The following is a 57,671-nucleotide window of genomic DNA, read 5'->3' as shown; positions in this document are numbered from 1 at the left end:
AATCAGTCACCCCGTTGAACTCTTTATCGCTTACCGCCGGACAGGATTTTTTGCGTCAACATCTGTCCGGACAGCCGTTGCCGCAAATCCCGCCTCTGCAATGGTCGCTGCATCAATGGCCTGATTACGCGTAAATCGATAAGCGGCTTCAATATCCTCCGGTGTTTTGAGTGATTGCCCAATATGATTGACTAAAGAGGCAGTGAATTTGATAAGATATTTTGTTCGTCGGCTGTCGCCTAAATTGGCGCGAGAAAAAGTCTCATAAACCCATTGTCCTGCGTGAGTTTGAAACATTTTACCGTACCTCAATGAAATCGTTATCACTCCTCCTTATTTTTCTAAATACCAATTAATACCTTATGCCACATACGAAATTTCTACTGACTTTCCGCTGTAATATTTTCTTTCAGTAATGTGTGATTCACGGCATATTTTGCCTGCCATGCTTTAGGGTTGATTAAATAATGTTGCCGAAAACGTTTAGAAAAATGACTTGGGCTGGAATAACCTACTGCGGCAGCAACCTCAATGACATTCATCCCTTTCTTTAATAAATCCTCCGCTGTAGTCATACGAACGTTTTCCAGATATTGATGGAAAGTACGGAAAACAACCGCACGGAATCCCTCTTTTAATTTCCGCTCATTCAAACCCACAGCTCTTGATAACGATTTTATTGTCCAGGGGTAATGATAATCGTTATTAATTATTTTTATCGCATTGTAAACAGCACGGCGCTGCAATCCGCTAATCACATTATATTGGCAATCATAAATTTGAGCTGTCACACAAGCGAGTATTTCTAGTGCCTTTGCCTTTAAATAGACCTTTCTGACACTACCATTTAATTGACATTCTTCTATTTGATTCACTATCTGCATAAAAGGTGGATAGATAGGGCATGCCATCATCAAGGCATCACTATAACTCGCATTTTTTTCAAAACCAGCCGTTAATTTGGTAAAAGATGGCAACTCCTGAGCTTCAATTTCGTTCAGAGAAAATCGGATATCGAGAATACGCCAGGTTCCACAGCCAAAGAAATTCATACCCCGTGTCATCGTAGGCGAATAGAAAAATACCATCGTTCCCGGATTAATATCTAAAACCTCACCATTCTCAATTGCCATTTTCCCCTTCCCACTGAGAACAAAGGCTATTGACACTGTTGGCGGCCCTTCGCAATATTCGGTAAAATCTTGACTTAACTCAAGATGGATACGGTTGATGTGAATTCCATCAGATAGCTCCTCTGTTAGCAATGAAGGCGTTGTGTTATTTTCCTCTACTGGTGAATGCATATTATAGCCATGGCCCGCAGAGAAAATCCCCAATGTCTCGCTATAGATCGTCTTCATGAAATCCCCTGTAAAATTAGCATCAGACACCAACCATTTCAAAAAAACGCTTTCCACAATAAAAACAGCATATTGTGCGTGTTAAAGACATTATGCTTTTATTTTATATATTTATATACCAATGTGAATATCACGCAATTTATCATTAATGAGAATCATTATCAATAGTACGTATCGCGCTATTTTTGTCCCTATCCCGTTAGCTCTTCTTTTCTATTCCAGTTAATTTCACCAAATATGTTTCCGGGTTTACCACACTTGTTTGGTTTACCACATTTGATCTTTTTAAAACATGATTTGAAAAGGCATAAAGAGTACTTATGAAAAAAAAATATGCTAAAGCGTCTGTCTTATGTTGTCTGATTTCACCTGTTGTGGCCTGGGCGGAGCATTCACCCGAAGCCGCAGAAGATGTTTTGATTGTGACAGCTAACAAACGGGCAGAAGCATTAAATAAAGTTAATGGCAGCATTTTGGTAAAAACTGGCGAGGAACTTGAGCAAGCGGGTATCACTCAGGTACAGGATCTTGAGCGTGCTTTCCCTGGTTTGCAAATCCGCTCTCGCGGTAACCGAACCTACTCGGCAACCACAATTCGGGGTATCAGTTCACCCGATTACTATTCACCTTCCATTCGTATTTATGTTGATGGTGTTCCTCAGGATCACCAGTTTCTGACACAAGAGTTAATCAATGTAGAGCGTGTAGAGTTATTACGTGGTCCCCAAGGCACTTTATATGGTGGGAACGCCCAAGCGGGTGTTATCAATATTATCACCCGTTCTCCCAAAGAAGGCCCTTGGCTTAACCTTTCTGGCAATTACTCTAAGTTGAAACAAGGGGGTTCCTTCAGCGGATCAATACCGCTTATTGAAGACATGCTTTATGGCAGCATGAGCCTACGCTGGGTAAAAGAGCCAGGACAAATTGATGCGCCAAATCGTGGTGATAAAAATATTGACTCCAGCAAAACCTGGCTCGGTAAAGGAAAACTGACATTTGCGCCAGAAGATTCCCCTTTCAGCGCTGAACTTAGCTTTGCTCATGAAGATCTCAATTCACATGAAGAGCTGTATTTAACCGATGAACAGTTCCGTCGGAAAGAATATGATGGTTCTATCCCTGATTTAACACGGCGCGTCAACAGCTATGCCCTCAAAGCGGAATATGATTTTGGCAATAACGTATTAACCAGTGTCACCGCCTATCAGGATCGCGATATTTTCCGTGATTTTATCGGGGGTAAATGGAAAGAAAAACACCACGCCACCACCCAAGAGCTACGTTTAAATTCCAACTATTCAAATGGGATTACCAGTGTTCTCGGTGGCTGGTTCTCAGATGAAACGAACAGACATCATACTAGCTATAATGATGCACGTAACAAAATCAAAGGAAAATCGCTAGCCCTGTTCGGCGAGGTTAAATTACCCATTGCATCTCAATGGGATCTTACCCTTGGCGGTCGTCTATCACATGAAAAATCTCAGATCAATTATTCAGGATCTGACATCAAGAAGATTGACGCTTTTGATAACCAAGTTTCCAGCAATGAATTTATACCTAAGGCGGCTCTGGGCTGGCAATTGACACCGGATACCCGTTTCTATCTCTCTGCCACCAAAGGATACAAACCTGGCGGATTCAATAACATTGTTTCCTCCGCCAATGATAAAAAGCCTTACGATACCGAAACCTCAGACAATTATGAGTTCGGTTGGCATACCTCATTCTTTGATGACGCAATGACATTAAACAGCGCGGTTTATTACATTCGTTCCAAAGATAAGCAGATCTATGTTGGACCTATGGGTGGGCAATTTATTCGTAACGCCGGAAAGGCAGAAAGTAAAGGTATCGAGCTAAGCAGCCAGATTAAACCAATGCAAGGGCTTAGGCTCTCTCTTGGTGGTAGCGTAGGTAAATCAAATTTCACTGATACAACAAGTGGCGTAAGTTATCAAGGCAAACGCCTGCCTTATGCACCCGATGTCATGCTTAATGCAAGTTTTGACTATCTCATTAATCAAACATTGTTACCCGGTAACCTCTATTTAAATGCCGGTACTCGCTACTATTCAAAAAGCTACTTTGATGAGGCAAATACCCTTGAACAAGGGGGTTACACTCTCTATGACGCGTCCTTAAGTTTAGAAATGGATCATGGTGTTAATGTCAAACTTTATGGCGAAAATTTAGGTAACAAACAGTACCGTGTCTCTAGTTTCCAGATGGGAAATACGTACAGCATGATAAGTAAGGGCTTGAATGTTGGGTTGGATGTGAGCATTGCACTATGACGCACAATACCTCACATCGCCGTCACATCTCGTTGCTACTTTTGACTTTGGCTGGTGTTTACACCATCCAAAGTACCATTGGTATGTTAACGTTACAAAGCATGCCGGCATTTCTACGTAACCACGGCGTTACCCCAGATAAGATAGGGTTACTCTATCTATTAATGTTACCTTGGGCATTAAAATTTCTCTGGGCTCCCGCTGTAGAACGCTATCGCAAATCAGGTTCGGGGGATACTAACCCCCGCCGCATCATGCTCTGCGGCAATCTGTTAATTGCACTGCTTTTTGGTTTAATGTCCTTAGCAAAACCTGCCGAACATATGCCGCTGATCATAGCGGCTCTGTTTCTGATTACGCTTTGTCTGACCGTGGTAGATACCACCACAGACGGCCATGCTATCGATCGGTTATCACCACAGCATCGCCCCTGGAGCAATGTCATGCAAGTTGGAGGCAGTTATCTGGGAGCCATTATTGGCAGCGGCCTGTTTTTATATCTTATTTCACTCTATGGCTGGCACATTGGTGCAGGTATGCTAGTTATAGTGATCCTATTAATGTCACTGCCTATCTTGTTCATCCGAAAAACTCAGGGACAGGGAGAATCGAATGCGTCAAAAACATCGGGCATCCTCTCTCCAAGACCCTCCCTAAAGAGTGCATTACGTCGTACTCCGGTTAAACAGGCACTGCTTTTAATACTGCTATGTATGATTGGGACACGCCTGTCACTCGGTATGCTCTCCCCATTTTTAGTCGATCGCGGCGTAGACTTAACCCAGTTAGGCATCATTGCTGCCAGTGGTGGTGCATTAGCCGGATTATCCGGTGTCCTGATTGGCGGCATCGTGGTACGTAAGTTAGGTGCTGTCCAGACATTATTGGCAGTAATGCTGCTTGAATGTCTGGTATTAGTCAGTATTTTTTGGCTTGCCCAACAACCAGAAACACCCCTATCCCTGCTTTCAGCAGCATACGTTTTTATCACATTAATCACCGCTACCAAATTTGTTGCCTTGTATACCCAGATGATGTCTCTGGCGGCTGGCATACAGTCTGGTGTGGATTTTGCGTTGATGCAATCCGCAGATATGAGCATTGCGATCATCTGTTCAATGCTGGGTGGATTGATTGTGACCAAAGCAAGCTACGCATCCCTTTTCGCTCTGGCATCACTCTTTACCCTCGCTGGCTTGTTTTGGACATTACGGATGCGCCACAATTTCCAAAAGGAAAGCACCTATGCTCAGTAATGATCCTTCTGTTCAGAATTCTCCAGAGCAACGTGCCGCTGACGCCGGTGTCCTTAAGACATTGTGGGATATGATGCGCCCATATCGCACGCTGAGTTACGTTGCCATTGCGCTTGCTCTTGTTTCTGCCGGCTTGCAAATACTACCGGCAGCGATTGCTGGTCTTATTACCCAATCTCTCTATGACGGGCAATATGACACATTGCTGAATTACGGCATCATGTTATTAAGCTTTACCTTTGCCGCTATGCTGACTTTCAGTGGTTCAACGTTTGTTGCTCATTTGATCGCTGCCGATGTTCAGGCTGATGTTCGTCGTCATATCAGCAATAAGTTGAAGTCTGTTCCCTTAGGCTTCTTTATGCAGACTGACAGCACCGAAATCAAGAAGATGATGTTAGATGACGTCGAACAGCTTGAGGATGGTATTGCCCACATTATTCCAGAGATGTCAGCAACTTTGTTCGGCCCATTGATTGCATTGGGTGTGATGTTAGCCATTGACTGGCGATTAGCATTGGCGGCTTTTGCTCCAACTTTGGGTGCCTGCTTATTATTCATCTATATTCAGATGAAAGTTCAAACCACTACTCAGCGTTTTTACGCAGCCCAAAATCGTATTGCTTCAACAATGGGTGAAGTTATCAACGCCATTCCTGTAGTAAAAACCTATTCAGGCGGCAATATTGCCCTACAGCGAGCGGAAGAAGCATTTACCGCCCTGACACGTATTATCGATGTTTGGGTTGAGAAAGTGCAGGTCAAATCCAGCCGATTTTTTGTGCTATCCAGCGCTAATCTGCTGTTTGTCCTCCCTTTGGCGGTCTGGCTATTTAACCGACAAGAGATCACTTTATTTGAATTCACCTTCTTTATTCTGTCTGCTATGGCATTCGGCAATATCGCTTCATCCATGTTCTCTGTGATGACACGCTTGCAGCAGCAAGAGGCGTTAATCACACGTTATCGTTGGCTAATGAATCAACCAGAATTAGCGCCATGTACCCAAAGTCAAGTTCCTGCCGATCATACTGTGACTTTGCATAATGTCAGCTTTTCCTATCAAGATAAGCAGGACAATGTCTTAAATAACATCTCGTTTTCCGTCCCTGCCGGCAGTTCACTCGCTCTGGTTGGAGCCAGTGGCTCTGGTAAATCCACGATAGCCAGCCTGATTGCTCGTCTTTGGGACCCTCAACAAGGCAAAATTACTGTTGGTGGTGTTGATATCCGCAACATGGATGAACCCACTCTGCGTAACAACATCTCTTTTGTGTTCCAGCGGGTATTTCTGTTCAACGATACGGTAGCCAATAATATCCGCTTGGCTCGTCCTGATGCTTCACAAGCTGAAGTTGAAGCAGCGGCTATCGCAGCACAAGCTCATCAATTTATCCAACAGTTACCCCAAGGCTACAACACCGTGATTAACAACGGTATTAGCTTATCTGTAGGAGAAAAGCAGCGTATTGCCGTTGCCGCCGCTATCCTGAAAAACGCCCCCATTCTTGTATTGGATGAAGCCACCGCTTATGCCGATCCAGAATGTGAAAAAGAGATGCAACAAGCACTCAATGCGTTATGCCGTAATAAAACCGTGATTGTTATCGCCCATCGCCTGCCAACTATCCGTCACCTTGATCAAATACTGGTTTTGGATAAAGGACACATCATTGAGCAAGGAACCCATGATGAATTGGTCGCACAGCAAGGCGCGTATACCAAACAATGGGCAGCTTGGCGGGGAGAAAATACCGGAACAGGAGTAAATTAATCATGGGATTATTTAATCGTCTCCAACAACATCTGTCTGCAAAATTACAACGGGTTTGGTTTGGTGGGTTGTTATATAAACAACTTGATACCATTGCGATTATTGCTCAACTGGCTATCGCCGCCTGGGCCATCGCTCATCTGAAGGAAAATCATCTGCAAGAAAGTGGCAACGCTATGATGCCACTTATTATCCTGATATTATTGGTTATTTTACTGTTACTGCGATTCGCTTTTATGTCTCGCGCATTACGTAAACTCACCATTGCTGCTTATGGGCTGGGAATAGAAATCCGTCGCTCTTTGCTACAACGGCTTGTCAGTATGTCCATAGCAACAATTCGTGGATTAAGTGCCGGAAAAATAGCCCTGACGTTATCCGAAGATGTGCAATGGCAGGAAAATCAATCAGCCTATACCACCCCACAAATCACCTGCCAGATTATGATGCTGACGCTTATCTATCTGGCTTTATTCTGGTTCGACTGGGTTGTTGCTGGCTGTGCCCTATTAGTATTGATGGTTGGATTACTGATTCTGGGTGGTATCCGTCAAAAACTCAATGAAATACTGCGTCGTCGGGCAGCGATGATGGCTGATGTATCCGAAGCAATCGTAGAATATGCCCAAGGCATGGCTTTTATTCGCGCTGCGGCTGCTACCACAACGGTAGAACAACGTTTTGACCAGGAAATTGAACAACTACGTGCCGCATTCCGCCGCGGAATATTCAAAAGCATACCGTTGCTGAGTCTGTTCTACATCATTATTGATACCAGCGTGGTTGTTGGCATTCTGGCCGGTGCCTTACGCTTTAATGAAGCACTCACTCTCTCTGAGATGCTGATCACTATTCTATTGTTGTTCGCCACTATTACCCCTTTACGCGGGATCATTCCCCTGCTCAACGTGACCGCATTGACACAAGTCGGCGAAACACATATTGCAGAGATAGAGGCAGTTGCAACACAAACTTCCGGGCCATTAGCTGCACCAAACAAATATGATGTTGAAGTTAACAACATCTCATTTAGCTACCCAGGTACTCGCCAGCCCGCTATCCAGAACGTTTCATTTTATGCACCACAAGGCAGTATGACCGCCATTGTGGGGCCAAGTGGTAGTGGCAAATCCACGCTGGCCTACTTATTACTCTCTTTCTATCAACTGGATAAAGGTGAAATTCGTCTTGGCGGTGAGCCGATTCATCATTACCAGACTCAAGCATTGTATGACACTGTCACAATGGTATTCCAGGAAACTGCACTATTTCAGGATACTGTCGCCAACAATCTCCGTTTAGGTGATCCGAATGCGGCACAGTCAGAGCTGGAACAGGCTGCCCGCCTTGCCAACATTCACGATACGATTATGGCATTACCGCAAGGGTACGATACCCCTTTAGGTGTGGATGGCGGTACGTTGTCTGGCGGGGAGCGCCAACGGCTTGCCATTGCTCGCGCAATCCTAAAACAGTCCCCGGTTCTATTCCTGGACGAAGCAACGGCGTCGCTGGACCCCGAAAATGAGCAATTGATACAAGAAGCATTTGATTCTCTCACTCAGGATAAAACCGTTTTTGTTATCGCTCATCGGCTAAGTACGATAACCCGGACTGATCAAATATTAGTCATGGATCATGGAACCCTCTGTGATAGCGGTACACATGATGAATTACTGAAGCGTTGTCCGCTTTACCAATCACTTTGGAAAAATCACCTTGGCTCAGAAGAGCATTGGCATTTACATCCCAGTATTCACTTAAATAAGGTGTAACCCACCCATTTGATTTATTAGGTACTGTCATTTTATAGGATTTACTCATGCACACGGACCTTCTCTCTCCTGATTCGCTGCGCCAGCTTATCGCTGACCTGTTTAATCAAAAAAATATTTTGGTGGGCGATCATGACGATTTAATTCGCAATGGGCTGGATTCAATGCAAATCATGGCATTGCTAAACCAGTTTAGACGTCAGGGACATCGTGTCACTCTGCGCGAACTTTACCAAAAGCCAACGCTACATGCCTGGAGTCAGCTTCTGCAACGCCATGCCCCTGTCACCCAAACAGCACCCCAAAATACACCGCCACAGCCACGGATTGCTGATGCCCGCCCATTCCCTTTAACGGCAGTACAGCATGCTTATTTTGTTGGGCGTTCACCGGAGCAAACGTTGGGAGGAGTGGGTTGTCATCTGTACCAGGAGTTTGATGGTATTGGGCTGGATCCTGAACGACTGGAAGCGGCTATTCACATGCTGATCCAACGGCATCCGATGTTGCGTGTACGTTTTTTGCCGGATGGTCGTCAGCAAGGCATAACCAACGCTTACTGGAAAAAATTAACGGTTCACAATCTCCGTCATCATTCAGTTGATGAACAGCACCAAGCGCTGGACAGCATACGTAACCAACTAAGCCATCGCGTATTACGGGTTGAAGAAGGAGAAACGTTTGATATTCAACTTAGCCTGTTTGGTGATAATCAACATCGGCTACATGCCAATATCGATCTGCTGATCATGGATGCCGCCAGTTTTAGTCTGTTCTTTACCGAACTGGCGGCATTAATTGCCAAACGCAGCCTACCCGCTATTGCTTCTGACTATGATTTTTGCAGTTATCTCACACAATATCAGGCTCAATTTAAGCAAGCCCGACAGGAAGCAGAGGTATTCTGGCGTAACCGATTAGATACTTTGCCACTTGCCCCCCAGCTTCCTTTGGCCAGGGATCCTTCCCTAATAAAAAATGTTCAGGTTCAGCGCAGATGTTTTCACTTATCGCCTGAACATTGGGAACGTTTTAAGCAACTCGCGCAACAAAATGGTGTTACGCCAACGATGGCATTAGCAACAGCATTTGCCGCTTTATTGTGTCGCTGGAGTAATTCAACACGCTTGTTGTTCAACCTGACGCTATTTGACAGAACTCCGCTGCATAACGCGGTTGACAACATTCTGGCCGATTTTACCAATATTCTGCTGTTGGACATCCCTGGCGATAATTTACCGTTCTGCCAACTGGCTCAGGATGCACAAGCAACATTTACCGAAGCTTACGAACACCGTCATTGGTCTGGTGTAGAAGTTCTGCGTGAGCTCAAGAAGCAAGGCAACCACCCACATGGCGCGCCAATTGTGTTTACCAGCAATTTAGGCCGGCCTTTATATGGTGAGAATACCCGTGATGTCCTGGGAAAACCAAGTTGGGGAATATCACAAACACCTCAGGTATGGCTGGATTTCGTTGCCTTTGAACATGAAAACACCCTGAATATTCAGTGGGATAGCAACGACGAACTTTTCCCTGACGGTTTGATGGATACTCTATTCACTACCTATCAGAAATTGATTGAGAACCTGACGGCAAACGCGACACAATGGCACGAAAAGTTACCGGATCTGATGCCTGAGTCGCAATACCGTCTGCGACACCAAATTAATAACACAGTTGAACCGTTACCCACTGCCTTGTTGCATGAGGCAGTGTTTACACAAGCAGAACGCACCCCAAATGCTATCGCTTTAATTACTCATCATGAACAAATAAGTTATGGCGAACTCAGCCTGGCAGCCCGCCGATTAGCCGCCGTACTGCAAAAAATGCCGGTTATACCGGGAGATCGCGTCGCCATTAGCATGGAAAAAGGCATCGGACAAATTGTCGCTGTACTCGCTGTACTTTATGCTGGCGGTGTTTATGTTCCGGTTCCCGTGGATCAGCCACTAGGCCGACGTCGGGCTATCTGTGAAAGTGCCGGAATCAATGTCGTTATCATTGATCCTAAGCAGCAGAATACTTGGTCACAGGATATACATTGCATTTCTTGGCATCAGGATGAGCAATTACTGCCCTTAACTCACATGGCTAAGCGCGCAGTGACTGATCCGGCTTATATCATTTATACCTCTGGTTCAACCGGAATGCCAAAAGGTGTGGTGATTAGCCACCAAAGCGCATTGAATACCTGTCTGGACATCAATCGCCGTCATCAAGTTCAAAGTCATGACCGTTTACTGGCACTCTCTGCCCTGCATTTCGACCTCTCTGTTTATGACATTTTTGGCATTCTCAGTGCAGGAGGAGCGCTGGTATTCATTAATGAAGCACAACGCCGCGATCCATCCACCTGGGAAATGCTGATCGAGCGCCATCACATTACGTTATGGAACAGTGTACCGGCACTGTTCGATATGTTGCTAACCTATTGTGAAGGAATGGAAGTTGATGCACCGAAAACGCTTCGTACTGTGATGTTATCCGGAGATTGGATCGGTTTGTCGCTGCCTGAACGTTACCGTGCGTTCAATCCCGATGGCGTATTAAGTGCAATGGGAGGCGCAACAGAAGCGGCTATCTGGTCAAATGAATATATTGTTAAGGAAGTTGACGAACAGTGGCGCTCTATCCCTTATGGTTATCCTCTCGCTAATCAGCGTTACCGTATAGTCGGTGAAGATGGCCGTGATTGCCCTGACTGGGTTGTCGGTGAACTTTGGATTGGTGGTGCCGGTGTAGCGCTAGGCTATTTTAATGATGAAGAACGCACGGCAGCCCAATTTGTCATTGATCAAGGAGAACGTTGGTATCGCACTGGTGATCTGGGTTGTTATCACCCCGAAGGCTGGCTCGAATTTATGGGGCGCCGTGATAGCCAGGTGAAAATTGGTGGTTACCGAATTGAACTGGGAGAAATTGATGCTGCCCTCAATCAAGTAACCGGTATCAGTAAAGGCGTTGCCTTAACCCATGGTGAAAAAGAGAAATCCCTGGTGGCATTTCTGGAGTTGGAAGGCGATACTTTGTGCCAACGCATAAATCGTGCGCCACAATTACCAACAAACTATCGTGATCTGTTCCCTGCAATGCAGGCTATAACCGATAACAATCATAAACATGATGACGAAGTTGCGCTATTTCTGCTTGAACACCTGTCTCGTTACGGCATTACATTTATTTCACCTCAATCGCTCTCCGATTGTCTGAAACACTATCAAGCTGAGCCGGAATACCATCTCTGGTTTGCCCGGATGCTGGCGTATCTTTGCCGATGCAATTTATTGGCTGAACCTGCACATCATGTCTATCAGTCTGTATTGCCATCCACCGCATACAATAATGAAGCAAAATGCGTTCCTGCACGCTGGCATTCTACGTTGCGTAATATTCTTACCGGACAACAGACAGCCGTCACATTACTTGATGATCCGCAATTCGCACCGGAACAACAGCTCTTTGCCCAACCAGAAACCCAGCAATGGTTGGCAGGATTGAAACACGTCATCCTTGCCCTTTCCCAGCGGTTACAACGCCCCGTTACTTTGATGGAGTTCGATGCCCGCAGTGGTCTCTGCGCTCAATGGCTGGCAGAACATATTACTGACCAACATCTGTCTTATATCGGCTTTGAACGTTCTCAGGCCCTGATTAATCAGATGCAAACAAGGTTAAGTGGCTATACTCATGCATCAGTACACTATTGGTCTGAGAAAAATAAACCTGAATCGCTACAGTATCAGGCAGATATCATCCTGTTAAACAATGTATTACACCGCGAGGAAGACCCAACAAGTTGCATCAAAGCATTGCTTCCACTGGCACAACCGGGTGCGTTGGTATTAGCAATGGAGTTGCAACAAGCATCCTCTATCTCCCTGATTACGACTGAGTTGCTCTCACCTCAAGGTATTCAGTTACGCTCTGCGTCAGAGTGGTTATCTCTTCTTCCATTGCAAACGGAAACTCCGGTTACCATCGGTAATCTGAGTGTGTTGTTGATGCAAACAAGTGACAACGTCACCAAGCCTGATCGGGAAAAAATTAAATCCGCTCTGGCACAACATTTGCCAGGATATATGATCCCACAGCGCTTACACGTTATTCCGCGTCTGCCTCTAACACCTAACGGCAAAATTGACCGCAAGGCACTGTCACAATCTCTTCAGTTCGCCACAAAAACAGACACAGCGACGTCTCAGCCTGAAATGACTCTGCTAAATACGGTGGAACAAACCGTTGCCGATATTTGGCAACGCCTGCTGAATACTGAGCAATTGGGCCGTAACAGCGACTTTTTCCAACTTGGCGGTGACAGTCTTTTAGCTACTCGTTTGATTGGTGAACTAACACAACAAGGCTTCAAAGGCGAACATGGTCATCTTTTCCGTAACCCGCAATTGGCGGCGTTTGCTTCAACACTGACTTCTTTGTCCACAACTTCATCAAAAGCCTATTCCATACCGGAAGAGCAAGATGAATATCAGCCTTTCCCATTAACTGAAGTTCAGCAAGCTTATCTGGTCGGACGCCATGCTGGTTTTGCTCTGAGTGGCATTGGTGCACATTTCTTTATCGAATACCGGATAGAACAGTTAGATGTTCAGCGCCTGAATCGAGTGTTAAATCGTTTGATCCAACGTCATCCTATGCTGAGGACTGTTGTGATTAATGGGCAACAACAGATATTGCAAGATGTTCCCGTCTTCTCTGTTAAACAACACCGATTTGCTGATATTACTGAGGCAGACACCTTACGCGAACGTCTGTCACATCAAGTATTGGATGTCAGTCGCTGGCCGGTGTTCGATTTCCAACTTGCACAAGACAACAGCCTTGTCTCCCGACTATTTGTCAGCCTGGATAACCTGCTATTAGACGGATTAAGTATGCAGATATTGCTGGCTGAATTAGAGCAGCTATATCTCAACGAACAGCACGCATTACCACCACTGAACGTGACATTCCGGGATTGTGTGTTACGCCAGCAACAAATGCCAGTACACCAGAATTCATTGCAATACTGGCAAGAGCAAGTGAAGACACTACCACTGGCTCCGCAATTACCATTGCGTATTGCACCAGAACGTGTTCAATCTCCGCATTTTGTGCGTTATAGCGATCGGTTATCTGCACATGAATGGGATCAATTAAAACAACAGGCTGCCTCCCAGCAAATAACGCCTTCTGCGCTCTTGATTGCCGCTTATGCAGCCGTTCTGTCCGCATTCAGTACCAAACCGGAGTTAACTCTTAATCTTACCCTGTTCGATCGCCCACACTGGCATGAGGACATTAAACATATTCTGGGTGATTTCACTTCACTGTCACTACTGGCTTGGCATCCGAAGAAAAATTGGTTATCAAGTGCCCGTCAGCTGCAACAACAGCTATGGCAAGATCTGGATCACCGCCATATTTCAGCGATCAGAGTGATGCGTGAACTAGCACAGCGCCGTGGTCCCGATGCTGCCGTTATGCCAGTCGTTTTCACCAGTGCGTTGGGAACCCATGAAGGACAGTTCCTTTCACGTTCATCATGGATGAAACCGGTTTGGGGTATCTCGCAAACGCCACAAATCTGGCTGGATCATCAGGTTTACGAATCTGACGATGAACTTTGCCTGAACTGGGATGCAGTCGAAGAATTATTTGCGCCACATCAGTTGCAAAGCATGTTCAACAGCTATATGGCGCTATTGCGCACCCTTGCTGTACAACCGGAAAGCTGGCATTCAGAGTTGGAGCAACTGATGCCACGTCAGCAAAGCGTGAAAGGTACAGATAATCCTGCGGTGACTATTGCATCATCACCGCGCTTAGAAGGATCCGAACCGCAAGTATGCAGTGAAACATGCAATGAAATTCAACACCTGTTTTTATCTGTAACCAATCATCCGATACATGCACAACAAAACTTCTTTGAGGCAGGAGCCAGCTCACTACAGCTAATCCAACTGCATAACAAATTACAACATGCAGGTTTCCAGCATCTTGCTGTTACTGATTTATTCGCTTATCCAACACCAAAGACGCTCAGTTTGCGTTGCCGAAAAGAGGCTCAAAACGGAAATAGCCAGTCAATTACCCTTCGTCAACGTCAACAACAAAAGCGTCTGCAACAACGGGAAAAACGTCATAAAGGAGCTGTACAATGACTAATTTAGCGCCTCACTACGATAATTGTGATCCCATCGCAGTGATTGGTCTTGCCTGCCGTTTTCCGCAGGCACCAGATAGCGATACGTTTTGGCATAACCTGCAACATGGCGTTGAGTGTACAACGTCACTGTCCCGTCAAACATTATTGGATGCGGGTATTCCTCCTGAAGTCATTGATAGTGAAAACTTTGTTAATCAGGCTGCAATACTGGAGAACGCGGAACAATTTGACGCCACGCTGTTTGGTTATTCGCGTCAGGAAGCAGAAATGCTCGATCCTCAGCAGCGTCTATTCCTGCAAACAGCCTGGCATGCGCTTGAACATGCCGGTTATGCACCGCGCCATGTCCCCCTGAAAACCGGTGTCTTCGGGAGCAGCCGGATCAGTACCTGGCCTTCATGGTCACAGTTTGCCATGACCGATGTTGGCAAGGTTAAAGGGTTACAGGCGTTAATGAGTAACGATAAAGATTATCTTGCGACTCGTACCGCCTATAAATTAAATCTGAAAGGTCCTGCACTCACCGTCCAAACGGCCTGTTCAAGTTCACTGGTTGCCGTGCATATGGCTTGCGAGAACCTGCGTTCAGGTGAGTGTGACATGGCCTTAGCCGGTGGTGTGGCGGTTTCTTTCCCACAAGAAAGCGGTTACTTGTATCAACCAGGGATGATCTTTTCACCTGATGGGCATTGTCGTCCCTTTGATAGTCAAGCAAATGGCACCTATGGCGGCAATGGTGTTGGTGTTGTCGCACTGAAACGTCTGAGTGATGCCTTACGCGATGGCGATCCCATCATGGCCGTGTTACGTGGCAGTGCAATTAATAACGATGGCAACGAAAAAGTTGGCTTTACTGCACCTTCAGTGAATGGTCAACGCCGTGTTATTAGCGAAGCATTACAACTGGCAGATGTCAGCATTGATGATGTCGGCATGATTGAAGCACATGGCACGGGGACACCCCTTGGTGATCCCATAGAAGTTGACGCGTTACGCACTGTATTTTCTGAGCGTAGTGTGTCAGTACCGCCTTGTTACCTTGGCTCAGTGAAAAGCAACATCGGCCATCTCGATACTGCCGCAGGCATTGCCAGTTTGATCAAAGCGGTTCTGTCCGTTTGGCATGGTTACATTCCTCCAACGATCAATGTACAACAACCCAATCCGGCATTACGGCTGCAAGAAAGCCCATTCAGACTGGCAACACAAGGACAACATTGGACGCAAGAATTGCGTACCGCCGGTGTTTCTTCATTCGGTATTGGCGGCACCAACTGTCATATTGTGGTGCAATCATTGCCAACAGAATTACATCGTCGCCACGTTAATCATTCACCAACAGCGCCGTTGCTGCTCTCTGCTGCTTCTGAATCCTCATTACGTCAATTGGCGCAACGCTACGCGACGGCACTCAATAATGCCCCAGAACATTATGCCGATCTGGCCTGGACTACATTGCAGGGACGTGATCTTTCCCTGCCCTGGCGCTTAGCGCTGACAATATCACCACAAGATATTGAGAAAAATACTGCCAGCCTATCCGCTTTTGCGGACAATATGCCAACACCAAACATTTTTAGCGGGCAAGCCAAGAGCGAAAACAAGCAACTGTGGCAATTCAGTGGTCAGGGGTGTCAATGGTCTGGCATGGGAAAAGCCATGTATGCGAGTTCTCCGGTTTTCTCCGCCATGTTAGATCGTTGCTGTGCGGCCTGTGCTTCCGAATTAGCACTGCCACTAAAAGCAGTCATGTTCGGAGAACATGATGCCGCATTATCGACCACCGAATATGCACAACCGGCTATTGTGGCACATCAAATTGCGTTGGCAGCGCATTGGCGTGCACTTGGGCTAAAACCCGATTATGTACTGGGGCATTCCGTCGGTGAATTCGCGGCTGCCGTTATTGCCGGCATCTTCACACCTGAACAGGTAATGCCACTGGTCGCAGTACGAGGCAAACTAATGCAAAGCTGTTCCCAAGGGGGAGCAATGCTGGCGGTCTTTGCCAACGAAGATGATATTCTTCCTTTTACCCATTCACTGGCATTGGATCTGGCGGTTTGCAATGGCCCGCAACACTGGGTTTGGGCCGGTACAGAGGCAGAAATTGATATCCTGGCACAACGTCTGGAACAGCAGCAGATTCGTTGCCAGCGCCTTAATGTTGCCTGTGCAGCACATTCCGTCATGCTTGAGCCTGTTCTGGAAACATTTTCCCTGTATTGCCGTCGGTTACAACCTGCATCAGGAGAAATTCCGCTAATTTCCACCTTAACAGCCAATCTTGCAGATTATGAGCAATTAGGTTCACCAGATTACTGGTGTCACCATATGCGCCACACTGTTCGTTATCATCAAGCCATTGAATTTGCCCGCCAACAAGGTGTTACATTGTTCATGGAGTTTGGGGCTGATGCACAGCTAACAGGGATCGGACGACGTGTCAGTCTGCCGCAGGAAACCTGGGTTGCGAGTGTATATCGTCAAGGCTCCCCAGAGGCAGCTCAGCAAACGGCTCTCATGCAACTTTATTGTGCCGGTGCACATCTTGATTGGCCGCCTCTTTTCCCGTTCACCGGAGTAAAATGCCATGCGCCACTCTATCCATTTGATGAGCAGCATTACAGTTTCTCTGTAACCGGATTACCTATAAATAAAACCGAGCAACCTTTAGCCAATATCCACGCTGAGCTTGATGTTAATTCCCTGCTCGATCCGGCCATTGAACAAAATCCCGATGCGCTAATATTGCGGGCATTGTATACCGACGCATTGATATATCAATGTCATGGACGTGATGCTGAACAAGGTTTCAGTGCCATCGACACGATTCGGGCTGGTCGGCTACAACCCTGCTGGCGTCCTTTGCTGGAACAGTTATTAATCCACTGTGTTCAGCAAGGTTATTACCAGGAGGTTTCCGGTCCAACGGTAAGTAAAATATATCGTCCTTACCGTGCCTTGCCTTATGCTAAACGCCGGTTATTGGAAGCGAGTTTATTCGCAACTTTTCCGGCACTGATCTATGCTGGCGAGCGTTTATTCGCTCTGTTGAGTGATCGTGCTGATCTGCCTCGTCAATCAGTGGTATCTCAATCGATGACAAAAGCATGGCTTCCTGCACCACAACCATGCCCTGATACTCATTATGTCTTGCATTGGCGCACAATAAACACCACAGATACACAGAAATCTTCAACGACCTATACTCTTCGCACCTCAACAGAAAATGACGAGATAATTAATCATTGGCGTCAGGCAGGAATTCATTTACAGCCTGAAAGCGAAAATACGTTATTACTGCTTGAAGGCAATGATATTACTGAATTATGTGATCAAGTTATTCGTGAACTAAAACGCGATGAAACAACACCTTTAACCGTCGTAACCTGCGGCGCCCAACCAGAATCCACCTTATTAAAAGAGGATATCAACCCCGCTCAATACGCTATCTGGGCGTTACTGCGTGTCGCGGTTGAAGAGTACTCCCATCGTCGCATCCAGGCGATTGATATCGCTGATATCAACGATACTGACGCTGTATCATTAGCGCTTGGCTATCTGGATACACAAAATCATGAACGCCATTCTGGATACAATCGCTGGCTGAGAGTGCGCGGAAATCAAATCGCTGTACCTGTTTTACAGCGCCAGTCATTACCCTTATCACAGCAGCCGATACTCATTCCTCATCAGGGTTGGCACATTATTACGGGGGGTATGGGCGGTATCGGTCGCATTTCCATCCGTTGGTTGCTAGCCCAAGGTGCACGTAAGATCGCCGTGTTTGCCCGCCGCAAAAAGGCAGATTGGGATACTTTTGTGCAAGCATTGTCACTGAATAGCGAATGTGAAATACGTTGGATTAACCTTGATGTCACTGATACACCAGCCTTGCTAAATGCAGTGCAATCGCTGGCACAAGAGGATTGTATTGCTGGCGCGATCCATACCGCAGGCATTGCTGACCATACCCCACTGGCAAAACTTGAGCGTCAACACCTGTCACAGGTATTAACCGTCAAAGCGCACAGCGCATCGGCGTTGCAAGCTGCGCTCCAACAGCATAATGCACAATATCTGCTGCTTCACGCTTCTGCCGCATCAATGTTAGGTGCCCAAGGGCAAGGTGCTTATGCAGTCGCCAACGCTTGTTTGGAATCTTTAGCGCTGACAGCACCAAATCAATTGATGGTTAAAACATGGGTTTGGGGGGTTTGGGGTGGCATTGGTATGGCCAGCGACCGACGATTAGTGGAAAAGCTAGCGCAAGATGGCATGTTACCATTCAGTACAAATGAAGGTATCTGGCATCTCAATCAATCTCTGTACACCACATCACCTTGCTATCTGGCAATGCGGTTAGATGATCATCATCCTGATATTATGCGACGCCTACAGGCTGATGTTCCCAATATAGCCGTTCCCAATATAGTCGTTGCGAAATCGACATCTTCACTTTCTACCGATAACACGCTGTTTCAGGACAGTGAACAACGGCTTAACTGGTTGCGTCAGCGTGTCGCAACATTATTGCGTCTGGAACAGCCGGAACGTTTAGAGCCACAACAAGATTTATTGCAATTTGGTTTGGATTCCCTGCTATTTCTGGAGTTGAACGCGGCCATCCACCAACAATTTGGCTTTAGATTAACCGCTGGATTGGCTTATCAAAATATGACGCTAGAGGGGCTTAATACACTCGTTGGGAATGCCCTGCCTGAACAACCTGTTGTCTCTTCCCAACCTGAGATGATTGTTGACAGTTCCCAGCGTCACACACCATTTCCCCTGACACCCATTCAGCACGCTTACTGGATTGGTCGTACACAGGCCATTGATTTTGGTGGTGTCGCTTGTCACGTCTTATTTGAATGGGATCTGGCTCTGGATAGTTTTGATATCCCGCGTTTTGAGCAGGCATGGAATGCGTTGATTCAACGTCATGGCATGTTACGCATGATAGTAGATGAAGATGGGCAACAAAGGATTTTGCCGGAAACGCCGTGGTATGTTCTATCTCAGGATGATTTGCGGACACTGAATAATACGGCCTGCGAACAGGCTTTGGCTCAGCGTCGTCATACCCTCTCCTACCAAGTACCACCAGCAGAACAGTGGCCGCTGTTTGAAGTCTCTGTATCACTGCTACCGAATGAACGCTGTCGCTTACATATGAACCTGGATCTGTTGCAGTTTGATGTACAGAGTTTCCGGATCATGATGGACGATCTACAACTTGCTTATCATCAACAACCTCTGGCCCCACAAGCATTTACTTTCCGCGATTATGTGATGGCAGAACAAGCGCAACGTGAAAGTAAAGAGTGGCGGGCATCATGGGCATACTGGCAGGAACAACTCCTTTCATTACCTCCGGCGCCAAGATTACCGTTGAATCCACAACTGCCACAACGTAACCAGCCACAATTCACGACTTATGAAGGTCGCTTGGCACAATCTGACTGGCAACGTCTTAAACAAGGCTGGAAAAAATGGGGAGTAACACCTTCCGCTGGCCTGTTGACGCTGTTTGCCCATACCCTTGAATGGTACAGCCGTCATCCACTATTTACTCTCAACCTGACATTCTTTAATCGGCAACCTTTCCATCCAGAAGTGCAAGAACTGATTGGTGATTTTACCTCGGTTATGTTGATGGATTTTGATTTACGCAAGACAACGTCCCTACGTGCCAGCATGGAAAAAACGCAGGCTTTGCTCTGGCAACGGTTGAGCCATAGTCATGTTAATGGCGTCGAAGTATTGCGGGAACTTGGCCGCCAACAAAATGGCGAAACCCAAAACAGGCAGCCGCTGACACCGGTCGTTTTCACCAGTATGTTAGGGATGACACAAGAAGGTGTTGCTATCAAACAATCCATCACCCAATTACTGGGCGATCCGGTCTTTGTTCTGAGCCAGACGCCGCAAGTCTGGTTAGATCATCAGGTTATGGAAGTCGATGGTGATCTGCTGTTCAACTGGTATTGCATGAATGATGTGCTAGAGGCAGGTGTCATTGAGTCACTGTTTGCCGCTTATAACGCGTTGTTAATGCAAATTTGCCACCAGCCTGAACGTATGGAGTATTATGACCTTCATACGCCGCCGACTACTTACATGCGTTATGATTTCTGGCCGCAACACCCTGAATTACATCAAGCCGAACAATATCTGCGTGCTAAGCCTGAAATACGGCTGGCAGAAATTCAGCCACGTCAGGACGATACTCAAGGTTACAACCTATGGTTGGTTGCAGAAGATAATTTGTCATTATCACTGCCAGAACCACGAGTTATCAACACTGATACCTTACCGCTACCGACCTTGGCAGAACAACAAGTGTTTGAGCGCTCTTGGCAACATATTGAGCAACAGGCATTATTTGGCCTGAGCCAGACTTTACTGCGCCATAACTTATTCACTGCTGTACAACAATATCACTCTCGTGAAGAGATTGAACAACGCTTACAACTGGCACCACAGTATCAACGCCTGCTTACCCAATGGCTGACCTTATTCAATAACCAGGGATTTATTGAAAAAACCGCTGACGGATACCGCTGTCTGCAACCGCTTAATCATGTTCCGGCCCCTACAGCAAAACTGGATAATGCAGTGTGGTGTCAAACCATCAGTCGTTATGTCACAACCTGTATCGAACAACATAACACCCTGCTTGCCGGACGTGGCAATGCATTGGAACTGCTGTTCGCCGATAAACAAATCACAGCCAGCCTCTACAGTGAGAATCCCGCATTACGTTGCCTGAACCAGGCTGCTGCTGAAATTGTTCGGCAATTGAGCCAGACATCCGAACATTTCGCTGTACTGGAAGTTGGTGCAGGAACCGGAGCAACCTCACAGAAGGTACTGGCACACAATGCACAGGCCATTCAAAGCTACCACTTTACTGATGTTTCACCGCTATTCCTGGATGATGCACGCCAGTTACTCAGTCACTACGACGAAACCGTAAAATTTGCCCTGTTCGATATTAACCAGCGTATTGATTTTAGCCAGCACCCAGAATCCGGTTATGACCTGATTATGGCAGTTAACGTATTACATGATGCAATCCATCTGAAAAATACCCTGCGACGCCTGTCTCGGTTACTGAAAACCGGGGGATGGTTGCTGATTATTGAATCAACCAAACGCGAAAGTGCCATGCAACTCGCCAGCGTCGGATTTATTGAAGGTATTAACGCCTGGGTTGATGATCGCGGTGACAGTAATAGTGCATTGATGGAACTTGCGGACTGGCGGAAGTGCCTGACGCAATCCGGTTATCGGGTTTCATTGGAATGGCCGGGACAAAACGGGCCAGAACTGCATCAACAACTGATCCTGGCACGGGCTGAACAACAAGCGCGGCTTAATATCAGTGAAATAGCAGCACAATTTTCCACCTTGCCTTACTCATTGCATATTCAACAGCAAGAGCAATTACCGTTGATAGCGACAGCGAAAGAGAACATAGCACAACCGTTAATCACGGAAACTGAGCAACCAGAAACAGAAAATGATCAATTTCATGATATTGAACAACAAGTCATTGCTCTCTGGAGTTCACTGCTGCCTCAGTCAATACAGCGTCACAGTGACTTTTTCCAAAGTGGCGGTGACAGCCTGATTGCCACCCGAATGGTGGTGCAACTACGTCGCCAAGGTTACGAACAAGCAAATCTGCAACAGCTCTTCGAACACCCTAAGTTGAGTGAATTTTGCCGTACTCTGCGGGTCGCCGAGACCAGTTCAACGACACTTGCGATACCGCATCAAACTGAACCGGCATCCGAGCAAATTTTGCCACTTACTGCGCTGCAATACGCTTATTGGTTGGGAGAAAGCCAACTGTTCCAATTTGGTAACGGTATCGCTCATTTCTATGCTGAACTGGCTATCAATGGGCTTGATCTGCCTCGTTTTACCGCCGCCTGGAACCGTGTAATAAATCATCATGCGCAATTACGCGGTTATATGAAGGATGGGCAATATCATATTTTGCCGGAGGTTCCCTGCTATACACCAACAATCATTGATTGTCGTGACATGATGTCAAATGAACGCGAAGTACAACTGAATCATGCCCGCGACACGCTACGTACTCAAGGCGTTCCCAGCGATAACTGGCCGCTGTTTGATTTAACCCTGTACCATACCGATGATCGGGCGCATTTATTGCATTTAACTATCGACCTGTTAGTCGCGGATGGTAAGAGTCTGACGTTAATCTTGCGCGATTTACACCATTGGTATCAGGAACCTAGCTGGCAACCAGAGCCACCGGCAGCAACCATTGGCGACTATATTCAGGCACTGGAGAATGAGAAAACGGGAGAAGCCTGGCAACAAAGCCGGCAATACTGGCTTGATCGCTTACCTTCGTTGCCTGATGCTCCGGTGTTACCACTGCAAGATCACCAGTCACAGCAACTCGATCAACAGTGCCTGACCGGATATATCAGCCCACAACAATGGCAGCGTTTACAACAGCGTGCAGCAGAATACCGAGTATCGCCTTCACAAGTGATGCTAACCCTATTTGCCCAAGTTTTATCTGTGTGGAGCAACAACGAGCATTTTACAATCAATGTTCTGCATGGTAACCGCCTGTTAATGCCACAATATTGCGATATATTAGTCGGCAATCTGTCTACCACATCCTTGCTGGAAGTGGATCTACGCAATATCACCGGTTTCAGTGATGCTATAAGCCGGATACAACGGCAATGGCTGGCCGATCTTCAACATGCGCTGTTTGACGGACAATTGGTACTCAGGGAGAAAAATCAACACCGCCACAACCTAAACGCCGGTATGCCGATTGTATTCAACGATACAACCGGTACAGCAGGCAAAGGGCCATCAGGGTTGGGAACACTCAATCTCTTTGGTGCGCAAACTCCCCATGTTTATCTCGACTGTATGTTAATTTCCGGCGCAGAAGGTGGTGTCACCATACAATGGGCGATCTTGCCACAACTGTTCCAACCCCAAGTTGCAGAAAACATGTTTGCCCATTATCAAGCTTGTGTTGTTGCTGTGCTCGAACCGAATTACCAATGGAGCACTCCGCTTCCTGACTGGCTGCCAACAAATGATCGCGCTTTATGCCAGAACAGTAATGCGACAAAAAACGTTTTTCCATCACACACCCTTTGCTCACTAATTGAACAATCAGTCAATCGTTATCCCCAACGTACCGCTGTGGTCGATACCTCTCGTCAGATCGACTATCGCACTTTATGGTCACAAAGCCTGACGCTGGCGGCTCATCTGCAAGCACAGGAAAATCAGGCTTCATCCCTGATTGGTGTGGTAATGGAAAAAGGCTGGGAACAGGTTGTCGCAGTTATTGCGATTTTATTAGCAGGACGGGCTTATCTGCCTATTGATGCCAGTTATCCGCAACAGCGGATCCATCAGCTATTGGCATCAGGAGAAGTGAATACCGTACTGACGCAACCTAAGTTTGCTCAACAGATGAGTTGGCCTGAACATGTACACCTCATCTCTCTGGATGAGACATTGCTTAATAACTTACCCGTAACCGAAGAGCAACATTTATCTGTACGCCCAGAAGATTTAGCCTATGTTATCTTCACCTCCGGCTCCACCGGAAAACCAAAAGGCGTAATGATAGACCATCAGAGCGCAGCCAACACTATTCTGGATATTAACCAACGCATTGCACTCAATGAGCACGATAGCGTGCTGGCAATATCAGAGTTAACATTCGATCTTTCCGTTTATGACCTCTTCGGCACGTTGAGCGGTGGGGCAAAACTGGTTATTCCTGCTCCTGGTGACACTCGGCAGCCTGACAAACTACTGACATGGTTACAACAAGAATCGGTTACTGTTTGGAACTCCGTACCTGCATTTGTGCAACTGCTTGAAGAGTATGCTCGCAGTTATCCTCATTCCCTGAATAGCCTGCGCTGGGTATTGATGAGTGGTGATTGGATACCACCCCATTTGCCAACAAAATTGTATGCCCTTCACCCTGTGCTTAACCTGCTCAGTTTGGGTGGCGCAACTGAAGCATCAATATGGTCTATTGCTTATCCTATCGCCCACGTCGATCCTAATTGGCGCAGCATTCCCTATGGCAAGCCCTTGGCTAATCAGGCTTTCTATGTGCTTAATTCAGCACTGTCACCTTGTCCGGTCTGGGTAACTGGCGAGCTTTATATTGGCGGACAAGGACTCGCATTAGGTTATTGGGCTGATGCAGAAAAAACGGAACAAGCATTTATCATCCATCCCCAAACAGGTGAGCGGCTTTACCGCACAGGTGATTTAGGTCGCTGGCGCCCAGACGGTAATATTGAATTTTTGGGGCGCAATGATCACCAGATTAAAATTCGTGGCTACCGGATTGAACTGGGGGAAATCGAGCATCGCTTATGTGAACACCCTGATATACAACAAGCGATAGTATTTGCACATACAACGTCAAACGGTGCATTGCAACTCGTCGCAGGCTTACGTTTGACCGATACTGCGCCAGTATCTACCGAACTGTTACCGATATTACCTCATTGGTTGCAGCAAACCTTGCCAGTTTGGATGTGCCCACAGCGATTTATTATTCTCGATACAATACCCGTATCTGACAACGGTAAAATCGACAAACGTACATTGATTACTCTGGTTGAAAAAGCGCCAGAAGGTGATGCAATACCATCGGTGACTCTCAGCGCGACAGGACAAACAGTACTAAACCTTTGGGAATCAGTACTAGAGCAACAAAATATTAACGTGCATGAGAGTTTCTTTACCCTTGGTGGGGATTCTCTGGCAGCGGTGCGATTAATGGTGCAAATCAATCAGACATTTAATCGCCAATACCCACTCAGCCTGTTGCAGGCTTACGATACCGTACATTCATTGGCAGAATTTATTGAGCATCAACCAGAAAATGCTTACCAAAGCGTGATACTGAACAAGGGAAACATTGAACAATCTACTTTAAAACAATCTACCTTAGAACAATTTACCTTAGAACAATCTACCTTAGAACAATCAGCCTTGTTTATCGTCCATCCAATTGGTGGGCATCTGTTGGGATATCGTCATTTAGCAGCCAATTGGGGTGTCCAACGCATGATTGGCCTGGCATTTTCGCCAGAGAGCATGAACACCGACAAACCTTCTGTCGGTGAGCTGGCTGCTGATTACATCGGCCAAATCCGCAACTTCCAACCTAAAGGACCTTACGCGCTGGCAGGCTGGTCTTTTGGCGGATTAGTAGCCTATGAAATGGCTCATCAATTACGCGCTGCCGGTGAAAATGTTTCCCATTGCATCCTGATTGATAGTTTCGCGCCGAATGTGCGCACGGATCTGACGCTGGATAATGCATTCTGTCATCGTCATTTCCTGCTCGATTTACAGGGACAATTCCCTGGGCTGGAACTGGATAACAGTGTTATCGCAGCAAACACTGAAACCTTCCTGCAAGCGCTACACAAAGCCTTACCGCAATCTGCACAGATTGATAGCTCACTGACTGAGCTTTATGCCGTATGGCAGCATAATCTGCGGGCATTGCTTGACTATTGTCCACCACAGACTTCACAACCTTTCTGCCTTATCCGGGCAAGGCAGGCATTGCCTGATTTTATGGATTACCTTGATCCAACAACAATCACCTCAACTGATCTTGGTTGGCAGGCTTTTGGGCCAGTCAATGTGACACAACTTGATGGTGATCATTACAGCCTATTCCAACACAAATATGTCGGCTCTCTGGTTGCGTGTCTGAAAAACATCCTGAGTTCAGTCCCAACTGTTAAGCCTGTTAAGGAGAACATATGATAAAGCCACGGCGGGTTCTGATTGTCGGTTCGAAATTTGGCGAACTGTATCTTAATGCGTTTCTACAGTCTCAGTCAGATCTGGAACTGGTCGGGATCTTAGCGCAAGGAAGCCCTCGTTCACAGCAGCTTGCCCGCGATTTCAATGTGCCCCTATTCCGCTCACTGGATGAATTGCCGGATGATATCGATATTGCCTGTGTGGTCATACGTGCAGAAGTAATTGGTGGCAAAGGCGACCAATTAACCCAAGCATTATTGGCACGTGGTATTTCTGTCATTCAGGAGCACCCTCTTGATGCAGAAGCGATCAAAAGACACCAGTCAACAGCTAACAAGCATAACGTTATGTTTTGGGTAAACAGCTTTTACAGCCAATGCCATGCTGGCAGAAGTTGGTTACATGCAGCTCATCAAATCAATAAATTATCACAACAACGTCCAGTAAGTGGCTATCTGACAACCAGCCGCCAATTGCTCTTTTCCGCACTTGATCTGTTGTTACAGGCCTGTCATTGCCCGGAACAGATTGAGATAACCTATGTGGACCAGCGGAGTAGCGCATTTCATTGCTTTGAACTCAGCTTTGCGGGAACAACAATAACGTTAGACATTCAATCCTATCTGGACCCCAGAGATCCCGATATGCATAACCTGGTTATGCATAAAATGACGCTGATCTGGCCGGCCGGTTATCTTACGCAGGAAGCCAGCTATGGACCGGTTATCTGGACACCGGTTCTTCATGCGCCAGATCATCTAAATAATGAACAAAGCCTTTACCTGAATGCTGGCCAGCCGGAAGGCGCTTATCTGCATCAGGCAACATCACATGTTCTTTGTCCGGCAACTCAAAACTGGATGACAGCATTTGAATGTGATGGTGCCGAAGGTGTGGCATTGCTACTAAATACCTTGAGTTCGGTATTGAATGGCGCACTTTGCCCCCCTGCTTTTAGCTACGACTACCAATTGCGGCTGGCAGGCTTGTGGCAACAAATTTTACGTATGATGGGAGAGCCTGTTACTCAGGATTTACAATCCCCAGTCTGGATTGATCCAGCTCAATTGATGCTAACCAAGGAAGTATGCTGATGACGTGGGAACTTCCTGTACATCCGATGATTCGTCCATGCTTGACGACTCACAGCAAACCTAAATATACGCTGCTAATCTGCCCCTTTGCCGGGGGCAGTACCAGTGCATTTCGGAACTGGTCCACATTGGAAGATTCAGGTATTGCCGTTTCCCTGGTGATTTACCCCGGACGGGACAGCCGTATGAATGAACATGCTGTTACCAGCATTACGCCATTGGCTCAGTCACTCGCTGATGTGATCAGATCATTGACTCCCGCACAGAGAGAAAACCTGATACTGGCCGGCCACAGTATGGGAGCTCAGGTCGCTTTTGAAACCTGCCGACACCTTGAACAACATAACTGTGCCCCCAAGGCACTAGTACTTTCGGGATGTCATGCCCCCCACCTTCAATCCCACCGCCAACTGAGTGGATTGCCTGATCATGAATTCATTGAACAACTGATTGATATCGGTGGTTGCAGCCCGATTTTACAAGAAGATCCTGAACTACTTGCACTGTTTTTACCCATGTTACGGGCCGATTTTTTTGCTACAGAGCACTATTACCACGCTATTCAGCCTGATTCAGTAAAACTACAAACACCCACATTGTTGCTTTATGGCAACGCAGACAAAGAGGCTTCCGCTCTGGAAGTTCAGCAATGGCATCATTGGCTTGCAAGTGATAAGCAAAATCTTGCTTATTGCTGCCAAGAGATTACCGGCGATCATTTTTACATTACACAAAAACCACAGAATTTTATTCGTCACGTTACCCAATTTATGCAATATGTTTATTCAAAGGAGTTCGCATAATGGCACCTTTTTCTATCCCAGAGAAAACACTTACTATGACGCCAAACTATCTTTGGAATGGCAAAACCCTGGATCAGCAACTTGCCGGATGGTCCAGTATCTGGGGAGATAAAACTGCGTTGATTTATCAAGAGCAGCGGCTAACTTACCATGAACTCCATCAATCAGCGGAAAGGCTAGCGAGCGGATTGTATCATCGTGGAATACGCCGTGGTGATAACGTTATGGTACAGCTACCTAACCGTATCTCCTTTGTTGTCACCTGTTTTGCCTTGTTTAGGCTAGGGGCTCATCCAGTATTATTAATGCCTACCCAACGGGCACATGATGTTCATGCGCTTTGCCAGATTGCACGTCCGGTGGCTTATATTATTCCTGATTGTATCCACGGTTTTGACTATCGAAAAATGGCGCGGGAAATTGCAGCATCTTGTGACGAACTTAAACATATTATTGTGGACGGAGAGGCAGAAGAATTTATCCCATTCGCCTCCATTGAGGAGGAACCGCTCAATATTTCTGGTCCAGGTTATGGCGATATTGCCGTACTTTTGCTTTCCGGCGGAACGACAGGCACACCAAAATTAATTCCGCGTACTCACGATGCCTATGCCTATGATTTTGTGCTCTCCGCCCGTCTGTGCTCAGTAAATACTGAAAGCGTCTATTTAGCGGTATTGCCTGTTGCACATAACTTTACTTTAGGCAGCCCCGGGATTCTTGGCACCCTTTCTCAGGGAGGATGTGTACTCCTCAGTGATACAGCTAGTTGTGATGAAGCCATGCCATTGATCGAGCAGCATAAAGTGACACATTTAGCATTAGTACCGGCTCTTGCACGGCTCTGGGAACAAGCTCGTGACTGGGAACAAAGCGACCTTTCATCCCTGCGCTGCTTACAAGTCGGTGGTGGCCGGCTCACACCGGAACTGGCAGAGCAGGTCATGGCACGTCTTGGTCCTTTGCAGCAAGTATTTGGTACAGCGGAAGGATTACTTTGCTATACCCGACTAGACGACCCTTATGACGTTATCATTAATACCCAAGGGCGCCCATTGTCAGAAGAGGATGAGATCAAACTTGTTGATATCAATTTGCAACCTGTTGCATCTGGTGAAGTAGGTGAACTGATTACACGAGGTCCTTACACCATTACAGGATATTACCGTGCTGAACAGCACAATACCGTCGCTTTCACCACGGATGGATTCTACCGCACAGGCGATTTGGTTCGCATCAGACCAGATGGCAACCTGATCGTTGAAGGACGGATTAAAGAGCAGATTAACCGCAGCGGTGAAAAAATTTCAACGCTAGAAGTTGAAACATTATTACTGCAACATCCAGATATTGATGACGCCGTTGTGATCGCTGTCCCGGACGAATTACTGGGTGAACGCATTTGCGCTTGCCTGCCAAAGAGCATCAACCAACCCGATCCTGCACAAATGCAAGCATTCTTGCATCAAGAAGGTGTTCAGCGTCATAAAATCCCTGACCAATGGTTATTTGTGGCGTATTGGCCATTAACCGCGGTAGGAAAAATCAACAAACGCCAGTTAGTACAAATGGCCCAGGCAGAAAATAACAGCCTCATGCAGCAATATCGTGAACAGACGATTGCGATTACCAGCAATCCGTTAGATCTGGTTACCCACTTGCTTGCTGATAATGATGCACAACCTTGTACGCTCTATGAAATAAAAGGTGAATGGTCATTGGGAATAGGCTGCGCCGCAACCATAAGTGCAGATGCATCGGGACAATTGATTGATTCACAAGGTCATCATCATCCATACGATATCAATACACTCAGCCAAAAACTTGAGCAAGTACTCAACGCTGTTCCGATTAAAGACTGGCGTGCTTATGGCAAAACATTATTTGAATTTTCCCATATGACGTATGGGATATCATTAGAACAACAAAATGAAGCGTTAATAAAAATTACTATTCCACAGCATGAATTACGCATAACTCAAGGACAGGTTCTGATACGAACACTGGAAGAAGCGCAAATATCCATATTGAGCGAGAAAGTCAAGCGCGCTGATCAATTAGGCACACCGATTTTCCCATACACAAAAGAGATGGAAATTATCAACACAGCAGACGCGGCAAAAAATTATCAAGACAACGTTGCAAATGCGGTTAAGGATATTGCCACAGATCACTACCAAAAAGTGATCCTGTCACGCCGGGTTGATCTTGGTTCAAATATTGATATTACACACAGTTACTGGCTGGGCCGTCAGGCTAACACACCTGCCCGCTCTTTCTTCTTACGTGATGGAGATTTCTCTGCTTACGGTTTCAGTCCAGAAACCGTCGTTGAGGCCGAGGGTTCGGGTTGGGTTAATACCCAACCGTTGGCTGGCACCAGAGCATTGACACATGACAAGCAGCAAGATCAGAAATTGCGAGCCGATTTACTTTCTGATCCGAAAGAAATTTCCGAACACGCTGTTTCGGTCAAACTTGCATTAGAAGAATTAGCGCCGATTTGTCAGCCAGAAACGCTTTGTGTATCAGAATTTATGGCTATTCGTGAACGTGGTTCGGTACAACATTTGGCATCACGAGTCAAAGGGTTACTACAAACAGACAAAAATCGCTGGGATGCATTCATTGCCTTATTCCCGGCAGTCACCGCTTCAGGGATACCGAAAAAACCTGCTTTACAAGCTATTTCTCGATATGAAGATGAACCTCGTCGGCTTTATAGTGGTTGTGTCATGCTCTTGGATAGCACAGGTAAACTGGATGCCGCGCTGGTATTACGCTCTCTCTACCAGCATAAAGAACGCTGTTGGCTCCAGGCCGGTGCCGGATTGGTCAGAGATTCAAGGCCAGAAAGAGAATGGCAGGAAACTTGTGAAAAACTTGAGTGCATTATGAAATATATTCGCCCTTATGCTGACAAAAAAGACTAAAAGCTTATTGGGATAGGTAGTCATCATACTTTCGGGGAAAACCAGAATGATATCTGGTTTTCCCTACATTAAAAGGATGTACACCCACCATCTAACAAAGCCTGTTCATTACAACGACGACCATTCGCCAATTGGCAAACAGGAATTTGATGACCATTCAATTGCTTGGTTAATGCCGGAATTCCCCCTGCATCAGAGCAACTTTCACTGGCATCTTTACTCAGATAAATACCCAAATCAGAATATTGATAATGTTTGTATCGGCTTGATGAAGTATCTGCTTGATGCCCGCTGCAACCTGCTAATATAGCACCTACCAGCAACAACATGACAAGGATAACTCCCCGCTTTAACAGCATATTTTCTCCAGTTTAACTATCGGATTAGGATATAGATCAATGCCCTGCACTTTTGGAAAGCAAATTGATGACTAAAACACCTGCAATAATAAGAAGAATACCGATAATTGCCGGTAAATCCAATTTTTGCTGGTATAAAAATATACCTGCAATAGAGACTAAAACGATACCAAGGCAAGACCAAACGGCATAAGCAATCCCCAAAGGCATCACTTTTACAACTTGTGATAACGCCCAAAATGATAAACAATATCCCATCACCACAACAATAGACGGCACTAATCGGGTGAAGCCATCGGCAGTTTTTAACATTGTTGTCGCTATCACTTCAGACAAAATCGCGATAAACAAATAACCCCATACATTCATATTACTCACCAAGCCAAAGTTTTATAAGACAGATCAAATTTCAAAAAAACCGCTTAATCTACCATAAGTTAAAATACAATACATTAACGAAATGAGGTGTTTTTTCTTTATGAAAAAGAATAATAATAAGGGAAAAAAGCATAAATCCGGCAGAGAATTATTCAATAAAATAAAAATGATTATTCCATTAATCTATCCACATGTATCAATATTATTTCCACCCATAAAAATCACCTTAAATAATTTATCATAAAAATGACTTAAAGAAATTATTCACTCCAATATAAAAAAGAACAGGAAATTATTTTTTGCGATAAAAAACACTATAATAGCAATTTAAATACCAACAGGTAACCATAAATAAACTAAACCAGATCGCATTATATCCATAGAAAATTAAAAAACATAACCATAACAAATAAAAAATATTATAGACTTCAATGCAAATGACTATCACTATTGAAACTTGAAGAACTACGACCATAAAATCATGATCATGGAATAATGGGTAAAAATAATGACTATTCTCGAAAATAAAAACAAACTGTGCGAAACAGGATAAGTGCCGAAGATATACACTTAAATAGACAAAAAATAAAATTTTAAACCTTGGACAAACAATATTAACTATTTAAAATGAGGGGGAATGCTGAAAGATTGCGAGATTAGCTGTAGTGATACCATGATAGATCATGCTAATACCTATTAAATAAAATAGTAACCTGATGTTAAAAATCGTAAAAGTTCAGATATAACATAATAAATTATGTTAATGCCAAAACATAAATGAATTAAGGTTAGGCAAGCACTGAAATCTACTCATTTGTATCATGAATTACAAATAACTTGTAAACGGAATGCATTCGTATAATTTACTATGAGAACACTTGAAGGTTCGTTGAATTCGAACTTATATAACCTTCATCCCGCTCAAGAGGATGTGTTTTATGAGCAAACCTTTCATGAAAACAAGCCGTTACACAACCTGGGCTGGTATACCTTGATGGAAGGTGAAGTTGATATCGTCATCTTGCAACAAGTTTGGCGATTACTATACCAACATGTTGATATGTTGAGGTTACGCATATCCGTTAATTCGGATAATGAAGCAACCCAATATATTCAGAATCAGAGTAATACTGAATTAGTCATATTCCATGATTTTACAATGCAGCCTAATCCTGAAAAAAAAGCAAAACTTTGGATGCAGCAGCAGATAGATATTCCCATTAACTTTCCAAATGCGTCCTTATACCAAGCCTCATTGCTTCGTATTACGAACGAGAAACACTACTTCTTCACTAAATTCCATCATATTATGATTGATGGGGTTGGTTTATTTCGGTTACATGAATATACCCATAAATTATATGCATGTCTGAAAAGTGGAGCATCAACAGCCTGGTTAGCAGAAATTCCACAATATTTAGATAACATAGAAAAAGCAAAAGAATATCTGACTTCTTCTTATTATGAAAAAGATAAAAACCACTGGTATGATTTTTTAACAAAAAACGATATCCATCAATTAACTCCTTGTTATCAGAATAGGGGTTCCCGTAACGACATGTTGGTATTACCGTTTTCAATTAAAGCTGATTTACTTGCTTTTTGTGAAAAAAATAAAACGAACTTTCTTGCTGTCTTTTCGAGCTTAGTTATCATTATGATGTCAGAACTGACAGGGCAACAGGAATTAACATTTAATACCATTACTCATGGCAGAAGGACAAAATCAGAGAAATATGTCGTAGGGATGCAGACAAATATCTATCCGGTACATTGCCATGTTTCTCACACAATCAGTGTCACTGAACAGATTAAGGTAATAGAATTAGCGCTAAAAGAGAGTTATCACCACGGCCAGTTCCCTCGTTCTCACTTGATTCGCATGGCCAATAACCATGGCATTGCTTTACCTAATATATTTATATTCTATGAAAGGCTTTCAGAATCAGCATCTGAAATCAATCAGGCGCAGCATTATATTGTAGATGGGGGATTTAACACTGATCCTATCGTTTTTCGCTTGCAAGACTTTGGATATGATCAGGAGCTAACAATAGCGATAGATTATTTACGGGAATATTTTAGTGAGCAAGATGTAAAACAAATACTTGCGCGATTGCAGAACTTATTGACTGCTTTACTTAACACACCTTCTTTATTCGTCAATGAATTACCTATCTTATTAGAACAGGAGTGTCACACCCTATTACACAGTTGGAACCAGACTGATGCATCCTACCCACAGGATAAAATCTTACAGCAACTGTTCGAGGCACAGGCAGAAAGAACACCGAATAACGTGGCGCTGGTATTTGAGGAGAAAACCCTGACCTATCGTCAACTCAACGAACAGGCAAACCAGCTCGCCGTTGTGATACGTGAACACTGCCAGCGGCAATGCAATGCACCGATGCAAGCCGATACACCAATCGCTCTCTACCTCGACCGCAGTCTGGAGATGGTAGTCAGTATCCTGGCGGTACTGAAAGCCGGTGGCGCTTATGTACCGATCTCTCCTGAATATCCACCGGAACGAGTTCAATTTATTCTGGCAGATACCGGAAGCCTGTGCGTGCTAACCCAACAGCGGCACCTGACAACACTGGAGAAACATACCCACACTTTGCCAATTCAGCCAGCGCTGATAGCCACAGATGACTGCACAGTCACCCAAGACCAAGCAGTGGAAAATTTAGTGCCAGTGAACAAAAGTACTGATTTGGCCTACATCATCTACACCTCCGGGACAACCGGACAGCCGAAAGGCGTTGAGTTGACTCACCGAAACGTCATCAATCACCTGTGTTGGATGCAATCCCAATATCCATTAAGTGCATCGGATAAGATCCTGCAACAAATCCCTTATACCTTTGATGCTTCAGTCTGGGAGTTGATTGCAGCGAACTGTTTTGGCGCCAGTATCGTGCTGCCCTCACCGGATGTCCATAAACAGCCTGAGGCCTTATATCAACTGATACAGAAAACTGGCGTGACGGTGGTGCAATTTGTCCCGTCCATGTTAGGTGCTTTCTGCCAAACGCTGCGGGACTTAGGGCAGCTGTTACCCGGCACTATCCGTTATGTTCTGTGTGGCGGAGAGGCGTTGACGATGTCCCATGTCAACACGTTTAGATCTATAAATAGTCATTCGAGTACCTTAATTAACCTTTATGGTCCTACAGAAACAACAAATGATATTACTCACCTTGATGTAACCGATGAAATGAGTGGCAATATCCCCATTGGCAAAGCACATCATAACACCCGCCTGTATGTCCTTAATCATTATGGCAAACTGTCTCCCATTGGCGCCCCTGGTGAGTTGTATATTGGCGGTGCAGGGCTGGCAAGGGGGTATCGGAATCGTCCAGATCTGACCGTCGAGCGTTTTGTGGAAAATCCGTTTGCCACAGACGAAGACAAAGCCCGGGGTTATACTCGCCTGTACAAAACCGGTGATCGGGTACGCTGGCTGCCGGACGGTAACCTGGAATATCTGGGACGCTATGATTTTCAGGTCAAAATTCGTGGTTACCGCATTGAACCGGGTGAAATCGAAACAGCCTTGTCTTCTCACCCACAAGTGAAGCAGGCAGTAGTGATCGACCGAGAGCATGTGGGCCATAAAGCACTGGCGGCTTACCTGGTTACCGACGAAGCCTTGACCAATGACACTCTGATAGAGCATCTGTCAACTCACCTGCCGGAGTACATGATACCCGCCAGCTTTACCCGCATTGATGCCATTCCCTTGACTATCAACGGCAAGCTCGATCGCCATGCTTTGCCAGATCCTGAGTGGGAAGACCGAGAGCTTTATATAGCGCCACGCACTGAGTTGGAAACCCGATTGTGCACGCTTTGGCAAGACGTTTTAGGATTAGAACGGATCAGCATTGAGGATAACTTCTTCCGTATCGGTGGCGACTCGATTGTCAGTATCCAGTTGGTCTCCAAACTGCGGCAGATCGGTTTCTCCCTGCAAGTCAAATCGATTTTTGAAGCACCAACAGTAGCACGGTTAGCGCAACTGCTGACACAAACACCATCTCCGGTAACTGTGGTGGCAGAACAGGGATTATTAAACGGGGAATTTGATCTGTTGCCTATCCAGCAGGATTTCTTCAACCAGAACCTGCCATGTCCGCACCATTGGAATCAGGCATTTATGATCCGACTGCCAGGCAATATCAGTCACGCTGCTATTGAACAGGCGCTGATCGCACTGGCTGAACGACATGATATGTTACGTGTCCATTTTGTTGACACCGAACAAGGTTATCGTCAGTGCTACCCCGCAGAAATGCCGCCCTGGTTACCCACATTACAGCATTGTGATTTCAGTGAGTTAAATCACCAGCAACTGACCCAATGGCAAAGTGGCTTTAACTATTGCACGGGACCTTTATGGCAAACCGCTCATCTGACCGGATATGCTGATGGCAGCGCCCGTTTATTCTTCGCATTTCATCACCTGATTATTGACGTGGTGTCGTGGCGGATTATTGCTGAAAATATACGCCTGCTACTACAGGGAACAGCGCTGCCACCGAAAACCAGCAGTTATCGGCAATGGGTTGCTGCTGTCCATCGCTATGCCATACAACATCAAGACGAAGTGCCCTACTGGCAGGGCGTCATGGCGGGGGGAAAAACTTATCCGGTGACGGGAGAACTCAACACGCATCAACTGAGTTTATCAACTAAACTGACAAACACTCTGTTGCATGAGGCTAACTTAGGTTATCACACTGAAATTAACGACTTACTGCTTAGTGCCCTCACACAGGCATTGCAGACAACATTCTCTCGTACGGTAAACCTCATTACTCTCGAGGGGCATGGGCGGGAAACTATCGACAGTGCTCTGGATGTCTCCGAAACTGTGGGCTGGTTTACAACCACTTATCCTGTTCGTCTGACAATGCAAGCCGATGTCGCGGAAACCATTATTCACACCAAAGAAATGCTGCGGGCCGTACCGAACAAAGGCATCGGTTATGGGGCGTTACGTCAGGCCGGATACTTATCAGAGAATTTGCCAGCTATCAGCTTTAATTACCTTGGGCAATTGGGGGGTGAGGCCGGACACATTAACCATCAGGATTGGGCGCTGACCAACGAAGACTGTGGTTCAATGATCGCCAACGAGAACATTAGCCATTTACTGCTGGATATCAATGGCGCAATTCAGGCAGGAAAACTGCAATTCAGTATACTGTCTCGCTTACCATCAACCCAAACACAAATGTTTATCACCGCCTTTGAGCAAGCACTCAATAGTGTTATCACCACCGGCCAAAAACAGGCTCAATTGGGTAGTGTGAGAACGCCCAGTGATTATGAATTTAAAGCGGTTTCAATTGAACGCTTAAATCGTTTGCAACAAAGCTATCAGGTGGAAACCCTGTATCCCGCCACCAGTTTGCAGCAGGGATTTATTTATCATCATCTGGCTCAACCACAGGATGATGCCTATCGTGTGCAACTGTTGTTGGATTATCACACCCAACTCAACCTTGCCGCCTATCAGCAAGCCTGGTCGCTGGCTTCACTGCGCTTTCCTATCCTCAGAACAGCATTTGATTGGGAAGGGGAAATTTTGCAGATTGTAACCACAGGTGCCAGTATTAATTCGGCGAACTTCGAGCTTAAAGATATCAGCCAATTACCAGAAGAAGAACGAAACAAAGAGATTGAAGCGATCCAACAACATGACCGTACTCTGCCTTTTAATTTACAGCAGCCCGGATTAATCCGATTTACCTTAATTAAACAGAGTGAACAACTGATAACGGTGCTGATCACCCAACACCACACTATTACTGATGGCTGGAGTGGCCCGATTTTATTACAGACTGTGCACGAGTATTACGACATGCTGGTACAAGGACAGAAACCTCAGATCGTAGTGGAGCACGCTTATCTGGCAACCCAGCAATACTATCTGGGGCATCTGGCTGAGTCAGAAAGGTATTGGGCGGAACGCAAAACACATTTCCAGGGAACCAATAATCTATCATCCCTGTTAAATCATCATGTTAATCTGACACAGATAAAAACCATCGAAAAACCGGCTGAACAGGCGCTTACTGTAAAGGGAGGTGATTATACGCAACTTAGGGATGTGTGCCGTGAACAAGGCATTACCCTGAATGTGGTACTGCAATTTGCCTGGCATAAATTACTGCACAGCTATACCGGAGATGAACAGACTATTGTCGGCACCACCGTCTCCGGACGCGATGTACCGGTGGACGGTATTGAGTCCAGTGTCGGCCTGTATATTAATACCTTGCCATTAATAGTGCAGTGGCATAAAACCAACAGGGTGATTAGCGTCTTACAAGCTATACAGAAAGATATCGCCGCACTCAACAGTCACAGCGCCGTCTCACTGGCCAGTTTGCAATCCGACGGGGAACGGCTATTCCATAGCTTGTTTGTCTTTGAAAATTACCCCGTCCCTGTGGCAAGCGAAAATAAGGCAGGGATTGAAAACACCCTGATATTCCGCCAGGCCATCGAAAAAACCGATTATCCATTATCACTGATGGCCTATGAACAAGATAATTGTCTCACTGTCAAATTGGGTTATGGAGAAGACTGGTTGACAGATAAACAAGCCCTGCGCTTGCTTCGTCAGCTTGAACGCATCCTGCACGCTGTGGCCTGTGATCCACACCAGCCGCATACTGCCCTCCGGTTCCTCAGTGAGGAAGAGCGCTATACCCTGCTGCACACCTGGAACCAAACCGATGCCCCTTACCCGCAAGATAACACCTTGCCGCAACTGTTTGAGGCTCAGGCAGAAAAGACGCCGGATAACGTGGCGCTGGTGGTTGAGGGGAAAAAACTGACCTATCAACAGCTAAATCAGCAGGCAAATCAGTTGGCCAGTGTTATTCGAGAACGTTATGCCCCTCTGCGAGCAGACACCCCTATCGCTCTCTATCTTGACCGCAGTTTTGAAATGGTTATCAGTATCCTGGCGGTGCTGAAAGCCGGTGGTGCTTATGTGCCCATTTCCCCTGAATATCCACCGGAGCGAGTGCAGTTTATTCTGCAAGATACCAGAAGCCCGTGTGTACTCACCCAGCAACAGCATCTGACGACCCTCGCGGAATATACCCAGGCACTGGCGGAATCGCCAATACTGATAGCGGCAGATGACCAGATAATAACCACAGGCCGCACCGTAGAAAATCTGCCTCCAATCAATAACCCTACCGATCTGGCCTATATCATCTACACCTCCGGCACCACGGGGCAACCCAAAGGCGTCATGATCGCGCATAAAAATGTGGCTCATCTGGTTGCGGCACAGGCAGAACTGTTTGATATCACAAAGCGAAAAAAAACCTTAATGTTTGCCGCGTATGTTTTTGATGCTTCGGTTTCCGAACTGTTTCTTAGTTTATTAAATGGTCTGACGGTTTATCTGTGCAGTGAAACCGAACGTAATGCCCCCGCGGTTGCACACCTGATTCAGCGTGAAGGTATTGAATTAGCCACCTTACCGCCCGCCATGCTGAAAATATTAATCGGCACTGAGTTACCCTCCTTGCAGTTATTGGTGACCGCGGGAGAATCACCGTCCGCAGATTTTCTTGACTACTTCAGTTATCACAGTGGGGTACTGAATGCTTACGGCCCAACCGAAGTTACCGTTTGTGCCAGCGGAAAGCACTATCAACATGGAGAGGCTGCCAGCAATATTGGTAAGGCCATCAATAATGTCCGTCTTTACGTCCTTGATAGTCACAACAACTTATCCCCTATCGGTGCGCCGGGTGAGTTGTATATCGGCGGTGCCGGACTGGCACGGGGATATTTAAACCGGCCTGAACTCACTGCCGAGCGTTTTGTCAAAAATCCGTTTGCCACCGCAGAAGATAAAGCCCGTGGCTATACCCGCCTGTATAAAACCGGCGACTTAGTCCGCTGGTTGCCAACTGGGGAGCTGGAATATCTGGGACGCAATGACTTTCAGGTTAAAATCCGCGGCTACCGCATTGAGTTGGGAGAAATCGAAAACGCCCTGACTTCACATCCCCAAGTCAAACAGGCGGTGGTGATTGACCGCGAACGGGAAGGCCATAAGGCGCTGGTAGCTTATCTGGTCACCGATGGTGAGGTATCGGATGATGCCCTGATTACACACCTTTCTCTTCACCTGCCAGACTATATGCTGCCCGCCAGCTTTACCCGCATTGAATCGGTGCCCTTGACCTTGAACGGTAAGCGGGATCGCCGCGCCCTGCCGGCGCCGGTATGGGGAAACCGCGACAGTTATATGGCGCCCCGCAATGCCCTAGAAACCCGGTTATGTGCCGTCTGGCAGGAAGTGTTGGGGCTGGAGAGAATTGGCATTGAAGATAACTTCTTCCGTATCGGCGGCAATTCCCTGACAGCGATTAAACTGACGGCGGCTATTCGCCAAACTCTGGCAATGGACGTGTCACTGACGCAACTGTTTGAACTCAAAACCATCGCCGGTCTGGCGACCCAGATGGGACAACCAGCCGATACGGTTATCCCTCACCTTGCGCTGGAGCACTATCCCTTATCGTTTGCCCAAGAGCGCATGCTGTTTATCGAGCAGTTTGAACAAGGCACCGATGCCTACCATATCCCCTATCTGGTTCAACTGGATAATGACACCTGTCTGCCCTTATTAGAAACCGCCATTAACCGATTAGCGGAGCGCCATACCATCATCAGGACAGTCTACCGCCATCATGATGATGGACAGAACGACCAACAGGTACTGGACAGGTCGTTGGTTATCAGGTCAGTAGCACCCTGTGATGATATTGACACACTTCTCGATACGGTTCGCACTGAAATCACCACGCCATTTGATTTGACCACAGAACCCAGTCTGCGCCTCTGTCACTATTCCATGGCCGATAAACATTATTTCCTGATGCTATGGCACCATATCGCCATTGATGGCTGGGCTTTCGATATTTTTATGCATGAACTGGCAGAAATTTACCAGGCCCTGCTAGCCGGCCGTGACAGCCGGTTGCCTGCCCTGGATATCGCCTATGGCGACTATGCCGCATGGCAGCGGGAATATTTACAGGGCGATGTGCGTGAACGCCAGCTCACCTACTGGCGACACACTTTAGCCCACTACGAAACCCTGGCCCTGCCAACAGACCACCCCAGACCCGCCCAGGTCAATTATCAAGGAAAGGACTTCAATTTCACATTGGATGCCGCCCTCTCTGACCAGTTAAGAACGCTGGCAAAAAATCAGGAAACCACCCCGTATACCGTGCTGCTCAGTGGCTTTTATGTCACGCTGGCAAAATTATCCGGCCAAAACGATATCGTACTGGGGACACCGACCGATAACCGGCACCATGCCCAAACTCAATCCCTGATAGGGATGTTCGTTAACTCCCTGGTCTTGCGGGCACAGCTTGCGCAGACAGACAGTGTCGCCACCCTGATTAAACAGACCCATCAATTACTGGCCGACGCCAAGGCGCATCAGGACATGCCGTTTGAACAACTGGTTGACGCCCTGACGATTGAACGTGACACCGCCCGCCATCCGATTTTTCAGGTGATGTTTGGCTTACAGAGTTTTGGTGAACACCAGCCAGAAACCAGATTACCCTTTCATCCGGTGACGCTGGACGAATCGCTATACAGCCCAGCCAAGTTTGACTTAAGCCTGTTTCTGTCCGAGGGACAACCCGCTATTACAGGTTGCCTGAATTATGCGGTCAGCCTGTTTAACGAAACCACCATGGCACGGCTGGCCGGTATCTATCAACGGGTGCTGACCGCCTTCGTGGCAGACCCGCAACAATCTCTGGCCGGGATTGATATCCTGTCGGCCCCGGAGCGCCACACCCTGCTGCACACCTGGAACCAGACCGATGCTCCCTACCCGCAAAATAACACCTTACCGCAACTGTTTGAGGCTCAGGCAGAAAAGACGCCGGATAATGTGGCGCTGGTCTTTGAAGGGGAAACCCTGTCCTACCGGCAGTTAAACCAACGGGCAAATCAGTTAGCCGGTGTTATTCGTGAACGTTATCAGCAACGTAATACTGTCCCCCTGCAAGCAGACATCCCCATCGCCCTCTATCTTGACCGCAGTCTGGCAATGGTTATCAGCATCCTGGCGGTACTGAAAGCCGGTGGCGCTTATGTGCCCATTTCCCCCGAATATCCACCGGAGCGGGTGCAGTTTATTCTGCAAGACACCGGAAGCCCGTGCGTACTCACCCAGCAACGCCATCTGACGACACTGACGGAATATACCCAGGCACTGACGGAACCGCCGATATTGATAACCGCAGATGACCGGACAACAACCGCAGGCTACACCGTAGAAAATCTGGTGCCGATCAGTAACCCTGCCGATTTGGCCTATATTATCTACACCTCCGGCACCACCGGACAACCCAAAGGCGTCATGATCGCGCATAAAAATGTGGCCCATCTGGTTGCAGCACAGGCAGAACTGTTTGATATCACAAAGCGAAAAAAAGCCTTAATGTTTGCGGCATATGTTTTTGATGCTTCGGTTTCCGAACTGTTTCTTAGTTTATTAAATGGCCTGACGGTTTACCTGTGCAGCGAAACCGAGCGTAATGCTCCCGCGGTTGCACACCTGATTCAACGAGAAGGCATTGAATTAGCTACTTTACCTCCTGCCATACTGAAAGTATTAATCGGTACTGAGTTACCCTCTTTGCAGTTATTGGTAACAGCAGGTGAATCACCGTCCTCAGATTTTCTTGACTATTTCAGTTATCACAGTGGGGTACTGAATGCTTACGGCCCAACCGAAGTTACCGTTTGTGCGACGGGGAAACATTATCAACATGGGGAGATTGCCAGCAATATTGGTAAGGCCATCAATAATGTCCGTCTTTACGTCCTTGATAGTCACTGCAACTTGTCCCCTATCGGTGTGCCGGGTGAGTTGTATATCGGTGGTGCCGGACTGGCACGGGGGTATTTAAACCGGCCTGAACTCACTGCCGAGCGTTTTGTGCCGAATCCGTTTGCCACCGCAGAAGATAGAGCCTGTGGCTATACCCGCCTGTACAAAACCGGCGACTTAGTCCGCTGGCTGCCGAATGGGGAGCTGGAATATCTGGGACGTAATGACTTTCAGGTTAAAATCCGTGGCTACCGTATCGAATTAGGGGAAATTGAAACTGCCCTTGCCACGCATCCGCAAGTCAAACAGGCGGTGGTGATTGACCGCGAACGGGAAGGCCATAAGGCACTGGTGGCTTATCTGAGTACAGATGGTGAGGTATCAGATGATGCCCTGATTACACACCTTTCTCTTCACCTGCCGGATTATATGCTGCCCGCCAGCTTTACCCGCATTGAATCGGTGCCCTTGACCTTGAACGGTAAGCTGGATCGCCGCGCCCTGCCGGAGCCAGTATGGGGAAACCGCGACAGTTATATAGCCCCCCGCAATACCTTAGAAACCCGGTTATGTGCCATTTGGCAGGAGGTGTTGGGCCTGGAACGGGTTGGCATTGAAGATAACTTCTTCCGTATCGGCGGTGATTCTATTGTCAGTATCCAGCTAGTCTCTAAACTACGTCAGGCAGGCTTTTATCTCCAGGTCAAATCGATATTTGAGGCACCAACAGTGGCTCGGTTAGCCCAACTGCCAACACTGACATCACCCACAGTAAAAGCCAGTGCAGAGCAAGGGTTATTAAGCGGGGAGTTTGGTTTATTGCCTATCCAGCAAAACTTCTTTGACCTCAATCTGCCAAATCCACACCATTGGAATCAGGCATTTATGATTCAGCTTCCCGGTAATATAAAATCCGCAGAAATTGAACAGGCTCTGATAACGCTGGCTAAACGACACGATATGCTACGTACCCATTTTATATATACTGAAAACGGTTACCGTCAGTGCTATCCGCCGGAAATGCCATCCTGGTTACCCGCATTACTTCACTGTAATATCAGTGAACTTACACAAACGGAATTACACCAACAACTCACTCAATGGCAAAGTGGGTTTGATTACAGTAACGGGCCTCTATGGCAAGCCGCTTATCTGACCGGATACGCCGATGGCAGCACCCGATTATTCTTCGCATTCCACCATCTGATCATTGACGCTGTATCCTGGCGAATTATTGCAGAAGATATGCGCTTGTTATTGCAAGGCATGACCTTACCATCGAAAACCAGCAGTTATCGGCAGTGGGTGACCTCTGTCCATCATTATGCACAACAGCATCAGGATGAAGTGCCCTATTGGCAGCAAGTAATAGCAGGCAACGATATAAATCCTGAGTTGGATAAAACCACTTATCACCTATTAGACCTCTCTGCTGAAATGACTGACATCCTGCTGCATGAGGCCAACGCCGGTTACTCCACTGAAATTAACGACTTATTACTGAGTGCCCTGACACTGGCGTTACAGGGTACTTTCTCCCAATCAGTAAACTACATCGTCCTGGAAGGTCATGGACGGGAAACCATCGATAACACGCTAGATATTTCCGAAACCGTCGGCTGGTTTACAACACAATACCCCGTCCGGCTGGCAATGCAGACCGATATTGCAGAAACCATTATCCACACTAAAGAGATGCTGCGCGCCGTGCCAAACAAAGGCATTGGTTATGGGGCATTACGTCAAACTGGACATTTGTCAGGAAATTTACCGGCCATCAGCTTCAATTATCTCGGCCAATTAGGAGGAAGCTGCCATCAAGACTGGTCACTGAGCAGCGATAGTTGTGGCACAGTGATAGCCAGCGGGAATGACTGTCATTTACTGCTGAATATCAATGGCGCAGTTCAGGCTGGAAAACTGCAATTTAGTGTGGACTCCCGCTTGTCACAAGCCCAGACAGCGGTATTTATCACAGTATTTGAGCAAGCACTCAATAGCGTTATCACCGAAGGTCAAAAACAGGCCCAATCGGGAGGAATAAAAACTCCCAGCGATTATGGAATTAAAAGCGTTTCAATTGAGCAGCTAAACCAGCTTACTCATCGTTTGGGCTGTGTGAAGAACGAAAATTCACCTCTCTATCCAGAAAAGAAAACCATTTTGGACATATAAAAAATGTTGATGCTATTTAAAGAACTCAAGAAAAATTATGTATCAGTATGGGTCTGTGAAAATAAATTAAAACTGGCATTTACAGGGGAAACGCCTCCTGTCCAGCTTATTGATAAGGTTAAGAAGAAAAGAGAAAACATATTAAGCTTCTTAAATGAAAAGAATATTTTCTCCGAAGAGGATTTCAACAGTTTTACCTTTAGTGGAATTGAAGCGATATTTCCTGCCACCAGCTTGCAACAGGGTTTTATTTATCATCATCTGACTCAACCACAGGATGATGCCTATCGCATGCAGTTGCTGTTGGATTATCACACCAATATCGACTTTGCCACCTATCAACAAGCCTGGTCACTGGCCTCACTGCGTTTTCCTATCCTCAGAACCGCATTTGATTGGGAAGGGGAAATTTTGCAGATTGTCACTGCGGGTGCCAGTATTAGCTCGGCAAATTTCAAAAGCAAAGATATCAGCCACTTACCAAAAGAAGAGCGCAACAAAGAGATTGAAGCGATCCAACAACATGACCGTACCCTGCCTTTTGATTTAAGCCGGCCCGGATTAATCCGCTTCACTTTCATCAAGCAGGATGAACAACAGGTAACCGTGATGATCAGCCAACATCACTGCATTTCCGATGGCTGGAGTAACTCGATTTTATTACAAGCTGTACATGAGTATTACAATCAACTCATAAAGGGACAAGTTCAGCAGGTTGTCGTGGAACACGCTTATCTGGCAACCCAGCAATATCATCTGGATCATAAAGCTGAATCAGAAGCATATTGGGCGCAGCGCAAAGCACACTTCCAGGGAGCTAACGATCTTTCTGCAGTGTTAAGTCATCATGTTGATTTAACGCAGATAAAAGCCGTTGAAAAGCCAGCCGAACAGAAGATTACGGTACAAGGGCACGCTTATGTGCAACTTAAGGATATGTGTCGAATGCAAGGCGTTACCCTGAATGTGGTACTGCAATTTGCCTGGCATAAATTACTGCACAGTTACACCGGGGATGAACAAACCATTGTTGGTACTACCGTATCCGGGCGCGATGTACCGGTGGACGGTGTTGAGTCCAGTGTCGGCTTGTATATCAATACATTGCCATTAACAGTGCAATGGACCCAGGCTGACAGGGTAGCCACTATATTGCAAGCAATACAAAAGGATATCGCCGCCCTCAACAGCCACAGTGCGATATCACTTGCCAGTTTACAATCCGATGGGAAACGGTTATTCCACAGCCTGTTGGTTTTTGAAAACTACCCTGATCCTGTCGTGAGCGAAAACAAGGAAGGCATTGAAAACACCCTGACATTCCGCCAAGCCTTCGAAAAAGTGGACTATCCGGTATCTCTGAAAGCTTATGAACAGGATAACAGTCTCATAGTCAAATTGAACTATGGTGAAGACTGGCTGACAGATAAACAAGCACTGCGCTTGCTTCATCAGCTTGAGCGTATTTTGTATGCCGTAGCCCATGATCCACACCAGCCGCATACCGCCATCCTGTTTCTCAGTGAAGAAGAGCGTAAAACCCTGCTGCACACCTGGAATCAGACCGATGCCCCTTACCTGCCAGATAAAACCTTGCCACAACTATTTGAAACACAAGCAGAAAAAACACCGGATAGCGTGGCGCTGGTGTTTGAAGGGGAAACGCTGACCTACCGGCAATTAAACCAACGAGCGAATCAGTTGGCTGGTGTTATTCGTGAGCGTTGTCAGCAACGTAATGCTGTCCCTCTGCAAGCAGATACCCCCCTCGCTCTCTATCTTGACCGCAGTCTGGAAATGATTATCAGTATCTTAGCGGTACTGAAAGCCGGTGGCGCTTATGTGCCCATTTCCCCCGAATATCCACCGGAGCGGGTTCAGTTTATTCTGCAAGACACCGGAAGCCTGTGTGTACTCACCCAGCAACGGCATCTGACGACATTGACGGAATATACCCAAATACTCGCGAAAACGCCGATATTGATAACAGCAGATGACCAGACAATAACCGCAGGCTACACCGTAGAAAATCTGGCTCCGATCAATAACCCTGCTGATTTGGCCTATATCATCTACACCTCCGGCACCACGGGGCAGCCCAAAGGCGTCATGGTTGAGCATAAGAATGTGACCCACTTGGTTGCAGCACAGGCAAAACTGTTTGATATCACAAAGCGAAAAAAAGCTTTAATGTTTGCTGCGTATGTTTTTGATGCGTCTGTTTCCGAACTGTTTCTCAGTTTACTTCATGGCCTGACAGTTTATCTGTGCAGTGAAACAGAGCGCAATGCTCCCGCGGTTGCACACCTGATTCAGCGAGAAGGCATTGAAATCGCCACCTTACCCCCAGCTATATTGAAGTTATTAATTGGTACGGCATTACCTTCCTTGCAGTTATTGGTGACGGCAGGTGAATCACCATCCTTAGATTTCCTTGACTATTTCAGCCATCACAGCGATGTACTGAATGCATATGGCCCGACCGAAATCACCGTTTGTGCGACGGGGAAACATTATCAACGTGGAGATATTGCCAGCAATATTGGTAAGGCGATTAATAACGTTCATCTGTATGTTCTTGACAAACAGGGTAACCTGCCCCCTGTCGGTGCATCGGGCGAGTTGTATATCGGTGGTGCCGGACTGGCACGAGGGTATTTAAACCGGCCTGAACTGACTGCCGAGCGTTTTGTGCCGAATCCGTTTGCCACCGCAGAAGATAAAGCCCGTGGCTATACCCGACTGTACAAAACCGGCGACTTAGTCCGCTGGCTGCCGAATGGGGAGCTGGAATATCTGGGACGTAATGACTTTCAGGTTAAAATCCGCGGCTACCGCATTGAGCTGGGAGAAATTGAAAGCGTACTGACCTCGCACCCACAGATAAAACAAGCTGTGGTGATTGACCGCAAACACAACGGAAATAAGGCACTGTTCGCGTATTTGGTCACAGATGGCGTGCTATCCGATGACACCCTGATTAGATATCTTTCCACCCGCTTGCCGGACTATATGCTGCCCGCCAGCTTTACGCGCATTGAATCTATACCCTTAACCCTCAACGGCAAGTTGGATCACCGCGCCCTGCCAGAGCCAAAATGGGGAAACCGCGACAGTTATATGGCGCCCCGCAATGCCCTAGAAACCCGGTTATGTGCCATTTGGCGGGAAGTGTTGGGGCTAGAGAGAATTGGCATTGAAGATAATTTTTTCCGTATCGGTGGCGATTCCATAATCAGTATCAAACTGGTTTCCAGGCTGCGACGTGCTGGTTTTTCCCTGCAAGTCAAATCGATTTTTGCGGCACCAACGGTAGCGCTGCTAGCGCAACTGCTGACACAAACACCATCTCCGGTAACTGTGGTGGCAGAACAGGGATTATTAAACGGGAAATTTGGTCTGTTGCCTATCCAGCAGGATTTTTTCAACTGGAATTTATCGCGTCCACACCACTGGAATCAGGCATTTATGATCCGACTGCCAGGCAATATCAGTCATGCTGCTATTGAACAAGCCCTGATCGTACTAACTAAACGACATGATATGTTACGCGCCCATTTTGTTGACACAAAACAGGGTTATCGCCAGTGTTATCCTACAGAAATGCCCCCCTGGCTGCCCACATTACTGCATTGTGATTTCAGTGAGTTAAATCACCAGCAACTGACCCAATGGCAGAGTAGCTTTAATTATTGTACTGGTCCTTTATGGCAAACCGCCCATCTGACCGGATATACCGATGGCAGCGCCCGATTATTCTTCGCATTTCACCACCTGATTATTGACGTCGTGTCGTGGCGAATTATCGCTGAAGATATGCGCAGATTGCTGCAAGGCGAAACGCTGCCGGCAAAAACCAGTAGCTATCGGCAATGGGTTAATGCCGTACATCGCTATGCAGAGCACCATCAGCAGGAAGTTCTCTATTGGCAGCAAGTGATGGCTGAAAACCATGTCTATTCTGCTTCGCATGAAATGAGTCAACACATGTTAGGTGTTTCCGCTGAATTGACCGACATTCTGCTGCGTGAAGCCAATGCCGGTTACCATACCGAAATTAACGATATACTGCTTAGCGCCCTCACATTGGCATTACAGACCATTTTCTCACATCCAGTTAACCACATTATGCTTGAAGGTCATGGACGAGAAGCCATTGATAATACACTGGATGTTTCAGAAACCGTCGGTTGGTTTACGACTATCTATCCTGTTCGTCTGGTGATGCAGAACGATATTGCGGAGACGATCATTCATACTAAAGAGATGTTGCGTGCCATACCGAATAAAGGTATCGGTTACGGGGCATTACGTCAGGCAGGATATTTGTCGGGGGATTTACCGACGATTGGCTTCAACTATCTCGGTCAGTTAGACGCAGAAACTGAGCAAAACTGGTCACTGATCAGCGACGACTGTGGAACCGTAGTGGCAGATGATAACCATAGTCATTTGTTACTGAATATTAATGGCTTGATTCAAGCGGGCAGGCTGCAATTTAGTATCAGTTCGCACTTATCACAAACTCAGACGCAAGCATTTATCACAGCATTTGAGCAGGCACTCCATTCTGTTATCGCCGCAGGTCAAAAACAGGCTCAATTGGGTGGAATAAAAACTCCCAGTGACTACGGTATTGAAGGGATCTCAATCAAACTTTTGTGTCATCTTCAACAGATATATCAGATTGAAGCACTATACCCCGCCACCAGTTTGCAGCAGGGATTTATTTATCATCATCTGGCTCAACCACAGGATGATGCCTATCGCGTGCAATTACTGTTGGATTATCACACTCAACTCGACCTTTTCGCCTACCAACAGGCCTGGTCGCTGGCTTCACTACGCTTTCCCATCCTCAGAACAGCGTTTAACTGGGAAGAAGAGGCTTTGCAGATTGTGACTGAAGGGGCAAGTCTTGATTTGGCAAATTTCACCTTCAAGGATATCAGTCAGTTACTACCAGAAGAGAAAGCCAGGGCGATTGAAGCGATCCAACAACATGATCGTACGCTGCCCTTTGATTTAAGTCAGCCCGGATTAATCCGCTTTACCTTAATTCAACAGAGTGAACACCAAGTAACGGTGCTGATCACGCAACACCACAGTATTACTGACGGCTGGAGTAACCCGATTTTATTGCAAACTGTGCATGAATATTACAACGAACTCGCGCAAAACCGAGTTCCCCAAATCGTGGCAGATAAAACTTATCTGGCAACTCAGCAATATTATCTGGAGCACAAAGCAGAATTTGAGGCTTATTGGGCGGAGCGAAAAACACAATTTCAGGGAGCCAACAATCTTTCTGCTCTATTAAGCCATTACGTTGATTTATCCCGAATAAGGGCGATTAAAAAACCAGCGAGGCAAGCTATTGCCATCCAAGAAAACGTATATCAGCAGCTTAAGAAAATGTGTCGTGAACAAGGCATTACCCTGAATGTGGTACTGCAATTTGCCTGGCATAAATTACTGCACAGTTATACCGGAGATGAACAGACTATTGTCGGCACCACCGTCTCCGGACGCGACATACCGGTGGACGGTATTGAATCCAGTGTCGGCCTGTATATTAATACCTTGCCATTAATAGTGCAGTGGCATAAAACCAACAGGGTGATTAGTGTCTTGCACGATATACAGAAAGATATCGCCGCACTCAACAGCTACAGTGCCGTCTCACTGGCCAGTTTGCAATCCAACGGGGAACGGTTATTCCATAGCCTGTTTGTCTTTGAAAATTACCCCGTCCCTGTGGCAGGCGAAAATAAGGCAGGGATTGAAAACACCCTGATATTCCGCCAGGCCATCGAAAAAACCGATTATCCATTATCACTGATGGCCTATGAACAAGATAATTGTCTCACGGTTAAATTGGGTTATGGGGAAGACTGGTTGACAGATAAACAAGCCCTGCGCTTGCTTCGCCAGCTTGAACGCATCCTGCACGCTGTGGCCTGTGATCCACACCAGCCGCATACTGCCCTCCGGTTCCTCAGTGAAGAAGAGCGTAAAACCCTGCTGCACACCTGGAACCAGACCGATACCCCTTACCCGCTAGATAACACCTTGCCACAACTATTTGAAACTCAAACAGAAAAAACACCAAATAGCGTGGCATTGGTGTTTGAAGGGGAAACCCTGACCTATCAACAGTTAAATCAACGGGCAAATCAATTGGCCAGAGTTATCCGCGAACGTTATCAGCAACGTAATGCTGTCCTTCTGCAAGCAGACATGCCCATAGCCCTTTACCTCGACCGTAGTTTGGAAATGGTTATTAGTATCTTAGCGGTACTGAAAGCTGGCGGGGCTTATGTGCCCATTTCCCCTGAATATCCACCGGAGCGGGTGCAGTTTATTCTGCAAGATACCAGAAGCCCGTGTGTACTCACTCAGCAACAGCATCTGACGACCCTCGCGGAATATACCCAGGCACTGGCGGAATCGCCAATACTGATAGCGGCAGATGACCAGATAATAACCACAGGCCGCACCGTAGAAAATCTGGCGCCGGTCAATAACCCTGCCGATTTAGCCTATATCATCTACACCTCCGGCACCACGGGGCAACCCAAAGGCGTCATGGTTGAGCATAAGAATGTTATCCATATGGTTGCAGCACAGGCAGAATTGTTTGATATCACAAAGCGAAAAAAAGCCTTAATGTTTGCCGCGTATGTTTTTGATGGTTCTGTTTTCGAACTATTTTCCAGTTTACTTCATGGCCTGACGGTTTACCTGTGCAGTGAAACCGAACGCAACGCCCCCGCGGTTGCACACCTGATTCAGCGTGAAGGTATTGAAATCGCCGCCTTACCGCCAGCTATATTGAAGTTATTAATTGACACTGAGTTACCTTCCTTGCAGCTATTGGTGACCGCGGGAGAATCACCGTCCTTAGATTTTCTTGACTATTTCAGCCATTACAGCGATGTATTCAATTCCTACGGCCCAACCGAAGTTACCGTTTGTGCGACAGGGAAATATTATCAACATGGGGAGATTGCCAGCAATATTGGTAAGGCCATCAATAATGTCCGTCTTTACGTCCTTGATAGTCACAACAACTTATCCCCTATCGGCGCATCGGGCGAGTTGTATATCGGCGGTGCCGGACTGGCGCGGGGGTATTTAAACCGGCCTGAACTCACTGCCGAGCGTTTTGTCAAAAATCCGTTTGCCACCGCAGAAGATAAAGCCCGTGGCTATACCCGCCTGTATAAAACCGGCGACTTAGTCCGCTGGTTGCCAACTGGGGAGCTGGAATATCTGGGACGCAATGACTTTCAGGTTAAAATCCGCGGCTACCGCATTGAGTTGGGAGAAATCGAAAACGCCCTGACTTCACATCCCCAAGTCAAACAGGCGGTGGTGATTGACCGCGAACGGGAAGGCCATAAGGCGCTGGTAGCTTATCTGGTCACCGATGGTGAGGTATCGGATGATGCCCTGATTACACACCTTTCTCTTCACCTGCCAGACTATATGCTGCCCGCCAGCTTTACCCGCATTGAATCGGTGCCCTTGACCTTGAACGGTAAGCGGGATCGCCGCGCCCTGCCGGCGCCGGTATGGGGAAACCGCGACAGTTATATGGCGCCCCGCAATGCCCTAGAAACCCGGTTATGTGCCGTCTGGCAGGAAGTGTTGGGGCTGGAGAGAATTGGCATTGAAGATAACTTCTTCCGTATCGGCGGCAATTCCCTGACAGCGATTAAACTGACGGCGGCTATTCGCCAAACTCTGGCAATGGACGTGTCACTGACGCAACTGTTTGAACTCAAAACCATCGCCGGTCTGGCGACCCAGATGGGACAACCAGCCGATACGGTTATCCCTCACCTTGCGCTGGAGCACTATCCCTTATCGTTTGCCCAAGAGCGCATGCTGTTTATCGAGCAGTTTGAACAAGGCACCGATGCCTACCATATCCCCTATCTGGTTCAACTGGATAATGACACCTGTCTGCCCTTATTAGAAACCGCCATTAACCGATTAGCGGAGCGCCATACCATCATCAGGACAGTCTACCGCCATCATGATGATGGACAGAACGACCAACAGGTACTGGACAGGTCGTTGGTTATCAGGTCAGTAGCACCCTGTGATGATATTGACACACTTCTCGATACGGTTCGCACTGAAATCACCACGCCATTTGATTTGACCACAGAACCCAGTCTGCGCCTCTGTCACTATTCCATGGCCGATAAACATTATTTCCTGATGCTATGGCACCATATCGCCATTGATGGCTGGGCTTTCGATATTTTTATGCATGAACTGGCAGAAATTTACCAGGCCCTGCTAGCCGGCCGTGACAGCCGGTTGCCTGCCCTGGATATCGCCTATGGCGACTATGCCGCATGGCAGCGGGAATATTTACAGGGCGATGTGCGTGAACGCCAGCTCACCTACTGGCGACACACTTTAGCCCACTACGAAACCCTGGCCCTGCCAACAGACCACCCCAGACCCGCCCAGGTCAATTATCAAGGAAAGGACTTCAATTTCACATTGGATGCCGCCCTCTCTGACCAGTTAAGAACGCTGGCAAAAAATCAGGAAACCACCCCGTATACCGTGCTGCTCAGTGGCTTTTATGTCACGCTGGCAAAATTATCCGGCCAAAACGATATCGTACTGGGGACACCGACCGATAACCGGCACCATGCCCAAACTCAATCCCTGATAGGGATGTTCGTTAACTCCCTGGTCTTGCGGGCACAGCTTGCGCAGACAGACAGTGTCGCCACCCTGATTAAACAGACCCATCAATTACTGGCCGACGCCAAGGCGCATCAGGACATGCCGTTTGAACAACTGGTTGACGCCCTGACGATTGAACGTGACACCGCCCGCCATCCGATTTTTCAGGTGATGTTTGGCTTACAGAGTTTTGGTGAACACCAGCCAGAAACCAGATTACCCTTTCATCCGGTGACGCTGGACGAATCGCTATACAGCCCAGCCAAGTTTGACTTAAGCCTGTTTCTGTCCGAGGGACAACCCGCTATTACAGGTTGCCTGAATTATGCGGTCAGCCTGTTTAACGAAACCACCATGGCACGGCTGGCCGGTATCTATCAACGGGTGCTGACCGCCTTCGTGGCAGACCCGCAACAATCTCTGGCCGGGATTGATATCCTGTCGGCCCCGGAGCGCCACACCCTGCTGCACACCTGGAACCAGACCGATGCTCCCTACCCGCAAAATAACACCTTACCGCAACTGTTTGAGGCTCAGGCAGAAAAGACGCCGGATAATGTGGCGCTGGTCTTTGAAGGGGAAACCCTGTCCTACCGGCAGTTAAACCAACGGGCAAATCAGTTAGCCGGTGTTATTCGTGAACGTTATCAGCAACGTAATACTGTCCCCCTGCAAGCAGACATCCCCATCGCCCTCTATCTTGACCGCAGTCTGGCAATGGTTATCAGCATCCTGGCGGTACTGAAAGCCGGTGGCGCTTATGTGCCCATTTCCCCCGAATATCCACCGGAGCGGGTGCAGTTTATTCTGCAAGACACCGGAAGCCCGTGCGTACTCACCCAGCAACGCCATCTGACGACACTGACGGAATATACCCAGGCACTGACGGAACCGCCGATATTGATAACCGCAGATGACCGGACAACAACCGCAGGCTACACCGTAGAAAATCTGGTGCCGATCAGTAACCCTGCCGATTTGGCCTATATTATCTACACCTCCGGCACCACCGGACAACCCAAAGGCGTCATGATCGCGCATAAAAACGTGGCCCATCTGGTTGCAGCACAGGCAGAACTGTTTGATATCACAAAGCGAAAAAAAGCCTTAATGTTTGCGGCATATGTTTTCGATGGTTCGGTTTTCGAACTATTTTCCAGTTTACTTCATGGCTTGACGGTTTACCTGTGCAGTGAAACCGAGCGTAATGCTCCCGCGGTTGCACACCTGATTCAGCGTGAAGGCATTGAAATCGCTGCGTTACCGCCAGCCATGCTGAAGCTATTAATTGGTACGGCATTACCCTCTTTGCAGTTATTGGTGACGGCAGGTGAATCACCGTCCTCAGACTTTCTTGATTATTTCAGCCATCACAGCAATGTATTCAACTCCTATGGCCCAACCGAAGTCACCGTTTGTGCCAGCGGCAAGCACTACCAACATGGGGAGATTGCCAGCAATATTGGTAAGGCCATCAATAACGCTCGTCTGTACGTTCTTGATAGTGACGCTAACTTATCCCCTATCGGTACGCCGGGTGAGTTGTATATCGGTGGCGCCGGATTGGCACGGGGGTATTTAAACCGGCCTGAACTCACTGCCGAGCGTTTTGTGCCGAATCCCTTTGCCACCGCAGAAGACCAAGCCAAAGGTTATACCCGACTGTACAAAACCGGCGACTTAGTCCGCTGGCTGCCAAATGGGGAGCTGGAATATCTGGGACGTAATGACTTTCAGGTTAAAATCCGTGGCTACCGTATTGAGATGGGAGAAATCGAAAACGTCCTGACTTCACACCCCCAAGTCAAACAGGCGGTGGTGATTGACCACGAGCATGAAGGCAATAAGGTGCTGGTCGCGTATCTGGTCACTGATGGTGTGTTGTCCGATGACGCCCTGATAAGATATTTATCGTCCCGCTTGCCGGAATATATGTTACCCGCCAACTTTACCCGCATTGAATCCGTACCGTTAACCCTTAACGGCAAGCGGGATCGCCACGCTCTGCCGACGCCAATATGGGATAATCGGGACAATTATATTGCGCCCCGCAATGTGTTAGAAACCCAGTTATGTGCCATTTGGCAGGAAGTATTAGGTTTGAAACGGGTAGGTATTGAAGATAACTTCTTCCGCATTGGTGGTAATTCCCTAATGGCGATTAAATTAACTACAGCAATGCGTAATGAAATAAACGTTGATATTCCTTTAAATATTTTATTTAGCTACAAATGTATTTCCTTGTTATCCCAATGGTTGGAGTCAGGCAGCATTAAATCCAATTTACTTAATTTTTTAACACCAAAATCAACCGCAACCAGTAAACTGTTTATGATCCATGCAGTCAATTGCGGTAGTGAAGTATATGAACCTCTGGCAAATACCTTATCTGATATGTATAACTGCATCGGTATTGATAATTACAATCTTTCTACAGAGAATAAAATTGATTCATTACAACAGATAGCACAGATCTACATGAAATTAATCTTAACCGAAACCTCCATTGACAAACCTATTCGTATTTTAGGCTGGTCATTAGGAGGACAGATAGCTATGGAGATTGCATTTCAATTGGAACAACTTGGTGCAAAAGAGATTCAATTATATTTATTAGATACCGTAATCAATAATAATCAGATAAAAGAACTTAGGGATAAACTAGATATATCAAATGCATATGGTAAAGTCATAAAAAAATTACAGGAAATGGGAGCAAATGAAAATTATATCAATAAGGTATTAGAAGCAATACCGTTTGAGTCTGGAATAGCAAACTGTAATTTAAGCGGTAATTTATCATATACAAACATCATTTTATTTAAAGCTGGTCAAGCAAATCCACATCATAAAGATGAAATAGGACTTACGATGAGTCAATTGATAACCAAAATACCAGATAACAACATCTCACAATGGGCAACCAATCCATTAGTAATTAAGTTGATTGATAATTGTTATCATGAAAATATTATTGAACATGTTTCCATTATTAGTACAGAAATAATTAACACATTGTCAATTAAAGACAATATATCAATATAGGTTAACTTAATTACAATTAACTTAGTGAGGCCAGTAGTGCTGGCCTCATATTTTCGACTGTAAGTACTTTTCCAGTCGCTATTAACGCTTCCTTCATTGCTAACAACTACGGTAACGTGTCCTTTCACAACAACACTCAGTATATGGTTGAAATTTGTTGGTCACAGATATGTTTCAAACAAAAAGAAAAATCCGTATAATCCAGCCCCTGCAAAGGATCCGTATAGAAAATCTACAACCGGTATAATCGGCAATGTGAGAAGTCGCAATGAATCAAAAAGATACGAGAAAAGAGACACTTGAATTCAACAAACTCCAGAAACGCCTGAGGAGGAACGTTGGTAATGCCATCATTGATTACAATATGATTGAAGACAATGATGTTGTAATGGCATGTATCAGTGGTGGCAAAGATTCATTCGCGATGTTAGATATCCTGTTGAATCTGCAAAAAGCGGCACCAATAAAATTCAAAGTAGTTGCAGTGAACCTTGATCAGAAACAGCCTGGTTTTCCTGAGCATATTTTACCCCAATATTTTGAAAGCCTGGATATTCCCTACTACATTGTCGATAAAGATACCTACTCAGTGGTTAAAGAAAAAATCCCTGAAGGCAAAACTACCTGTGGATTGTGTTCAAGACTACGTCGCGGCACTCTCTATTCTTTTGCAGAAAAAATCGGGGCAACAAAGATTGCACTTGGGCATCATCTTGATGACATCGTTGAAACGCTGTTTCTGAATATGTTCCATGGTGCCCGTATGAAAGCGATGCCACCCAAA

The 57,671-nt window shown here is 46.5% G+C and carries 16 protein-coding genes; 12 read left to right on the top strand and 4 right to left on the bottom strand.

Annotated elements, in window-relative coordinates:
- Positions 1-30: 30 nt before the first annotated feature.
- Both BDE27_RS06105 and BDE27_RS06100 read right to left on the bottom strand, forming a co-directional pair.
- On the bottom strand, positions 31-297 hold the full coding sequence (locus BDE27_RS06105) for an IS4/Tn5 family transposase DNA-binding protein (protein ID WP_208638568.1): 267 nt from the start codon (positions 295-297) through the stop codon (positions 31-33).
- Between the two features lie 83 nt (positions 298-380).
- Positions 381-1,361 carry a helix-turn-helix domain-containing protein gene (locus tag BDE27_RS06100; protein ID WP_099132340.1) on the bottom strand — a complete coding sequence of 327 codons (981 nt, stop codon included), beginning with the start codon at positions 1,359-1,361 and terminating at the stop codon, positions 381-383.
- Positions 1,362-1,681: 320 nt separating this feature from the next.
- Between BDE27_RS06100 and BDE27_RS06095 the strand changes: the two genes are divergently transcribed.
- The 9 genes from BDE27_RS06095 to BDE27_RS20165 are packed head-to-tail and all read left to right on the top strand — an operon-like array spanning position 1,682 to position 31,300.
- A complete protein-coding gene (locus BDE27_RS06095) occupies positions 1,682-3,661 on the top strand; it encodes a TonB-dependent receptor (protein ID WP_099132339.1) in 1,980 nt (659 codons plus the stop codon).
- Positions 3,658-4,917 carry an MFS transporter gene (locus tag BDE27_RS06090; RefSeq protein ID WP_099132338.1) on the top strand — a complete coding sequence of 420 codons (1,260 nt, stop codon included), beginning with the start codon at positions 3,658-3,660 and terminating at the stop codon, positions 4,915-4,917. The genes BDE27_RS06095 and BDE27_RS06090 overlap by 4 nt, the downstream gene beginning before the upstream one ends.
- Positions 4,907-6,691, top strand: coding sequence for an ABC transporter ATP-binding protein (locus tag BDE27_RS06085; protein ID WP_099132337.1), 1,785 nt, complete (start codon positions 4,907-4,909; stop codon positions 6,689-6,691). The genes BDE27_RS06090 and BDE27_RS06085 overlap by 11 nt, the downstream gene beginning before the upstream one ends.
- 2 nt (positions 6,692-6,693) lie before the next feature.
- Positions 6,694-8,466, top strand: coding sequence for an ABC transporter ATP-binding protein (locus tag BDE27_RS06080; protein ID WP_099132336.1), 1,773 nt, complete (start codon positions 6,694-6,696; stop codon positions 8,464-8,466).
- 47 nt (positions 8,467-8,513) lie between these two features.
- The gene (locus BDE27_RS06075; RefSeq protein ID WP_099132335.1) at positions 8,514-14,630 is read left to right on the top strand and encodes a non-ribosomal peptide synthetase; all 6,117 of its coding nucleotides are present in this window, start codon (positions 8,514-8,516) and stop codon (positions 14,628-14,630) included.
- Complete coding sequence (locus BDE27_RS06070) at positions 14,627-26,470, top strand: hybrid non-ribosomal peptide synthetase/type I polyketide synthase (RefSeq protein WP_099132334.1); 11,844 nt, start codon at positions 14,627-14,629, stop codon at positions 26,468-26,470. Before BDE27_RS06075 ends, BDE27_RS06070 begins: the two co-directional genes overlap by 4 nt.
- Positions 26,467-27,564 (top strand): Gfo/Idh/MocA family oxidoreductase, encoded by a 1,098-nt coding sequence (locus BDE27_RS06065; protein ID WP_099132333.1) that lies wholly within the window; start codon positions 26,467-26,469, stop codon positions 27,562-27,564. The genes BDE27_RS06070 and BDE27_RS06065 overlap by 4 nt, the downstream gene beginning before the upstream one ends.
- Before the next feature lie 26 nt (positions 27,565-27,590).
- Positions 27,591-28,367, top strand: a complete 777-nt coding sequence (locus BDE27_RS06060) for a thioesterase II family protein (protein ID WP_099132439.1) — start codon at positions 27,591-27,593, stop codon at positions 28,365-28,367.
- A gap of 35 nt (positions 28,368-28,402) precedes the next feature.
- The gene (locus BDE27_RS20165) at positions 28,403-31,300 is read left to right on the top strand and encodes a salicylate synthase (protein ID WP_338066696.1); all 2,898 of its coding nucleotides are present in this window, start codon (positions 28,403-28,405) and stop codon (positions 31,298-31,300) included.
- A 68-nt stretch (positions 31,301-31,368) separates the two neighbouring features.
- Here the strand turns inward: BDE27_RS20165 and BDE27_RS06050 are convergent, their stop codons facing one another.
- Positions 31,369-31,659, bottom strand: coding sequence for a putative hemolysin (locus BDE27_RS06050; RefSeq protein ID WP_099132331.1), 291 nt, complete (start codon positions 31,657-31,659; stop codon positions 31,369-31,371).
- A 36-nt stretch (positions 31,660-31,695) separates the two neighbouring features.
- Positions 31,696-32,028 carry a DMT family transporter gene (locus BDE27_RS06045; RefSeq protein ID WP_099132330.1) on the bottom strand — a complete coding sequence of 111 codons (333 nt, stop codon included), beginning with the start codon at positions 32,026-32,028 and terminating at the stop codon, positions 31,696-31,698.
- Positions 32,029-32,905: 877 nt separating this feature from the next.
- On the opposite strand from BDE27_RS06045, the gene BDE27_RS06040 reads away from it, so the two are divergent.
- From BDE27_RS06040 to ttcA, 3 genes are all read left to right on the top strand, one after another.
- The gene (locus tag BDE27_RS06040; RefSeq protein ID WP_120211329.1) at positions 32,906-45,127 is read left to right on the top strand and encodes a non-ribosomal peptide synthetase; all 12,222 of its coding nucleotides are present in this window, start codon (positions 32,906-32,908) and stop codon (positions 45,125-45,127) included.
- Positions 45,128-45,130: 3 nt separating this feature from the next.
- Complete coding sequence (locus tag BDE27_RS06035) at positions 45,131-56,887, top strand: non-ribosomal peptide synthetase (RefSeq protein WP_120211328.1); 11,757 nt, start codon at positions 45,131-45,133, stop codon at positions 56,885-56,887.
- Positions 56,888-57,155: 268 nt separating this feature from the next.
- The coding region (gene ttcA / locus BDE27_RS06030; RefSeq protein WP_120211327.1) for a tRNA 2-thiocytidine(32) synthetase TtcA at positions 57,156-57,671 on the top strand (516 nt) is incomplete at its 3' end.

This window comes from Xenorhabdus ehlersii (assembly GCF_003610465.1).
Taxonomy (GTDB): domain Bacteria; phylum Pseudomonadota; class Gammaproteobacteria; order Enterobacterales; family Enterobacteriaceae; genus Xenorhabdus; species Xenorhabdus ehlersii.
Note: the sequence above shows the minus strand (reverse complement) of the source record. Positions and strands in the feature narration are given on the sequence as shown.

Excerpts from the sequence above, each read along its gene's own strand:
- BDE27_RS06105 (WP_208638568.1), bottom strand. The coding sequence starts at position 297 with ATGTTTCAAACTCACGCAGGACAATGGGTTTATGAGACTTTTTCTCGC.
- BDE27_RS06050 (WP_099132331.1), bottom strand. The coding sequence starts at position 31,659 with ATGCTGTTAAAGCGGGGAGTTATCCTTGTCATGTTGTTGCTGGTAGGT.
- BDE27_RS06060 (WP_099132439.1), top strand. The coding sequence starts at position 27,591 with ATGATTCGTCCATGCTTGACGACTCACAGCAAACCTAAATATACGCTG.
- BDE27_RS06085 (WP_099132337.1), top strand. The coding sequence starts at position 4,907 with ATGCTCAGTAATGATCCTTCTGTTCAGAATTCTCCAGAGCAACGTGCC.
- BDE27_RS06040 (WP_120211329.1), top strand. The coding sequence starts at position 32,906 with ATGAGAACACTTGAAGGTTCGTTGAATTCGAACTTATATAACCTTCAT.
- BDE27_RS06075 (WP_099132335.1), top strand. The coding sequence starts at position 8,514 with ATGCACACGGACCTTCTCTCTCCTGATTCGCTGCGCCAGCTTATCGCT.
- BDE27_RS06090 (WP_099132338.1), top strand. The coding sequence starts at position 3,658 with ATGACGCACAATACCTCACATCGCCGTCACATCTCGTTGCTACTTTTG.
- BDE27_RS06035 (WP_120211328.1), top strand. The coding sequence starts at position 45,131 with ATGTTGATGCTATTTAAAGAACTCAAGAAAAATTATGTATCAGTATGG.
- BDE27_RS06080 (WP_099132336.1), top strand. The coding sequence starts at position 6,694 with ATGGGATTATTTAATCGTCTCCAACAACATCTGTCTGCAAAATTACAA.
- BDE27_RS06045 (WP_099132330.1), bottom strand. The coding sequence starts at position 32,028 with ATGAATGTATGGGGTTATTTGTTTATCGCGATTTTGTCTGAAGTGATA.
- BDE27_RS06100 (WP_099132340.1), bottom strand. The coding sequence starts at position 1,361 with ATGAAGACGATCTATAGCGAGACATTGGGGATTTTCTCTGCGGGCCAT.
- BDE27_RS06065 (WP_099132333.1), top strand. The coding sequence starts at position 26,467 with ATGATAAAGCCACGGCGGGTTCTGATTGTCGGTTCGAAATTTGGCGAA.
- BDE27_RS06070 (WP_099132334.1), top strand. The coding sequence starts at position 14,627 with ATGACTAATTTAGCGCCTCACTACGATAATTGTGATCCCATCGCAGTG.
- BDE27_RS20165 (WP_338066696.1), top strand. The coding sequence starts at position 28,403 with ATGACGCCAAACTATCTTTGGAATGGCAAAACCCTGGATCAGCAACTT.
- BDE27_RS06095 (WP_099132339.1), top strand. The coding sequence starts at position 1,682 with ATGAAAAAAAAATATGCTAAAGCGTCTGTCTTATGTTGTCTGATTTCA.